Here is a 57,671-nt window from a genome sequence, read left to right on the forward strand (position 1 = left end):
CGCTGAATGAACGCTGCAGTCTTCGCTGACAGAGGTTGAGATAAAATCTGCTGAACGCCGGTCTGCGACCTCTTGTGGCTGCGCCACTCAGACGCACGCGTCTGAGCCATCCGGTTTGAGGCTCGCGACTCCCTGGGGGTGGCCCTGATAGCTCGGCTATCAGGGCGGCGAAGCCGTGGGAGGCTGCCAGTTGAATCCCGATCAACAAGCGGCGCTATACAGTTCATCCGCGTCATAGAAAGAGAAGCCCAAGACTGCGACGACCACAACGCCGCGTTTCCTACCCGCTCGTCAGCTTCTTCAGAGGATGCCCTTCGTTCAGCGTGGGGCGTTCCGGGCGGCCTTTGTGGCGGAATTCGAGTTGCATGTGGTCGAGTCCCAGCAGGGACAGCCAGGTGGCGTGCAGATCGTGGATGTGCATGCGATCTTCGACGGCATGCAGTCCGATCTCATCGGTGGAGCCGAGCGTCTGGCCCCCTTTCACGCCACCGCCAGCAGCCCACATCGTGAATCCGGACGGGTTGTGATCGCGACCATTTCCCTGTTCGCTCATCGGGGTGCGGCCAAATTCGCCACCCCAGAGAACGAGCGTATCTTCCAGCATACCCCGCTGCTTGAGGTCTTTCAGCAGCGCCGCGACCGGCTTGTCCATCTGTGCGCAGAGCTTTGAGTGATTCCCTTCGATGTTCGAGTGAGAGTCCCACTTGCTGCCCGATCCGTGATACAGCTGGATGAAACGAACGCCCCGCTCGGCCAGTCGGCGTGCCAGCAGACACATCTCGCCGAAGCGTTTCGTCGTCTTGTCGTTCGTGCCGTACATCTCGTGTGTGTCGCGACTCTCTTCTTCCAGATTGACCGCGAGCGGAGCGGCGGCCTGCATGCGGAAGGCGAGTTCATAGCTGCGAATCCGCGCATCGAGTTCCGATTCCTCGGGCCGAGCGGAGGCATGCTGGCGATTGATCTGATTCAGGAACTCCAGTTTCCGTCGCTGTCGTTCTTCAGCAAGCGACTTCGGCGGATACAAATTGGGAATCGGATCCCCTTCCGACTGAAGGACCGTCCCCTGATAGACAGCCGGCATGAATCCGGTCCCCCAGCTTCGTGGGCCGTTGACGACTTCGCTGCCAGTATCTTTCAGCACGACAAAGGCCGGCAAATCCTGATTCTCGGTGCCGAGTCCATAGGTGACCCAGGCACCGAGCGAAGGACGGCCCGCCAGCGTCTGTCCAGTATTCATCTGGCAGACGCCGCCGGCGTGATTGATCCCGTTGCCCCAGCAGGAGCGAATGACGGCGATATCATCGACACATTCCGCCGTGTGCGGGAGCCAGTCGGAAACCCATGTGCCGGCTTCTCCATGCTGCTTCCATTTGCGGGGACTGGCCAGCAGCGGAGCGTTCGACTCGCCCATGGCCAGAATGACTTTCTCGAAACTGTCCGGCAGCGGTTTGCCGTCGAGGTCTTTGAGGGCCGGCTTGGGATCGAACAGATCGATATGGCTCGGGCCCCCTTCCATGAACAGGTAAATCACCCGTTTGGCCGTGCCGGGGAAATGCGTCTGTTTGGGAGCCAGCGGATCTGGAGCAGCGGCCGCGCTGGCGTTCTGTGCGTTGAACCAGGCGAGCGGCAGCATTCCGAAGCCGGCTCCGCAGGCCTGGAGCATCTGACGACGGGACGTAGCAAACTGACGATGCGGTGTGACCGAGCCGGTCTTCGGGTCGTAGTAAACCTTGGAATTCACGGGCAGATCCTCAGCAGCAGTTCGTTCACGAATGTTCGTCGTCGAGCCGGGCCAGCGATCAGCTCTTGCGAGACTTCCGCTTCAGGGGCGGAGAGTCATCGCTGTCGGAAAGGACGTCACTGATCGTGTCCAGAAACAGATCCATCGCGAAAGGCTTTCGCAGATAAGCCGAGACACCGAGCATTTCAGCATAAGCCTTATGCCGGCCGCCTTCGTTGGCCGTCACCATGATGACCTTGGGGGGGTTGTCCATCGTCTTCAGGAACTCCAGCACCGGGAAGCCGCCCATGCGGGGCATCATCATGTCGGTCACGACAAGATCCGGCGCGCCTTCTTCGATGGCTTTGCGTCCTTCAATGCCGTTACTGCATGGGGTGACGCGATATCCGGCGTTCTTGAGCACGGCCTGGAGGGTGGTGGAGATTTCGCGATCGTCTTCGATCAGAACGATGTGCTTGGCGGTCATGACAGTTCCGTTCGGTATTACCGCAGGGCGCGGAAGCTCGATGAGGTCGGGTTCAGGTGAGACGAACCGGCGGGCCGGAAACGCAACTCCCCTTATATCATAAGCCACCGGCCAGTGACAGGAAAATCGCCGCTTCGCGGATTTTCCATCGTCCCCAAACGCAGAAGATCCGCAACGTTCTCCGCTACGGATCTTGCCATACCCCGGATTCCCAGACTGGTCAGACAGGCATTGTCGCCACCAGATCGTCGAGCTGAATCGATTCCTGCATATTGCGCAGTTTCAGCAGGGCCCGCTTCTCGAGCTGCCGGACACGCTCATTGCAGACCCCCAATTTTTCAGCCAGAGCCTTGTAGGTCGGCGTCTTGCCAGGTCCGTCGAGCGAGAATCGCTGCCGAATGATCCATTGCTCCCGTTCGTCGAGATGCGTGATCATCTCGGCCAGAGTCTGGGAAACCGTCGACCAGGTCTGCTCGGGCCAGAGGGCTTCGGCCGGCTTCTCATCACTCAGATCCCGATCGAACGTATCGACAGTCAGCATCCGCTTTCGCAATCGCCGCGTGAAGCGATACATGCTTCGTGAGACAGAGTAGTAGGCATACGTGCTGAAGCGATAACCGCGGCCGATGTCGAACTTCTCCACCGCCTGCATCAGGGCCAGGACTCCGTCACTGAAGAGTTCGTCGAAGGACATCTGCGAGGTAACAAACTTCTTCGTGACGGAGATCACCAGCCGCATGTTTGAGCGAATTAACAGGTCGCGAACGACGTAGGCCTGTCGAATCGTGCGATCCGCTTCGAGGACCAGCTTCCGGTCAGGCTGATCCGGATCGATGCGAGACCGCAGCTGATTGAAGCGGAATTTGAGGTAGTTCATCTGACTGAAGTACTTTTGCTCATTCGTCGGAGAGAGAAGCGGCATTTGAGCTACCCGTGAAGCCATTTCGTACGCTTCATGAGACAGGTTGTCTTTACGTTCTGGCGGGGTCGTTTCCAGATATTCGAACACGTCGTCGTTCTGGAACTCCGCGGCTGCGTTCTGTTCCTGGTAGCGTTTGTCCGGAATGAAATCGACTTCCATCTCGACCAGAGAAGCGGCCAGCTCTTTGAGTCGCCGGCTCGTCATTCGTTTACGTTTCACGGACCGGGTCACGCCCGTCACCATCAACTCGACGTTCTGTGAGCGGTCGATCTGACCGAATTTCCGAACAGACGCACTGACTGAGTTCACCATATCATTTGCCATGACTCGCTCCCGTTTCGAATCGGTGTCTTCCGATGGTCGCTAGTGTTCCGTTCGACCGCTTTCAGCCGGCTCGGAGTCCTTCGCGACGTGATTCGTTCAATTCGTTTACGGGGTCTTAGACAGGCTCAAAACGTTTTCAAGAAACATTCCCGAACATTCACAATTTTTCAGCGCGGATGCCCATGAAGAGGTCGTCATTTGTCCGATATCCCCGTATAGTAAAGACTTACAGTCACTCAAAAACGTCCAGAACATTCACGTCCCAAGTTTCCCTCCTTTGAAGCCACTATGTTTCTGAGCCCGCGACAAGTTGCTCACGCGCTCCAGGTCAGCGAATCCTCCGTGAAACGCTGGTGCGATAAGGGCGATGTGGAGACGCAGTACACCAGCGGGGGCCATCGCCGGATCAGCACGACGACCCTGCTGCGGTTTCTGCGCGAGAGCCATCGCCCGCTGGTACATCCCGAGATTCTCGGCCTGCCCGGAATCCTCGATCTGGCGTCGCTCAGCGAGACCGATTCCGCTGCCGAACTCTGCAATGCACTGCTCGCGCTCGATGAAGATCGATGTCGCGAGATCAACTCGGCTCTTTATCTCTCCGGCAAGCCGGTGCTTGAGATCTGCGAGAACGTCATCGCACGGGCTCTCAATCTCATCGGAGATCGCTGGGAATGCGGCGAAGCCGAGGTGTACCACGAGCGACGCGGTTGCGAGATCGCCGCCCTTCTCGTCCACGATCTGCGGCGACTGTTACCCGTCCCTCCCGCTGCAGCTCCGCTGGCCATCGGCGGCGGCATTTCGGGAGACCCTTATCGGTTGCCCACATTGATGGTCGAAACCGTGCTGCGGGAACTCGGCTGGCGAGCCATTTCCCTGGGCGAGAACATTCCGCTGTCTTCCTTCGCCACAGCGACGCGTGCTCTTCAACCGCGACTGGTCTGGTTCAGCCTCTCGTATATCACCGATGAAGACGCGCTGGTCGACGGTTACCGAAGCTTCTACGCGGACTGCGGCCGGCTCGCTTCCATTGCCGTCGGTGGTCAGGCCGTGAATCAGGATTTGCTGCGGAGGATTCCATTTTCCGTGCATTGCCCTAAGCTGGCAGATCTGCCTGCATTCGTAAAATCGATCGAGCCGCTGCCTGCTTGAATCATGGCGGTCTCTCGAACGATCCTCGTGGAGCAGATCACTTAACGGTGTAGCTGTTCCGTCCGTGTCGAATGCAGCGTTTCAGGTGAAGAATCGCTCACGGACCTACGGAAGAGCGATCCGCTCTCATCGCTTGAGAATCTGAGCCGCCTCCCTCGACCGCGGTTTCTGGTGTACCTATGACTTCGATTTCTCTACCGCGGACGGACCAGTTTGCGGAGACGCCTTCCCGGAATAACTACGACGCAGTCGTGGTTGGCTCAGGTCCCAACGGACTCTCCGCGGCGATTACTCTCGCGGAAGTCGGCTGGCGTGTCCTCGTAATGGAAGCCCGGCAGACACCGGGCGGCGGTCTGCGAACCGCGGAACTGACCGAGCCCGGTTTTCATCACGACATCTGCGCGTCGATCATGGCGTTCGCTCCGGTCTCACCGTTCTTTCGACATCTGGAGGGAAAGCTCTCCCTCGACTGGGTTCGACCAGCCGTTCCGTGTGCCCATCCGCTGGACGACGGACGCGCAGGGCTGCTTCACGATTCTCTGGAAGAGACCGCACGACAGCTCTCTTCCGATGGCGAACGCTTCCGTCGGTTGATGCAGTCGTTCGCTCAACACAGTGAAGCGATCTATCAACAGGTCCTGGGACCATTGCGACCGCCGCAAAGTCACCCCCTCGCGCTGGCAAGGTTCGGCTGGTATGCGATTCGATCCGCCCAATCGCTGGCAAACCGTTTCCAGACTTCCGAAGCCCGGGGCCTCATCGCCGGCATTGCGGCTCATTCCGGACTCCCCCTCACCGCTCCCACCACGTCAGCGGTTGCCCTGCTCCTCGGACTGTCCGGCCTGAAAGGGGGCTGGCCCGTTGTGAAAGGTGGGGCGCAGCAGTTGACTCGCGCACTCTGCGAGCATCTTCAGTCACTGGGAGGTGAGGTCGTCATCAACTCCCCCGTCCGATCGCTTCAGGATCTGCCCGCTTCACGAGCGGTCTTGTTCGATCTCGTGCCTCGCACAGTGATCGACATCGCTCGCGGAACGTTGCCGGATCGCTATCTGCGGCGACTCGAAAAGTTCCGTCACGGTCCCGGCGTCTGGAAAGTCGACTGGGCATTGAGCGACCCCATCCCCTGGCAGAATGAATCCTGCCGCAAAGCCGGCACGGTGCATGTCGGCGGCTCCTTCGAGGAACTTGCCGCCGGCGAGCAATCGGTCTGGGACGGAACGTCTCCCCACGCTCCGTTTGTGCTGCTCACTCAGCCGAGTGTCTGCGACGACACACGAGCTCCAGACGGACAGCACACCGCCTGGGGCTACTGCCGCGTTCCAGCCGGCAACACCATCGATATGACTGAACGCATCGAAGCGCAGATCGAACGCTTCGCCCCCGGTTTCCGCGACTGCATCCGTGCCCGCCATGTGACTACGCCCTCCGACTTCGAGAGCTACAACGCCAACTACGTCCAGGGCGACATCGCCGCCGGCGTGATGGACTGGCGACAAGCCTTCGCTCGACCGGTGGTCAGCCCGTGTCCCTATGCGACGCCCCATCCGCGACTCTACCTCTGCTCGGCCTCAACTCCGCCAGGCCCGGGCATCCACGGAATGGGCGGATATCACGCGGCGAAAGTGGTGCTGAAACGGATCTCACTAGAGCGGATCGCTCTACCGTATGTCCGCGAATGAGCGTTGAATCGCCTGAAACGCTGCTTCTTTCGCGGACCGAACGGTCACACCAAAAAGTAAACTGCTCTAGAGAATCAACCGATCACGTTCACCAGCTGAGACGTGCCTTCTTCGTACGCCACTGCCCTGGCTGTCACACATCGAGCCTCACCTGCACCGGCAAAGCCAGGCCACCCTTCGGCCTGACCAGCGGTCGATTAAAGTTCGTCGAACTGAATTTGACGGTTCGTGAGCATCATGCCTCGTCCGGCGGCAACCAGCAGACGCCCTACGTCTGCAAGTTGTTGGGTAGTCCCTGAGATCTCGATCTGACTTGGTAACACCTTCTCATCGAGTTCGAAGAGCCACTGTCCAACCTGACTCGCATCCACATGCAGAACTTCGAGTTGCCGGTGCGCAACGAACTGTTCGATCCTTCCCGGCGGAACATCTGAAAACGAGACGTTGAGACGAGCGAGCAACGGCATACGTCGAGGCCATTCTCCTGCCGCTGAGACGGCAGTGCGGGAGATGTCGAGACCACGAATTTCTGCAAGTTTCAACGCATCGAGACCGCGATCGGTAACGGCTGTGTCCTGAATCCGTAAATCAAGAAGCGCAAGGTGACCGAGAGCAGCCAACCCCTCGTCAGTCACCGCCGTCTTTCCCAAGTCAAGCAGTTGCAGCTCAGGACAATGCTTGAGGAGCGTAATTCCTACGTCGGTGACCCGAGTCCCCTTGAGAGCGATGACCTCCAGAGAAGAATCCTTCTCCACTGCAGCCAGGAACTCATCTCCCAGTGTGGAATCTTCAGCGATGAGGTCCGTCAGCTGATGAGTTTCAAGAATTCGAGTCATTTCCTCGCCGGCGATTGTTGTCCCGTTTAAGGAAATTCGCTTCATTTCACTCAGCGTCGCGAGAGCAGAGACGATCGACGAATCAACGTTGGCCTGATGCAGAAAGACAATATCGACCCCATAGAAAGCAGGCTCGAGCGTGAGGAAACGACCATCGCCTGGTACGCCCCGAGTACTCAGAACACTGGCTCCAGCATCTCGTAACCGCGAAACCGCATCGATGCGGGCATACCAGTAGTAACTCACGGCACAAAGGATGGCTGCGGGGATAAGTAAATACTTGCCCCGCGGAAGACGCTTACTCATGGTTAACCTGCAATCACACCCGCAGGTGTTCCAGCGCTTCTCCGGCGGACATTACGTATCCGATGTAGAACTGTCCGAACTCGGCATAGCGAGCCGAGGCTTTGTCGAAGCGCATCGTGTAAACGATGTCTTTGATGTAGGCCGGGTTGCGGGCCCAGAGGGTGACGCCCCATTCCCAGTCGTCCAGGCCGGTCGAGGCGGTGATCAACTGAGAAACTTTGCCGGCGAATTTGATCCCGGACGTCGCGTGCTCGGCCATCAGTTCGGAGCGGGCGCTGAAAGGCAGATCGTACCAGTTGGCGTGCGGGTCGCGGATCTTGTTCATCGGGTAAAAGCAGACGACCGGATACGGCGGAATGTCCGGATAGATTCGCTGCTTGTTCATGGCCGGCAGGCGCTGTTCGTAGCCGCGAACGCGGGCTTTGAACATATCGTCTTCCGTGTTGGCTCCTTCCCGCTGCAGCTTCTCGGCGAACTGCTCGAGTGTCGGCACGTACTCGGAGATTTCCGTCAGCGAGACGAACGAGTACGTCGGCTCCAGAACGGTTCCGAGTTTCGACGAACGAACGCCCTGACAGACCGCATCGATCACCAGCGGATCGGGGTCCATCAGCATCACGCCGAGATCGGCTCGATGGCCCGACGTCACCGAAACCTGCAGCCGGACCGGAGCCCCTTCGCGTTCCGGATTCAGCCAGTGGCCGACCTCTTCGCGGCCCTGAGCCCGCTCTTCCGGCGAGAGGGCATTCAACGCCTGTTGATTCACGCGATAGTAAATATGCAGGCAGTGCCAGCCTTCGTGAAGCTTGATGCTCGGTTCTTCATCCGGCGTCTGCGGCATCGGGGGACGTCCACTCATCAGTAACCTTTCACTCTGTAAGACCGGTTTCTCACCGGCCGTTTTCTCGATTGTTTTTCGTTGGGTGCCACTGGCTCTGCCAGTGTTTCATTTGTTTCGCGTCGACTCCGCATTGCACTGGCGTAGCCAGTGGCACACTCCGGAACCAATGGCACCGCAGGGAAGTCACGCGGTGTGCGAGCGGCTGAAAACCGACCCTACTTTTTTCGTCGTGCAGGAGCGGTTCGCATCGGCCAGTTGGGATCTTCGGTGCGAGCCTCGGCCATCATTTTTGTCGCCTTCTTCACCAGCTCCGGCTTCTCGTCGGCAAGATTCTTGGTTTCGCCGACATCGTTCTTCAGATTGTAGAGTTCGACCGGCTGATCAGGACCATTGCGGACCGCTTTCCAGTCGCCGAAGCGGATCGCCTGAATGGATGCTCTCTCATGGAGTTCCCAGTAGAAATAATCCCGCTCTGGAGCCGCCCCTCCCTTGAGGAACTCGACCAGCGAAACGCCGTCGGTCTGCACATCCTCTGGAAGTTCGGCATCGACGAGCTCGGCTGCGGTCGGCAGGAAATCCCAGAAGGCCCACGGCTCTTCTGTCACGCGACCGGCGGGAACGGTGCCGGGCCACCAGGAGAGAGCCGCCTGCCGGAGAGCCCCTTCATACATGCCTCGCTTGAAGCCGCGGAGCTTGCCGCCCATTGTCTGGTCGAACAGCCTGCCAATCTCGGAATTCGGATCGAACGAGGAACCATTGTCGCCGGAAAAAATGACGAGCGTGTTTTCCGCGATGCCTTCTTCCCGCAGCACATCGAGAATCGCCCCGACATCGCTGTCGAGCCGGGTGACCATCGCGGCGTAATTCTTCTGCTTGTCGGTCCACGGCTTGTCGGCATACGGCCCCTGCGAATCAATTTCGTAGCGGCCGTGCGGGAGTGTCACGGCGTAGAACAGAAAGAACGGCTCGTCTTTCTGCTCGCGGATCCACCGGACCGTCTCCTCGGCGATGTACTCCTGAGCGTACTTTTCGCCGCGTCCCGGCTTGCCGGTATTGCCTTCGAGTTCGAACCGCTGATCGTCGTTGTAGAGATACGTCGGGAAGTAGCTGTGAGCGTGTCGCTGGCAGTTGTAGCCGTAGAAGTGATCGAAGCCGAGCTTGAACGGGCTGCCCGACGTGTGGAACATTCCCATGCCCCACTTTCCCATACAGGCGGTCGCATAGCCCTGATCCTGAAGCAGCTTCGCCACGGTGTACGTCCCCTCCGGCAGCGGCATCTGCCCTTCCGGCTGGATTTCCCGATTGGCCCGCACCGGACAGTGCCCCATGTGCAGCCCGGTCATCAGCGAAGACCGCGACGGTGCACAAACACTGGTGCCGCAATAAGCCTGTAGATAACGCGTTCCCTCAGCCGCCATCCGGTCGAGATGCGGCGTCTGGATCAACTCCTGCCCGTAACAGCCGAGATCGCCCTGAGCGATGTCGTCGGAGAGGATGGAGATGATATTCGGCTGGCCAGCCTCGGCGGGCGTGAACACCGTCACCCCGATCAACAGCGACAGAACGGACAGAATCAGCGAACGGTTGAGCATGTCGTTCCTCGGATCGGTTCTGGAATCATAGGACATCGAAAGGGTCCACAATAACCGGGGAGAAATAGAGACGGAAGCGTGAGAGAAAGTTTGTCGCCTGCAAACGGCCTGTCCGCAGTCTCCGGCGGCTGGGCGATCCCGAAAGAATCTCGCGAGGCTCCCCCTGTCGGGAAAAAACGCCCCTGGCGAAGCGAACCTGCCGCCGAGAACCGGGGTCTGATTCCTGCTTGAGATTTGCGCAGAAATGAGTTATTTTGCGACTCTTGCACAGCACAAACTGCGAGCCGAAGTGGCGGAATGGCAGACGCGTCGGATTCAAAATCCGATGGGGGTAAACCCCGTGCGGGTTCGAGTCCCGCCTTCGGTATTACACAGAAAAAGCAGCAGAATCCCAGTGATCCTGCTGCTTTTTTGCGTTTCGGGCCGACGGTTACTTCTCGTCAGCCGAGGCCGTCCGCTGCAGATACTCGGTATCGAGCACCAGATGGGTGATCTGCTCGCGTCCCCAGCTGTGAACAACGTGCAGTTTGCCGTCGCGAGCCTGCATGATGGTCGGGTAGTCGACCTCTTTCCCCTCGTTGTAGCTCAACTCGGGCAGAATCGTTTCCCAGTTCTTGCCGTCGCGGGAACGGGCCAGGCTGAGCGGGGTGCGTTTGACGGGGTTGAACGTGAGAAAATGCCAGCCGTCGGTTGTGGTGACAGCGTGCAGTCCGACGGAGGTATCAACCGGTCCGGCGACAACGTCGGTCCAGGTGTGACCGCCATCGTACGACCAGGCCTGTCCATCTTCGCGGGTCAGCACCTGCAGCACCGATTTGTCGGTGGCATGCACGAGGAAGCTCGGCTGAATCCCTTCCTTGCCGCCCATCAGCGGCTTAGTGACTTCAACCTTCCCTTTCTGTCCGGTCCAGTCTTCGGCCGGGTAGATCTCGAAGTGCACCCGCCAGCCATGGGTCGTTTCCGTACTGGAGCCGCAGAGCAACCGACCATCTGGCAGAATGATCGGGCGATTCTTCACCGGCCCGGCCAGAATGCCGTCGTACGGTTTGAAGACCTTGTAGTCTCCGATCGGATCAATCTTCGGCAGCCAGGTCCGTTCTGACCAGGTCTTCCCGTTGTCGGTGGAAGTCCGCACGGCTCCCCACCAGTTCTGCGGTCCGACCAGCTCATTGGAGCCGGTGACTTTGTACCAGAAGTAGATCGTGCCATCCGGATGCGTGAAGAGGACCGGGTTCCAGCAGGCGAACTCGGTTTCCTTACCGTCGACCATCCGGTTTCCGGAATCGATCATCTCCGGTTCCGACCAGGGCTCTCCGACCGGCTTACGGCTCAGCCAGATTTTGACATCGGGATTGCCTTCGCGCGTTCCTCCGAACCAGGAAGCGAGCAGTGTTCCGTCGGCTGCTTCAGTGATCGTCGAAGCATGCGTCTGATGCTTTTTCGGCAGCGGGCCGTGCGGAATCAGATTCTCTTCAAGGACCGCTTTGTCGCGATCGAAGGTGACCTTCGTCGGAGCCGGATTCGGGCTCAACTCATACGGATCGTCAAACTCTTTCATCGCTTTCGCCAGCAGTTTCTCAAGCTCGGCCCGCTTGTCGGCAAAGTGGGGATCTTCAGCCAGATCGATTTGATGCGGACCGGGAGCGATGCCGAGACGCTTCTCGAGCTGCGGATCGTGGTGTTCAACCAGAAACTCACGCGGGTTGTCCTGCAGATTAAACAACTGCGTCTCACGGACCTGCCCATCAAGAACATCGTACTCGATCAGCTTCCAGCCATCCTTCTTGATCGACCGCATGCCCGGCTTCGTTCCACCGCAGTAGACGCCGTACATCACATCGCGAATGCTGTCCTTCTTCCCTTCGAGAACAGCACGGAAGCTCTGACCTTCCACAGTGTCGGGCACTTCAATTCCGGCCAGATCGCAAATGGTCGGAAGGACGTCGAGCAGGTAGATGTTTCCTGCCGCCCGGCTGCCCGCTTTGATGCCCGGGCCTTTGGCGAGGAACGGAACTTTCCAGGTGTGCTCGTAGAGGTTCTGCTTGCCCATCAAACCATGGCGTCCGACGGACATCCCGTGATCGGAGGTGAAGAAGATATACGTGTTGTCGAGCTCGCCCGTTTTCTCGAGGCGATCAAGCACGCGACCGATCTGCTGATCGATGTATTCGATGCAGGCAAACTCGCGGCCGCGTTCGTTGCGAACGGTCGCTTCATCGCGACGCGTCATCACGCCCTGAACTTTCTCTTCGTCCCGCAATCCCGGATGCCCGTGATGGAAAGGATGACCAGGGAGATAGTTGTCCGGCAGCGGCGGAGACTTGCTGGACGGTTTGTCTCCGGGCCCCTCGTTGCTGGCTCCGTACTTGGCAGCCAGTTCGGGAATAGCATTGCGGGGATCGTGCGGATGCGAGAATCCGAAGTAGATGAGGAACGGCTTCTCGGCCTGCTGCGATTCCCGATCATCGAGGTATTTGAGCACCTGCTCGGCATGCCAGGCACTGCCAGTTTCCTCGGTCCCTTCCCGCCTCATGGCCACTTTACTGACCTGAAACAGTCGATTGGCTTCGTCGAAGCTGTTCCCGGTTTTACAGGTTCGGAACGTGGCATAGCCGGCCCGGTTGAAGATCGCCGGCATGCTTTGCTCGGCGGCCTGCTTCCGAGCCTGCGGCGTTCCTTTCGGCCCCTTTTTGTTCCTGTCGGGAATCCGCCAGAGACTTTTCCCGGTCATAATCATCGTCCGGGAACAGGTGCAGACGGCTCCGCTCCACGATCCCATGTGATGAGCATCATCGATCACCATGCCCTCGGCGGCGAGTCGATCGAGATTGGGCGTGTCGCAATACTTGTCGCCATAGCAACTGAGTGTTTCCTGAGCCTGATCGTCAGTAATGATGAACAGGATGTTCGGCCGCTTCTCCGCCGCGGCGACAGGATTCGCCAGCTGCAGGAAGCCGCCACAGGCGACCAGCATGGCCGCAAAAAAGGCAGATCTGATTTTCATGTTCGTGCTTTCCAGGTCTGAGGGGATGTGTCTACTGGAGTGGAACCCTGACTGACGAATGCATGCTCGCGCAAGCGTGCATGGCACCCGCCGTTGATCGTTTTACGATTTCGTGTGTTCACGGCTGCGGGTCTGATCGAGCAGCTTGTGCAGACGGGGTTGCACCTTCCTGCCCTGTTCGCTGTCGATGATGTTCCGCGTTTCCCAGCGATCTTTCTCGTGGTCGTAAAGCTCGGCTGCCACGATGTCTCCGCTCTTGTAGTCACGCCATTCGGTGTAGCGATACTGCGGCGTGCGGATCGAGAAGCCCATCACATCGGGATCTTCACCCTTTTCCGGATAAGCCGGTCGAGGATGCTGCGTCAGCGAAGCCGGCTTCACCTGACCATTCGGATCGTTCCACAACGGACGCAGGCTCGTTCCTTCGAGGCGATGCGGCGGCGGCTCGAGTCCACAGAAGTCGACCAGAGTCGGATACATATCGAGCAGTTCGACAATTGCTTCGGTCCGCAGGCCTTCTTCCTGACCGGGAGCAGCGATAATCATCGGCACGCGGGCATCGAGCTCGAAGTTCGAGGTCTTGGCCCACAGCGATTTCTCGCCGAGATGGAAACCGTGATCGGACCAGAAGACGACGACCGTGTTGTCGTTCAGACCGAGACGTTCGAGCTCATCGAGCACTTTGCCGATCTGGGCATCGACGAAACTGGTCGCCGCGTAGTAGCCGTGCCGCAACGCCCGGGCTTCTTCATCAGTCGGACGCCCATCGGGACGATCCCTGAACGCCCGGCGAATTTCCCGTCCGTTGTGCAGAGCGATGTCGGGCACGTTCTGCGGGGGATCGGGATGGTTGGCCAGTTCAATCTCTTCGCGATCGTACAAATCCCAATACTTCTTCGGCGCGTTGAACGGAGTATGGGGCTTCCAGAAACCGACGGCGAGAAAGAACGGCTCGTCCTTGATCTCGTTGAGCGTCTCAATCGCGAGCTGAGCGATTCGCCCATCGAAATAGGCTTCATCGGGCACGTCGCGGATCTCGGTGCGCGGCACCGGGCTCAGATTCTCGGGCAGCTCGCCGTCAACCATCGGTTTGTCGTACCCGTGATTGGCGTAATGCATCACCGCCGGCTTGCTCCAGGAACGGGCATCGCCCTTATATTCCTCCTGCACCCAGTTGTGGAACATCTTACCAATGTTCCGCGTTTCGTAGCCGTTCTGCTTGAAGTGCTGTGGCAGCGTCACGATCTCCGGAAAACGCTGCCGAAAGTGCGTCGGCAGGTCGTGAATATCGAGCGTATCGAGCCCAAGCCCGGTCAGTGCCGAGGCCCGGGACGGGTTGCAGACCGCCTGCTGGCAGTAGGCCTGTTCGAACAACAGCCCCCGTTCGGCCAGCTTGTCGATGTTCGGCGACTTGACGATCGAATCGCCATAGCAGCCGAGTTCGACCCGCAGATCATCAACGGCAATGAACAGCACGTTGGGCCGATCGGCGGCCTTCATCTCGGAACAGCAGAGACTGCCCAGTATCGCCATTGCCACGCCGGCGGCGAAGAAGTGATTCAAAGAACGCATCCGATTCTCCTCTTTCGATGTTCGGGGAGTTGGCGGGGCTATTTCGAGTCGCGGGGCATGTAGTAGATGAGGCCGTCCTCGGCTCCAACGACGAGATCACGCTGCCCGTCTCCATCCCAGTCGACTGTGGTTGGGCTGGTGGTGTGACCGGCCAGACGCCGCTCCGCCAGCGGACCTTCATCGACGAACGTCGTTTTTCCATTCTCCGTGCCGGCGTTTCGCAGCAGGTTGATGTTCACGGAGTTGATGAGCAGATCCCGCTTCCCGTCGCCGTTCCAGTCGACCAGCGAGAGCTTGCGACGTCCGCTCGCCCCGGCAAAGCCATTGTTGAGCCGCAGCAGCGAAGAATCATCTTTCTGCGCCTGCTGGCGATTGTTGAACGTGCCCCCTTCGAAGATCCGCTGTCCCGGCTTCAGCTGCAGCTTGCCGCCCGACTTCTCCCGTTCAAACAGAACGAGGTACCCTTCGTGATCGAGCATGAGCAGATCGGCCAGGCCGTCTTCATTCCAGTCGGCCACCACGGGAGTTGTCCGCCATTGCGTGGCCAGTTCGCCGTTCTCGGGAGACCACCAGTTCCATTCCGGCTTGGGAGCTTCGCCCTTCCAGTTCACAGTCACCGGCTGCGAGGCGGCCAGCTTCGGTTCCTTACGAGTTCCCGTGTTGCGGAACCAGACGACTTTTCCCCAGATCGAGTTGGCGAGGATGTCGGGCAGACCATCGCCATCCCAGTCGGCGACATCGATCGTGGTGTAGCCCCACTTCTGTTCGGCCGGTCCCTGAATGGAACCGTTGTAGCCGGCCATGATCAGAATATCTTTCTCATCGGCCTGCAGCAGTTTCGGCGCGGCCCATTTGGGGGGATTGCCGCCGAGGTTCTCGAACCAGCCAATCTCGCCAGCCGTGTTCCCACAGACGAGATCTTCATCGCCATCGTCATCCCAGTCGAAGCCGACCGGCGTGACGAGCGCCCCAAACTTCAGGTCGCGGGCTTCCTGTTGGAAGAAGACTGGATCGGCAAACTGCGGCATACCGTCGACAACCTTGCCGGTGTGTTCAATGAACGCGACACGCCCATCTTCCTGGCCGACGATCAGGTCGACATCGCCATCGCGATCCCAGTCGAGACTCGAGACGACGATCATGCAGAGATGCATTTCGATCGGCTTGCCATCGCGGGCCAACTCGCGGCCCGACGCATATTCCGGCTGCTTGCGACTGCCTGTGTTTTCGAAGTACGTGAAGCCATCGAGGAAGTCGCCACAGAGCAGATCGAGGTCGCCGTCGCCGTCGAAATCGCGGAAATTCGGACTCGGCATCCCGAAGACATCGACCGGCTTTCCACCCGCGTGGACATACTCCGGCTCGGCGTAATCCGGCGACTTGTCATCGCCGTTGTTCGTGAGCAGATAGACATACCCGTGCAGCGGGCCGCGAACCCATTCGCCTTTCTCGTTGAAGGCATTGTCCCAGCCATAGTCTTCCCAGTGCCCCTGCCCAACGATCAGGTCCTGATCCCCATCGCCGTCGTAATCGACGTAGTTCCACTGCCGCGCCCGCAGCTTCGTTCCGCCCTTCTTCATCAGGTCGGACTTCTTGTAGATCTTCTCCCGCTTGCTGACATCCCCGTCGGTAATCGCAGTCAACTCGGCCCCCGGCACCAGAATGCGCGGCTGGTTGTCGACGTAGGAAATCGCGATGTTCGTCTGTCCTTTGCCGAGATGTCGTCCCGGCTTGAACGTCGGCAGCATGGGATCGTTGCCCGTGTTCTCAAAGAAATAGATCCCGTTGTAGGGGACGTCGGGACAGGAAACGAGCAGATCGTAATCGCCGTCCCCATCGTAATCGAACGGCAGCGGCCAACCCCACAGGCCGACGCCGAGATCGACTTCGAGACCGGGGTTGTTGTACTGCAGTCGTTTCAGATCGCCTGCCTGCGATGTCGACAGCAGACCGAACAGAGAGAGCGAACAGACGGCTGCACGCAAAGTTGAAAGCTTCATGAATCCACTCCAGTTGGTGAGAGGGTTGAGAGCCCTATTTCGATTGAGGGAGTTTGCTGAGATCGATGGTGTCCAGAATCGCCTTCACGCGCTGACGTTCCGGCTCCAGGAAATGATTGAACGGCTCGGCCATGTGGTCGCTGCAAACTTCGCAGATGCCGAGAGCCGACTTCGTCGCCTTGATGAAACGAGAGTCGTACTTGCCGATCTCGTAGATAGCCTGCAGCTTGTCGACCTGCTCCTGACAGACGGCCACGCCGGCGGCATCGCCCGCTTTCCAGGCGCGATACCAGGCGACGAAGAGTTCGGGGAAGAAATTGGCTCCGCCGTTCACGCCGCCATCGCCGCCCCGTTCGAGCGACTCGATCAGGAGCGATTCCGGGCCGACGAGCACCGACCAGTCCGGCCGCTTCTCTTTGAGAGCTGTGACCCTGGCGAAGTAATCGAGATCGCCGCTGCTGTCCTTCACGCCGACAATTCGTCGATCATCGGCCAGCTCTTCGAGCGTGGGAACTTCGAACCAGACTTTCGTCATACTCGGCATGTTGTAAAGCATGACCGGCAGAATGAGTCGGTCGAGCAACCGCTGCGTGTAGCCGAGAAGTTCGGTCTGCCCCACGGGAAAGTAATACGGAGTCGTCAGCACGAGTGCATCTGCTCCCCAGGCCGCGGCATGGCGACCGAGATCTTCCGATTCGACAAAGGCCGTGTCCGTAATTCCGACGAGCACTGGAATACGACCGCCTACGGTCTCGGTCACCAGTTGAATCAGCTGACGACGTAAACGATAGCCGAGACACTGGGCTTCGCCGGTCGTTCCGAGCACGAACACGCCCGATACGCCGCCGGCGATCAGATGTTCGATCAGTCGTTTCGTGCCGGGAACGTCGAGTTCATCCCGGCTCATCAGCGGCGTCACCATCGGCGGGATAATGCCCTGAAACCGTGGCTGGATTTTCGTTTCACTCGATGTCATCAGACGACCTCTTCAGTTGAATGTGCGGAGGAATCGGGCTGCGGTCGAGGCACCGTCAGAATGCCGATCAGGAAAATGGTGAGTGTGCCGACGACAATCGTCATATTGGCGTGCAGCGGGTTCTGTAGATACGGAGGCAGCGACGCGATCTTTGTGGAGAAAGTCATCCAGGAAATCACGAGCAGACCAATCGTAACGGCGAGCATCGCTCCATGTTTCGAGGGTTGCCGCACGATCATGCCGATCAGGAACAGACCGAGCAGACCGCCGGCGAAGATCCCCTGCAGCGTCCACCACGCCTGCAGAATACTCTCGACGCCGATCATCGCCAGAGCCGTCCCGGTGCCGATGATGCCGGTGACAACCGTGGCGACTCGAAGCACCCGCATGGCCGCCTTCTCACTCGGTTCGGGATTGAAATAGCGTTCGTAGATATCTTTGAGAATGATCGTCGCTGAGGAGTTCAACGAGGTATCGACGCTGCTCATCGCGGCTGCAAAAATCGCGGCGATCATCAAACCCGCCATTCCCGGCGGCAGGTGCGTGGAGATGAAATGCGGCAGAACTTTGTCGCCGATCTGGGCATCAGTCAGAAGAGCGGCTCGCGATTCGACCGATTGATCGAGGTCAGCCGCATTCGGAGGCAGATCAGTCGCGACCTGAATCTGCACCTCATGCTTCATCTCGGGGTGAGTTTCGTAATACGAGAACAGCACCGCTCCGATCACAAAGAACAGCAGCGAGATCGGCACGTACATCAAGGCCCCCAGCCAGAGGGCTCCGCGAGCAGATTTGATCGTTTTGGCTGTGTGATATCGCTGGACGTAGCTCTGGTCGATCCCGAAGTTATTCAGATTGATGAACAGACCATACAGCAGCATCACCCAGACTGTTGAAGTCGTGAAGTCGGGCATCCAGCTGCCGAGGCTGAACTTACCCTGTTCCGCCGCAATCGCAAACGCCTGCCCCGGACCTTCCGGCATGCCGGCCAGCAGCATCCCGAAGATCAGCACGGCTCCGCCCATCAGCACAATTGACTGCACGACATCGGTCCAGATCACCGCTTCGATTCCGCCGAGCAGCGTGTATACGGTCACGAGAATTCCGGTAAGAACGATGATCGTCGGAACATCCCAGCCGGTGAGCGCATACAGCCCGAGGGCCACGCCGAACAGAATCGCTCCCATGCGGGCAATCTGGGTCAACAGGTAGCAGACCACGGCATAGGTGCGGGCCCAGTTGCCGAACTTCACTTCGAAGTGATGGTAAGCCGAGATCTCTCCCGAGTTCCGATAGAACGGCACGAAGTAACGGGTCGCAATCCACGCCGCGAGAGGCAGCGTGAGACTGAAGACAAAGGCATTGAAGTTCGTTCCGTAGGTTTTCCCCGGCACCCCCAGAAAGGTGTTACTGCTGAGGAACGTGCCGAAGATCGAAAGCCCGACCGCCCAGCCGGGGAGCGAACCGCCGGCTGCCATGAATTCTTTGGTCGAGTCGCTGGAACGAACGAACCAGCAGCCCATCGCCACCACGCCGATGACGTAGACCGCAAACACGATGATGTCGAATGATGCAAGTTGAATGAGAGCGCCTGTCTTCTAATCTCAAGAGGGACGAAGATCTCGAACCGATCGCCGAATTCAGTCGACGTCTCCGCAGAGGGAGACTTCGATACCGAGTTCGGCTGCCATTTGAGCCTTGGCCTGCAGCAGCTGCTTCGCCTTTGCTTCACTCGTGGCGTAGGCGACCTGAATGTGATTGCTCTTGTGGCGGGCCATCATCTGATCCCGCGAAACGCCCTTCAGAACCGCGTGCATAATCGGCCAGGGCGGCGTCGTTTCTTTCCACCGGCGTTCCGTCTCTTCCTGCGGCAGTTCGATCGCTTTGGCCAGTCCCAGGTCCATTCTCAACAGACCATCGGCGACATAGATTCGCGACCAGACCACTTCGCCGGGCCGCGAGATGCCGCGAACTGTGCTCCCGCCATTGGGGAAGTACATCGCTGGCTGACGGAAGCCTTCGGTTCCCTTCCACCCGCCAATGAAATGCTCGGGAGGGGCGGCTCCGCTGATCAACAGCACCCAGATGTAATCTTCGACCGAACCGCTCGCGTCGTGATCGCCCCAGCGGAGATCGTGCAACGTTGTCTCGACCGGTTCGCCGAACGCCGCGTGAACCCGATTGGTCATCAGAGCATCGAGCCCGGCACACTCATCGACTTCATTGAAGTGTGGAATGGCCCGGCCTTCAAACAGCACCCGACTGCCATCGCGACTGCGGACCGGCGGACGGCTCGTATTGTTGAGCGTTCCTTCCACCAGATCGCTGGCTGGCAACAGATCCTTCAGCCCCTGCTGATACTGGATGCCGATCAGATTGCAGCCGAAGTCGTCGGCGATTCGCACGGCTGCGATATACATTTTGCACTGCAGCAGAATCTGGTCTTCGGTCAGATCGCTGTCGTGATTCGGTCCGGTATGAAATGTCATCCCGGCATCGTCGAACCACTTTCGGACTTCGCGGGCTTCTTCGTCGGACGTCTGCATCGTCTCGTAGTAGAGAGCCGATTGACTGAGCCGCTCCTTGAAGACTCCACACGAGTGAAGCAAATCATCGGGAATGATCGCGTTGAACATTCCCATGCAGCCTTCGTCGAAGACTCCCATGATCGCTTTGTCGCGAAGCAACTCTTCGGCCAGCCGGCTGCCAACTTCGTTCGCCTCGGCATCGTCCGCTCCGCCGAAGCTGCGAACGTGACTTTCATCGTGCCGACAGACTCCGGTATTCAACCAGTCGCGGAGCCGGGAGAGGAAATACTCGTCCTGAAAATCGATGCTCCAGAGAGTCGAATAATCGACGCCGGCTTTGGTCAACGACCCGTTCAGATTCAGCATGCCGACAAGCCCCGGCCATTGCCCCGACCAGTTGGCAACGGTCAGAATCGGTCCGCGATGAGTCGTCAGTCCGGCCAGGACATGATGCGAATATTGCCAGACGGCCTCGGCGACAATCAGCGGACGATCAGGATCGAGCTTGCGGAAGACTTCCATCCCCTGTCGCTGTGAGGCGATGAAGCCATGTCCGGCTGCTTCGTCGAATTCGTGAGCCCGTTCGACCTCCCAGCCCATGCTGCGGATCGCTTCGGTAAGGGCGGCTTCCATCTGCTGTTGAGCCGGCCAGCAAACCTGATTGGCCGACAGCCGCAGGTCTCCACTGGCGAGCAGGTACACGGTCTTGTTGTCACTGGCTGCGTTCATAGCTGCTTTCCACTCAAGCGGGCTGCTTCCCGACGGTATTCTTGAAAAATGGGTTCATACGCAGCGCGAGCGTCTTCGTCGGGCTGCATGACGATCATCTGATCGGGGCGATGGGCCATCTGTTGAATGGCCGTGCCGATGTCGGCGAAGCCCGATTCTTCCTGAGCGGCAAACGCTCCCAGAATGGCCGCTCCGAGAGCCGGGCCCTGTTGGGAAGGATGAATCTCAATGGGCGAGCCGAGCACATCGGCGTAGATCTGCACGAGCAGTCGATTGTGATGTGGCAGGCCGCCGGTGGCGATGAAGCGATTGACCGGTACGTCGTGTTCGCGGAGCAGATCGACAATCCAGCGGACGCCAAACGCCGAGGCTTCCAGCGTGGCTCGATAGAGATGAGCCGGCCCGTGATACAGCTTCAGCCCCTGAAACTGACCGGAGAGCGATCCATCCATCAACGGCGTGCGACATCCGGCAAACCAGTCGAGACAGCGGACGCCCTCGGAACCGGGCGCGAGTTGCTTCGCTTCGGCATCGAGCGTCTTGAAGTCATCCTGGCCGGTCAGGCGGCGAATCCAGTCGAACGAATCGCCGACCGCGGCCTGGCCGGTTTCATACCCGAAGTAGCCCGGAAGAATGCCATCCTTCACGATCCCCGCCACGCCCGGCACGAACTGGTCCTGCTCGGAATTCAGCATATGGCAACTGCTCGTCCCCATCACCAGGACGAGTGTGCCAGATTCATAAGCGCCGACTCCGGGGACGCCGGAATGGGCATCGATAATCGCCGCACTCACAGCGATACCCGCCTGCAGTCCGAGACGCTCGGCCATCGCGTCGGTCAGCGTTCCCGCTTTTGAGCCCGGCGGACAGAAGCGGCCCGGCATCTTGTCGACGACATTCGCCATTCGTGAATCGACTGCTTCGAAGTACTCGGACGACGGGAAGCCTTCCTCGGCATGCCACATCGCTTTGTAGCCTGCCTGACAGGTCGATCGCGGAAGACTGTTCGCTTCGCCGCCGACGAGTTGCCACACGAACCAGTCGCCCGCTTCCAGCCAGACTTCGGTCGCATCGTAGACGTGCGGAGCATGCGTGAGCGTTTCAAGGATCTTGGGAAAGAACCATTCCAGACCGATGATCCCGCCATACCGGGCCAGCCAGCTTTCGTTCCGCTCGCGGGCAACTTCGTTCAGACGATCCGTTTCGGGCTGGGCGGCATGATGTTTCCACAACTTCGGCCAGGCGTACTTCTCGCCGGCAAACTCCGGCAGCAGACAAAGCGGGCGGCCATCCGCGGCTGCGGGGAGCATGGTGCAACTCGTGAAGTCGACGCCAATGCCGATGATCTGCTCCGCGGCGACGCCGGATTTCTGCACGGCTTTCTTCACCGCCTCGGCTGCAGAGTCGATCCAGTCCTGCGGATGCTGGAGAGCGAACTCCGCCGGCAGCTTCTCGCCGGTGCCCGGCAGTGTTTCGATCAGCTGGCCGTGCTCGTAATTCACGACCTCCGACGCCAGTTCGGTCCCATCAAGGGAAACGAGCAGCGCCCGCACCGAGAGGGTGCCGAAATCGAGTCCGAGTGATACCTTCTGCCGGTCTGCCATGTTGTCTCTGGTCCGCCTGCAAGTTGTGGAGGAATAGGGTTCGGTTACTTCCAGCGTCGATCCGGTTTCTCGACCGGGAGCCGCAATGTGACATCAAGTCCTTTGCGAATGTGTTCCCGCATCGCCACCCGAGCCGCGACCGCGTCATGTCCATTGAGAGCCACGAGAATCTGCTCGTGATCCTCGCAGGTCGCCTGAAGAATCTCGCCGTCGTACTGATGCCGGTCGGTCGCGAAGATCCGTGAGAGCACGTGTGAGTTTTCGATCGTGCGAATCATTAGCTCGTTTCCGCACGATTCGAGAATCAACCGGTGAAAGGCGAGGTCATGTTCTTCGAAACGCCGAATCACACTGCGATCATCACTCTCAAGCCGTCCCGTGTTGGCATTGTCGGCGATCTCCTGCATAGCCAAGAACTCCCGCCGTACCGCTTCGAGGCATTCGTCATCCATCCGCTCGGCCGCCTTCTCAGCCGCGTACGGTTCGAGAGCCTCGCGCATTTCATAGAGCTCGATGATCTCCCGCCGCCCGAGCGTTCGCACGACCGCTCCGAGTTGAGGCACGAGATCGACGAAGCCTTCGTTCACCAGCAGTCCGATCGCCTCCCGTACGGGCGTGGCACTGATTCCAAGTTCTTTCCCGACCGGCCCGTACAAAATCCGCGACCCCGGAGGCAACTGCCCGGAAACGAGCTGAGCCTTCAGATAGTCGTAGGCCCTGCGGGAATGTGTTTTCGCCATTGAAACGCTCACGGCTGCTAATCCATATAAGTCTATAGACTATGGATAACAATTGCCTGATACGTTGTCAAACGACGGGGCGCATGATCGAAGACGGGACGAGCAGCATTTGATCCCGATGTTGCCGGGCGAGAAAGAGGATCTGATTTCCAAGGAGCCCCCTAGAACTCACGCCCATTGGCAAGCCATTGCTGGCGAAGCTCCACCCGCTGTGGAGCATTCATTTGCAGCAATCGGATCGTCGCCCTCCCAACGGCCGTCAAGCCGAGAATCATGCCCCCATCCATTTCGAAATGCTCGCTCCACCGATCATTGCGAGGATGAAACAAGGGGACGTGTTGAGCCGTTTGCGGACCGATACTTGAAAGATTTGTTCCTTTGAAAGCATTGCAGCGATTGCACGCAAGGCACAGATGCTCAAGCTCATCAACGACAACATCCAAATGTTGCCGGGCGATGATGTGATCGACGTGAAACGTCAGGAAGCTTGCCTCCTGCGGCAGCAGACAGTACTCGCATCGATCTTTGGCTCGACGTCGAACCATCTCACGGATGGCGTCGTCCATCACGAAGACGACTTCGCCAGAAAGCCGCGGGCTTTCAACTGCAGAATCGAAATTAAGTCTGCAGCGTCAATCAGAGCCTTGTACTCAGCGTCCTCTTCCGTGGTCAGTGTCCCGTCGCTGGCTTTTATCGCCAACCGTTCGACGTGTTCCTGCAACTCCTCGTCGATTTGAATCTGAAGCACAGCCTGGGCGAGTTCCGGAGTAAAAGCATCGGAAACCGGAGTGAGAAATCGATCGAGAAAGTTGATAGTGCTCATGCGGTAATGATACCACAACCACCCCAGGGCAGGCGAGAAAAATCGCGCCTCGACAGTGAAACGTCATTCTGCGGCTGCAATCCGATCGAACACGATCTGGACCATCAGCGGATGGAGGCCGAGGTGCGAGCAGACTTTGAATTCGACATCGGGCCATCGCTGAGAGAACTCATCGCGGAACTCGGTCAGGTCATTGGCGACGTGCGTGCCGGCGGAGAGGAAGTAAGGGAACATGAGCACTCGATCGGCCCCGGCTGCGACGCAGGCTTCGGCTCCCTGAGGGATGGTCGGTTCGGCGAGTTCCAGGAACGAGCACTCGACAATCTGACCGGGACGCGACTCCTGCACCATTTCCTTGAGGCGAAACAGATCGTCGTTCGCCTGCTGCCGGCGACTTCCATGGGCGATGAGAAGTATTGCGTCTCGATTGCTGTCGCTTGCCATTGCGGGTCTTTCTCTCCGGTCGCCCGGATCTCGTGCGGTCGATTTCCTGATGCCCGATTATAGACCTGAACGGAGATCAGCGCATAAAAAAACGCGTTCGACCTGCGAACGCGTTTTCTTGTTTTCAGTGGCTCGATCGCCGGGCTTACCAGGCGAAGTGAGCAAACGCCTTGTTGGCTTCGGCCATGCGGTGCACGTTTTCGCGAGTTGTCATCGCGGTGCCTTCGCGGCGGGAAGCGGCCATGAACTCTTCAGCCAGGCTCTGCGAAATCGGGCGTCCTTTGCGACCGCGGACAGCGGCCAGGATCCAGCGAATCGCCAGAGTCTGCTGACGCTTCGGACGGACGGGAGTTGGAACCTGATAGGTGGCTCCCCCGACTCGCTTGGAACGGACTTCGAGGTAAGGCTTGCAGTTTTCCACAGCCCGTTCGAAGACTTCGATTTCGCTTTCCTGAGGCATCCGCTCCTTGATGATCTCGAGAGCGTCGTAGAACGCCCGCTGAGCGGTGCTCTTCTTGCCGTCGAGCATCAGGCAGTTAATGAACTTCGAGGCCAGAATCGATTCGAAGCGGGGATCGGGTTTCAGCTGAGTTGCCGAGGCAGTAAATCGCTTTGCCATGAACCATCTATAGTCTAGAAATGAGGTATGTGTGAAATGCCGACTTCGGCAACAGATTACCTGGGGCGTTAACCGCCAGAGCCGCCTATTTAGGCCGCTTACCACCGTAGCGGCTGCGAGCCTGGCGACGATCGCTGACGCCGAGCGTATCGAGCACGCCGCGGATAATCTTGTAGCGAACACCGGGAAGGTCGCGAACACGACCACCACGAACCAGAACAATCGAGTGTTCCTGCAGGTTGTGGCCTTCACCCGGAATATAAGCCGTGACTTCCTTGCCGTTCGACAACCGCACACGAGCCACTTTTCGCAGAGCCGAGTTCGGCTTCTTCGGAGTCATCGTCTTCACCTGAAGACAGACGCCGCGCTTCTGCGGACAGCCTTCCAGCAGTGGCGTCTTGCTCTTAGTCACCGGCTTTTTGCGTGGCTTGCGAATTAACTGATTGATTGTCGGCATTCTTGCTGACCCTAAGTCACAGACATTTACGTGGTTATAAACATTGGAGAACCAAGCGTTCTCGACGAACCGTCAGTACACACTCAAATCCGGTCCCGCGGGAGCCGGAAATGAGCAAGGGGAAAGGATATCGAGTTCGCCAGCGATCGTCAAACCAACTCGCACGGGCAAACTCTGATCCGTCCCTTATTTTTCCGGGTTGGCTCCGGCTTTGATCGCCCAGAGATGCCCAAATGAACGCAGATACATTACCCCGTTCGAGACGATGGGAGAAGACGACATATCTTCGCCCAGCTGATTCTCAGCGACGATTTCAAATTCCCGCCCCGCTTTGAAGACGGTAATCCGGCCATCCCGCGCCGTCAGGTAGATGTGACCATCGACGTAGACCGGGGAGGCGCGATGTCGCTGGCGGTGCGTTTTCTGCAGGGGATAGACCTCTTCTCCCGAACGAGCTTCGACGCAGAACACGTTGCCGTCCTGGCGACAAATATAGGCCAGCCCGTCGTAAATCAGCGGGGAGGGGACATCTGTCGTCTTATCGGCCCGCCAGAGTTCGAACTTCGGATCGTTGGTGACATTCCCCTTCGAATTGGCGTCGACACAGACAACCGGTCCGTTTTTGGCGGTCGGACAGACGACGACGCCGTCGCCAAACGAAGGCGAAGCCACGAAGCGGAGATAGCGGTTGTAGTTTTCCTCGGGGTTCATGCCGCCGACTCGCCAGATCTCGCTTCCATCTTCCAGCTTGTGAGCTGTCGTGTAGTCGCCGCCGTGAACGATCAGGTATTTCTGGTCATCGTCCTGATACAGGATCGGTGAAGCGTAAGAGTGCGTGTTCTCGTGCGTGGCGTCGCTCTCGCGATTGACCGCGTAGACTTCTTTACCGGTTCGTTTGTCGAGGCAGATAATTTTCGAGAACCCGGTCTCTCCGGAGGACATCGAGCCGTGCATCAGGGCCTGATACAGATAATCCCCGTCCACAACAGGCGTCGAAGACATCCCGAACTGAATGTCGAACTTGCCGTAGCGATCCTGGAGGTTCAACTTCCAGATTTCTCGGCCGTCGAAGTCGTAGCAGGCCAGATCGCCGGTCCCCATGAACGACCAGACGTGCTTGCCATCGGTGATCGGCGAGGGTGACGCCGAGTTGCCTTCATCGCCCCGGGCGACAGAGTTCCCAGTGCCGACCGTACGTCGCCACAATTCCTTGCCCTGGGTGTTGAAGCACATCAGGACCAGTTCCTGAGGCTCCTGAGACGGCACTTTCTCTCCGTCGTCGTTGGTCTCAAACTTTTCAATCGGCGAAGTCAGGAAGATCCGGTCGTTCCAGACAACCGGCGTTGCGCCCGCAGGTCCGGGAAGCGCCACCTTCCAGGCCACGTTCTTATTGTTCTCCCCGGCGAATTCGGTGGGGATTCCGGTCTCGTTCGAGATCCCGTTCTGGGTGGGGCCTCTCCAGCTTGGCCAGTTTTCCGCCATGACCGACTGAGAGAGAAACAGAGTCGAACTCAACGCGAGTTGACAAAGAAACAATGCATTCACTCCACGATGCATATTGGCAGGCTCCTGAGAGGAAAGTCGTTGATCAATGGGGAAGGTTTACGCCGGACGATCGGCGGATTCCAATATGACCGTTGCCGGGAAGATAATCAATTCCATCGCCCGAATTGAATCAGGTCTGCTCGACGGCTTCGCGGTTCGTGATCAACCGGGCGGAACGGTCTCGCGTCCAATAGGTCCAACCCCACTGAAACAGAACGATCAGCCGATTGCGGAACTGCGTAATCTCCATCAGATGGATGAACAACCAGGCCATCCAGGCCAGCCAGCCACTAAGCTGCCATTTCTTCGGTCCGACTACCGCGACCGCGGAATAGCGGCCAATCACGGCCATACTTCCCCGATCCCGGTACTCAAACGGCTTTTCGGTGACCTCAGGATCCCCATAAACCTTTCGGCTGATCCGCCGGGCCACGTACTGTCCCTGCTGAATAGCCACCGGTGCCAGGGCCGGCAGCGGTTGACCATCTTTCGACTGGGCAGCCGCCAGGTCGCCAATCACATAGATGTTTGGGTGCCCCGCAATTGAAAGATCGTGCTGGACGGGAATCTTCCCCGCTCGGGCCGGTTCGACTCCCGTGCTGGCGGCCAGCACTTTCCCGAGAGGCGAAGCGGCCACGCCCGCTGCCCAGATCACGTTGCTTGTCACCAATGTTTCGTAGCTGTCTTTTCCGGTTTGAATGACCAGATGATTCGGATGAATCTCCGTCACCATTCCATTGGTCACCAGTCGTACGTTGAGACGTTGCAGCGCCTCACGAGCCTTCCTGATGAGCGGCTCCGGATACATTCCCAGCGGTTCTTTTCCCGCTTCGCAAAGCACGATCTTCAATTCGCACGGATCGATCCCCGGGAAGTCGTTTCGCAGCAGATAGTGACCGAGCTCAGACAATGCCCCGGCCAGTTCCACACCGGTCGGCCCGGCTCCGATAATCGCAAAGGTCAGTGCGGACTTCCGTATCGCCGCGTCGGTTTCCATGGCGGCTCGTTCGAATGCCGCCAGAATCCGATTGCGAATCGTGGTCGCATCTTCAACCGTCTTCAGTCCGGGAGCCAGCCTGGCCCACTCGTCGTGCCCGAAGTATCCGTGAGTCGAGCCTGCGGCTACGACGAGCGTATCGTAACCGAACGCTTCCCGGGCCGTGGTAACGGTTTTCTCGCGGGCGTCGATACTCTCCACTTCGCCCAGAACGACCCGGCAGTTCTTCTGACGGCGAAGGATTGCCCGCAGGGGCGAGGCGATGTTCGCTGGAGACAAATCTCCCGTGGCCACCTGATATAGCAATGGCTGAAACAGATGGAAGTTGCGGCGATCAATCAGCGTGACTTCGACAGGAACCTTCTTCAGGGCCTGTGCGCAAGCAAGACCGCCAAATCCTCCGCCGATGATGACGACGCGATGAGCCCTGCTCATGCCTGCCCTTCTTTGTCTTGTGTCAGCTGCTCTTTCGTGTTCCGGAACGTTTCTTCTTCGCGATCAACCCCTGCAGCGTCTTCAGATTCACGGCGTCCATCTCAACACCGTCCCGCTTTTCTTTCTTCGTCTCCAGATACATCGGCAATTCGTCGAACCGCGGGTCATTCACCAGATGCCGAAACGGTTCCAGGCCGAGATGTCCTTCACCAATGTGGTCGTGTCGATCCACTCTACTGCCGCACGGCTTCTTGCTGTCATTAATATGAAAGGCCCGGATCCGATCAAGGCCGATCACGTCATCAAATTCCTGAAACGTCGACCGATATTCCTCCTCGGTCCCGATCGGATAGCCGGCGGCGAAGATATGGCACGTGTCGACGCACACGCCGAGCAATTCCGGCTGCTTGACGCGATCGATGATTTCCCGCAGATGCTCAAATCGATGGCCGAGGCACGTTCCCTGCCCCGCCGTCGTTTCCAGCCACAGTTCGGTCCTGAACCCTTTGGTCGCTTTGTGAACCTGATCGATTCCTTTGGCAATGCGTTTCAGTCCGCCCGCTTCTGTGTCCTCGACAAAGCTTCCCGGATGCATCACCACGCCTGACAGCCCCAGAGCTTCGGCTCGTTCCAGTTCGATGATCATCGCATCGCGGGACTTTTCGAAGAGCTCCACGTTCGCGCTACCGAGATTGATCAGGTAGCTGTTGTGGGCGCAGCACGATTTCAGCCCGGCCTTTTCTACGGCCGACTTGAAGCGTTCCGCATCTTCATCGGTCAGCGGTTTGGCCCGCCACTGGTTGTTGTTCTTGGTAAAGATCTGGACCGTCTGCATGTCCAGCTGAGCGGCGGCATCGGCGGCTTTGTAGTAGCCGCCCGCTATTGAGAGGTGAGATCCGAATAAGGGCATGTCTGAACCGGTCAACCGAGAAGAAACATCGAGCAGCCAGCCGTGAAACCATGACTGGAGAACAGGACGTTACAGTATCGGTTGAGCCGGTGTTTGTCACCGCAGCCCGCAGATTCCCGGGACACGTTAACGCTCAGACCTGCGGCGGGGAGCGAAACGAATTCATGGAGAACAGTTGCGTTTCGCTGAAAATCGACGTGTCGTCGAGTTCATCGGGAACGGAGCCGTTGTCGACCGTCTTCGGTTTGGTGTCGGTGTCGGTCGTGGTGGTCAGAATGGCGGTCAGGAGAGGATCGAGGTGGCGTTCCCGAATCATCTGGATTCGCTCAGCTGGATCCATGCCCGAGGCGGGGACCAGGGGGGCGGAGACTCGACTTGAGATCTCGTGCACCTGATCGATGATGCGGAAGAAGGCTTCAATGATATCGACATCCCATTGCGAGCCCGCTCCCTCGCGAAGAATCCGTTCGGCGTTCTCGGCTGGCATGCCTTTGCGGTACGGTCGATCGCTCGTCATCGCGTCATAGGCGTCGGCTACGGCCAGGATGCGGGCCGCGAGCGGAATCTCATAATCACGAAGTTGATGGGGATACCCCTGCCCATCCCATGATTCATGGTGGTGAAGCACGCCGGGCAGGACATGTTTAAGCTGGCTGAGATGCTTCAGGATCTCGAATCCGAAGACCGGGTGCTGCTTGATCTCTTCAAACTCGTCCGCCGTCAGTCCGCCGGGCTTCTGCAGCACTTCGTCGCGCACGCCGATCTTGCCGATGTCGTGCAGCAACCCGGCCAGATAGATCTTCTCGCATTCCTGATTGCAGAGACCATGCTCCTTCGCAACGGCCCGCGCGATCTGGGCAACGCGATCACTGTGACCCCAGGTATAGCGATCTTTCGTGTCGATCGTATTCACCAGCGAACGTACTGTGCCGAGCAGCAGATCCTGTTGCTCCTGCAGCAGTCGTCGGTTGTGGGCCTGCGTGGCCAGTATGCTGGCAGCAGACTCCATAACCAGAGCGGTGCGATCGTTGAAACGCCGTTCAGAGGAATGCAGCTCCCAGACGTACTCATCGGCATCGTCCTGACGCGGCGAACTGATCGCGATCAGCCAACCGAAGCTCCGTCGCGAACAAATCGCCGGAACAATGACCACGCCCTGGGAGTGCCCCTGAGGGCAAATGGATAACTGGCGAACCTGCTGGTCGATATAGGTTTCACAAACGGCGTTCACACCGGCCAGCTCAAGCAACCGGGTAACATCCGTGGCATGAATCGGCTTCTCGCCAATCTGATAGATCTGTTGTAATTCTTCTTCGTCCTCTGTGGGAGGCGTCCTTAGAACGAGAACAAGCGACTCGGCTCCAGTGAGCTGATTCATTCGCTTCAACGCCTGAATCGCCGAGTTTGTCAAGCCACACGTGTCGTCGCGAAAGGCCAGTTGATCGACCAGTGTCCGGAACCAGCTCAGTTCCTCAAAATCGATCGACGCCTGTTCCGAATACTGCTCGAGTAATCGCATCTGGTGGCGATTCGAACGATGAAGATCAGTCTGCCTCCTCAGAAGATCGACAACGTGTGGCAGGCTTCGAATGCACTCTTCTGACAGAAACCCCACCGCAATTCGGCGGATCGATCCGCGCGGGCTGTGCAGTGGAATCAGGACAAGCGATTTTCTTTCTTCCAGTGCAATGGCGTCGGCGGCAATGTCGGGTCCACACTGGTCGAGATGAAGTCGAGCGGCGGCCAGCTGATCCGCAGACCAATCCATGCTGACATCCTCTGTCCGTCGCCAGTGTTGTCGCCATTCATAAATCTGGAATCGAGCATCATAAGCCTGGCTGATCCAGCCCAGGCAATACTCGGAATCTCTCCAGGGAATTTGGAGCCCCTGAAGGCCGGTTCGATTCGACGAGATTGAATGATTCACAGCAAAGTTCCCCAGCCTGCGAAGATCGAGTGCCCCAAATCGGTGAAAAGCTCCGACGGACTCCCGTCAGCTCGACCCGTATCGTTTGTGTTCAGGCTGCCGCACAACAGCACTACAAACCTATGTCGCGGAAACACGGGTTAAGCAGAAATGCAAATGCAATCTCGCCTGGCAGGCAAAACACTGACGCGGGTTATACCGATTTTGCAGGGGGATTCACTGCGGGATCGGCCGAGGTTGAATTCCTGTCCACCATGAAAGCCTGCCGCCTGCCCCCAAAGCGATCGGAGCGTGTGGAAATAGCAGCAGCTACAGGGTTTACGGCCGTATACCAGAAATCGGTCCGGTCAAGCGCATAGAAAAGGACTGCTCTCGAACACGTCGAGTGCAGTCCTGTCTACAAGTCTTCGGTCAGCCGAGAGCGACCATTAACACCAGTCGACGACTGTGTCTTCTCCTGCGTAGGAGGTTTCTTCTCCGGCACGCGAACGGGGCTGAGTCACCACTCGGTTCACAATGCCATCGATTCCCAAAGCACAACGGACGTAGTCGCTCAAATCGAACTCAGCGTCGTCCGTTCGCATCGTCCCTTCCAGACAGAGCGAACTGTTGCCCAGGCGGCGGACCACGAGGCTGTCGAAATCCAGACCGGCCAGTGAGTTCAGATGCGTCGCCAGTTCCTTCTCGATGCAATAAGCACCAGAAGATTCGGCACTTCGCGTGCCCCGAGCATTCTCGCCCGTCGTCCACTCAGTCACGTACTCAGACTTCAACTTTTTACTTCTCATAGCGGAACTCCCTTGCCGCGCCAGGCGGGCAGTCGTATCGATACTCCTACATATTACGAAAGCTGATTCTGACCGCCAAGATCCAATTGCTCTTCTTATTCAAGATTTCAGAAAGTGAACAACTACTGAACACGCGTGGCTCAGCGTAATCACCGAGAAAAGCCTATTGACTCTGCTGGTACCAGCGAATCAGGGCCCGAAACGGGTGGGTAAAGTCACTCGGAGATTCTTCGACCCAACGAGCGACCTCAGCTGGATCCATGAAGCGATACTCCAGAATCTCGCGTGGGTCGGGGGTCGGCTTCGCATCGGTCCTGCAGCCGAACAGCACGGTGTGCTCGTAACCGACGTCGGGTCCGGCAAAGATCTTGTGCATCCGGAACAGCGTCCCGTCCAGAGCCAGTTCTTCGTGGAGCTCCCGCTGGGCGGCTGGTTCGTAATCTTCTCCCGCACTGACATGCCCGGCCGCCGAAGAAGTCCAACGCAGTGGTTCCTCTTCTTTCTCGGCCGTCCGCTTATGGATCAGCAGTTGCCCCGTGGAATTGAAAACCCAGATATGGGTCGCCCGATGCAGATGTTTCCCGCCATGAACGACGCTCCGCGGCGCACTTCGCAGAACGTTGTCCTGAGGATCGACAATGTCGAACCACTCTTCCCCGGTTTGGCGGTCACACTCGGACATCTCACTCCCCCTCGCCGTGCGCTTCGACGTTGCCTTCCGTCTTCAGCGTCGCCAGATAGGAGACGAGATCGCGAACCTCCGCCTTGGACAACTGCTTGATCAGATCGGCCGGCATCCCCGATTTCCCGGGAGCCCGATCTTCAATGTCGTCCTGCGGAATGCGAACGATCTCGCCCAGCGGCTTGACCAGCGTCACCATTTCGTCGGTCTCCTCGCGAATGATTCCGGAGATCACCTTCCCTTCGATCGTGACAATCAGCACGGTCTCGAAACCTTTGGCGATCTTCGCGTCGGGATTCACAATCGATTCGAGCAGATAGCTTCGATCATACTTTTTGCCGGCTGCCGAAAGGTCCGGCCCCACGCCGCCCCCCTGCCCGTTCACGACGTGGCAACGGCGGCACGAGGCGGCTGCATTGCCGAAGAAGATGCTCTTCCCCCGCTCCGCATCGCCCCCTTCGAGGCAAACACGATACTCGCTCATCAGATCGCCGGTGCTCTGCTCGACCCTGACCTCGGCGAGCAACTTCTCAAGTTCGGTCCCGCGGACCGCTTCCGCGGCGTTCATCACATCGAGATGCAGAGCCAGCGGGAGCGACCCCGATTTCACCTTCTTGAGCAGATCGCTAAGAATCGACTCGGCATCGGCCTGACTCAAGCGCTGCAGTTGACCAATGGCCGACTGTTGCTCGGAGACCGAGCCCTTTTCGATCGCCGATCGCAACAGCTCTGTTGCCTGAGGATACTGCCGAGCCACAGCAATCTCGCGAGCCGCACTTCGCAGTTCCGGCTTCCCGGCTTTCAACAGCTTGGCGACGACCAACTCGGCTTCAGTCGGTGCAATTCGATCGAGCCCTTTCAGAGCGGTGATTCGCAACTGCACATCGGCCGAGTCGTTCAGAGCATACTCCCGCAATCGAGGCTGCGAGGAAGCAACCTTCAGCTCGGCGGCCAGTCGCACGGCCTGCTTCTGCACGTCGGGTTTACCAGCGAACAGCTTCTCCAGTGAAGGCGCCACCACCTCGGCGAGACCTTCGGTCGAAGCAGCCGGACGTGGTCGATACTGCCCGGTGACGGCATCGAGTTCACTGCCGGTTCCCCAGTTGCTCATCGCTTCCAGAGCCTGCACCCGCAGCTTCTGATCAACCTCGGCGTCGAGAGCGATCTCGAGCAGCCTCTCGAAGTTGCCCCGCTCGCCGACCAGATAGTTGGCGTTAATGACACGCCGCATCAGAGCATCATCGGTCAGCTTCGGTCGCGACAACCTGGCGAGAGCCGGCAAAGCCTCTTCGATCAGCTCATCGTGAATACCGCGAGCCGCTTCGAGCACGACCTTCGCGTTGTCGTCATTCAGAAACTTCGCGATCGCCGGAGACTGCAGCCGACGCAAAGCGACCACAGTCGCGAGGCGGCCAGCCGGTCCCGCGTTCGTCGTGGTGAGCGAATCGATTGAGAATCCGTCGGCCTCCGCGATGCCCACCAGCCCCATCGCCACGGCGTGACGAATGACTTCGTCTTCGGCAGCGCGAGCATCGGCCAGTTTGAGCAACGGCCGCAGTCCGCTCTTCAGTTGGAGCTTGCCGGTCGCGATGGCAGCGGTATAGGCCACGCGGGCATCCTTGTGTCCCAGCAGCTTCACGACCTGATCATCCGCCACATGAGCCCGGCTGTCGCCGATCACTCGCAGAGCCTGGGCGATCAGCGGGGCGTTGTTGCCCTTCAGAACGGAAGCGATCGGCTTCAGAACGTCGGCATCACCCGACTTGCGGGCAATTTCCCACAGCCCCCACAGGGCATGTCGACGAGCCGCTTCGGATTTGCCGTTCAACGCGACATCAACCAGCACCTTCCGGGCATCTTTCTCGGCGAGCGCGATCTGACTTCGCTGCCGCACGCGGCGATCGGCATGATCGAGCAATTTGGCGAGCTCTTTCGGCGTGCGATCCGAGAATCCTGTCTTGAACAGTTCCGCCACTTCCTGACCGGCTGTCGTCAGCTGTTTGTCTTCCATCACCTGCCGGTAGATGCGACCCTTCTGAATGCCGTCCCAGCCGTTCACCCAGTCGGAGAAGTAGAGCTGACCGTCGTAACCGAAGTCGACATCGGTCACGAGCGTCTGCCACAGGTATTCATGGGAATCGACGAGCTTGAAACCGGCTCCGTCCGGCTCGTTGGCGAACGAACGGATCCCGCTGTTCGCCGCCTGACCCCGGAAGTCGGCCATGAAGAAGTGCCCTTCATACCGCTCAGGCAAACCGACGCCGTAATAAGAGGTCAGACCGGAGGGGCCATCGCCCAGATTCGCGATCGGCGGCAGAATGAAGGCCGGCTGAACGGCGGTCGTTTCATCATCGGCCTGATACGGATACCACATCCGCTCGCGATTCCACGGGCCGCGATCGTCCAAATACTGATAGTACATCCGCCAGCCGGAGTCGGAGCCTTCCGCGACATAGACCCAGCGCGCCTTGTCGCCGCTGTCGGAGTTATTGTCGCCGGTAAACAACCGGCCTTCGTCATCAAACGCCAGCTCCTGCGGATTCCGCAATCCGTAGGCGAAGACTTCAAGATTGGAACCATCCCGCTCGCACCGGAAGACGGCTCCGGTATCGGGCTTCACGAGCGTGCGGCCATCCGGCGTTTCGACGTTGTAACCCCGGTCGCCGATGCTGAAGTAGATCCGCCCGTCCGGCCCGAGAGCCAGGCCGTGCATGTCGTGTCCGCGAAATGCGAACCGCACCCCGAAGCCGGTATAGAGTGCATTGTAATCGTTGGCGACGCCGTCGTTATCGGTATCGGCCAGCTTCCAGAGTTCGGGAATGCAGGTGTAGTAGACCGAACCATCGAAGGCGAGCACGCCCGCTCCGGTGCCGGCGACCAGATCGTTAAAGCCTTCCGCGAAGACGGTCGCGGTTTCATAGCGTCCGTCGCCGTCGCTGTCGGTCAGCTGGCGAATGCGATCGTGATTCGCGGTCCATTCTTCCTGCAGTTCCGGATGATGCTTGATCATATACGCCCGACGATCTTCGACGGTGAGCGCTTTCAGATCGTCCATCAGCCAGTACATATGGCCGCGATTGTCCTCGACCCCCTTCTTCTGCCGGAAGGTCTCGCAGACGTAAATTCGCCCCTGTTCGTCGAACGCGAACGCAACCGGATTGGCCACATTCGGCTCGGCGGCCACCAGTTCAACGGCCGTCGACGGAGCCAGACGGAACGAATCGATCGCCTGTTTGCCCTCAGCCGAAGGCCCTTCAATCTGAGGCTGAAACACCGGATCGGCTGCCTGAGCAGCCACGGTCAGGACTACAGGGAGACACCACGAAATTAATTCACCCAAACGCATTCAACACCCTCATGCGGAAACCGCTTCAAAACCATAAGCCACGATGAACTCGCGGAGTTATTTGATCGTTTCTTTCCAGTCACGCCACAGCCACCGCATTTCATCCGGGAAGATCGCCCCGGAATGCTTGCGGTTGTGAGCGCCGTCGCCATACACGAAATGATAGTCGTAATTCTTGAACTTCAGAGCAGCCGCCATCTGCAGATTGGAGAGCGGCCAGTTGCCGTGCTCGTTGTCGAGATCATTCGAACCATCCTGCAGATGAATCCGGATCGGCTTGTTCTCGGTCTTGCGAATCAACGCAGGATAGACATGCCCGCCGCGGATGTTCGTAAAGCTGCCGATGTGACTGCTCACCTTGTGGAAGTAGTCCGGGCGTTCCCAGGCGACGGTCCAGGCACAGATCCCGCCAGAGCTGGCTCCGCAGATCGCCCGGCCTTCGGCCTGATCGGTCAGTTTGTAGTCTTTGGCCAGCAGGGGCAGCATTTCATCGATGACAAACCGGGCATAATCGTCGCTGAGCGTATCGTACTCAAAGCTGCGGTTCCGGCTCGGTTTCTGGCCTTCCTTCTTCGCCGGGAATTCCCCCGGGTTGATGAACAGCCCAATCGTGACCGGCATCTCGCCTGTGTGAATCAGATTGTCGAAGACATTCGTCACCCGCACCTGACCATTCGGATTGCAGTAGGCCCAGCCGTCCTGAAAGACCATCACGCAGGCCGGTTGGGAGCCGTCGTATTGAGCCGGGACATAGACCCAGTAATCGCGAACGGTGCCTTCGAAGACCTTGCTGTCGGAGAAGGAATGCTTCGCCAGCTCTCCCTTCGGGACGCCCGGCTGCGGATAGGAATCGGGGCCGAGGATGTAATCATCAGCCGCATGAACCGCCGAAGCGGTGATCAAAGCCAGAAACAGAACAAGCGAGAATCTCATCGAGGCTACTCCGGAGTTTCTACGTCAACTAGAGAGAGGAAGGCACCATACGCAGGTCGACCCGCTGAATTTCAGCCGGCTCTGCGGAGGCGATCGAGTGTTTTCTGCGAAAGCCACCAGCCGGCGATTCCGCCGGGCACCAGGGTCAGCAGGCCGAAAAAGACGAACCAGCGCGGCGCGGGGATTTCCGACAGCATCGTAACGGCCATGAACACGAAAATGCCCCCCAGCACGACACAGCAGAAGGTTCCCTGCGAAGCACCGATGACTCCCGCCACCAGGCATCCGCTGCAGATCCCGAGAGCCCAGGCGGCAATCACCCACAGAAATGCGGAAGCCGGGGCTTCGAACAGGACCTGTTCCATCTGCGTTTCGTCCTCGAAATCGAGTTCCGTCAACGCGGGATAGATTTCGTGGCCGACTGCTTCGACCGAGCCGACCACGATCGCCCCGGCTGTCAGTCCAAACACAATCGCCACAAGATTGCGGAAGTGGGGGGAATCCGGGAGTGATACGTCCATGAGCTCTTCAGCAGCGTTACGGAAAAACAGATGTTCTTTCTTGGATCATCCTCCTTTCCTACCTAAGATGCAAGTTCACCTTGCCGTCATTCGCTGGTCCGCATTCCGCAACCACTTGACTGTTCCCCACTTAGACAGGGCATCGCTCATGATTTCCGCTTCGGTTCGCGCGTTCTGCATCGTCTTTTCCCTCGGCTGCCTCGTCGCCGCGACTGCTGCTGAAACCTCAGCCGCCGATCGCAAGTCGTCTCTGCCCCGGCCTGACGAAACGGTCGACTACAAGACCACGCCTCAGGGCAAACTGCAGCTGCACATCTTCAAACCGAAAACCGAATCTTCGTCGCCGCAGCCGGCGATTGTCTTCTTCTTTGGCGGCGGCTGGGTCAGCGGATCGCCCTCGCAGTTCTACCCGCATTGCCGGCATCTGGCCGATCGGGGCATGGTCGCCATCGCTGCCGAGTACCGCATCAAGAACAAGCACGAGACGACCCCATTCGAGTGCGTCGAAGATGGCAACTCGGCTGTTCGCTGGATTCGCGAGCATGCCGCCGATTATCAGATCGATCCGAAGCGAGTCGCCGCCGGGGGAGGCTCAGCCGGCGGACATGTCGCCGCCTCAACCGCCACGTTGAAGGGATTCGACGCCGCCAGCGAAGACAGGAGCATCTCCTCGCAGCCGGACGCGCTGGTCCTCTTCAATCCCGTCGTCGATACCACGGACAAAGGCTGGGCGGCCGGCAGCCGAAAACTGGGCGATCGAGCCGAGGAGCTTTCTCCGCTGCAGCACATTCACGAAGAGACGCCGGCAACGATCATCTTTCACGGCACTGGCGATACGACCGTGCCGTTCGAGAACGTGGAGCGGTTCTGTGAAGCGATGAAGAAGGCGGGGCACCGCTGCGAACTGCACGGCTACACCGACCGCCCGCACGGATTCTTCAACTACGGTCGCAGCAAGGAAGACTATCAGGACACAGTCGAGAAGATGGATCAATTCCTCGTCTCGCTCGGCTGGCTGGAAAAGCAGTAAGCCGGCCCGTTCAATCTGCGTTGGGAAACAGTTGACGCGCCTGTTCGATCTCTCCCCGGATCAGATGCGTATGGATCTGGTCCAGGAGCTTGTCGGGCATCTCGCCGGTTCTTCGGAGTTCCAGCAGTTGTTGCGGCAGCCGCAGGTCAGCGGGGCTTGCGGTGAAGCTGTCCTGTCGGGATCGCTTCCACGACTGCAGAACTTCCAGATCCCGGTAGCCGATTTCGACACTCGGCTCGATCTGCGTTCCTTCACCCCAGTCGTTCCAGGTCGCGATCTGGATCAACTCCGGCGACATCGCAAGGGCCTGTCGGAAGGTGGTTTGAAACGTGCGGCCGGAGGCATCGTCGATACGCCCCCAGCTCTCGTGCACGCCCGCTTCAGCGTAGATATCAACGAACCTCGGGAATGCGACCGGAATCCGATGCGGCCAGTCGCGGGAGGTGTTCTCGAAGCGTTCAATCGCCTTCAGCCCCTGCTGCGGCAACGGCCAGTCGAAGGCCCCGACAGCCGCTGCCCGGCGATGGTTCTGACTGAAATATGCAATCGGCATCTCGACCGACTGCAGACAGACCGACCACTCATCGTTGGTGAGCCCCGACTGTCCGAACGACAGCAACACCGGTTTACCGTCGAGCCGAACGTAGTTGTCGAGCTGGAACCACTTCTCGGTCAGCCAGCGAATTTCGCCGGCGGCATGCGACACCCGCTCGCTCTCTTTGAGCCGCCCCTCTTTCACCAGAGCGGGGATCGTCTGGTCTTCGTAGCAGATCACGACGCCGAGTTCCGCTTTTCGAGCCGCCTCGATCAGCAGTTCGGTATTCCGATGCAGCTGCGCGTAATCCCAGAGATCGGTGCGACCGTACCAGTCGACGATGACGCCATCGATCCCCGACAGCTTCATCAACGCAGTCTGGTACTCGAGCACATCAGGATCGGCAGAGTCGTACGGACCGATCAGCGGGTAATACTTTGAAGCGATTTGACGCTTTCCGTTCTCCGTCGTCTCCGGATCGAAATGATTCATCGTCCAGTGCCAGCCCCAGCTCTCACTGAACGGCTTCGCCTGATACCACGGCATGTAATGGACGAGAAACTGTGGCCCCGGTTCGGCTGCGCGGCAGAGCATCGGGAAGCAGGACAACAGGGCCACGATCAGCAAAAGTCTGAACTTCATGGAGCGATTCCCGATTGTCTTGGTTATCAGTGGAGAGGCGACGAACTCATCCCTGAACCTGCAGGTCGCCCGCCAGCATCCGATCGATCAACTGCATCACGCCGGCTCCCCGTTTATGGTCCATCACCAGATCGGCCATTTCCTTCACGGCTGGCAACGCATTGGCGACCGCGACGGAGAGTCCGCAGAATTCAAAGAGACTCTCATCATTCTCGGCATCTCCGACGCCGACCGTGTTCCAGGCCGTACACCCCAGTTGATCCAGAGCCACCCGCAGACCGGTCGCCTTGTTGACGCCGGTCGGGAGGACCATCACGTCCGCTTTGTTGAAGATGACCTGGAGTTAGAGATTCAATTCGTGAATCGTCTCGAACATGATCTCGTGATCGGGCACCCTGCCGGCGATGATCACGCGACCAGGAGCCAGATTCCTCAGGCCGCGTTCCCGCAGTCGAGCCACATACTCCGGCGGCGGGGGTGCAGCCAGAGTTGTCTCCACGCCCGTAGCGGGGTCGAACAGCAGGGCTCCGTTTTCGAGCACCGCCAGATCAAACAGGTCGAGATGGGCAAAGTCGCCCTGCAGCGATTCCAGCTGCCGCCCACTGACGAGCACGAGCTTTCGGCCCGACTCTTTGAGCTGCCGCAGACTCTGCAGCGTTGCCTCATCGACCCGACTGTCGTGGGCGATCGTTCCGTCGTAATCGGTCGCAAGAACCTGAAAATGCATTTCACAGCACCAGACAAAAAGATGCCGTGACCCGAGCAGCGAAGTCCTCCGGCTTAATCACTTGTTGAAATTCGATTCTCGAAATTCGATTACTCGGCGGCAACCTTCTGTGTGTCGCGCAGTTCGTCCATCAGGTCGAACAGAACCTCAGTGATCCGTTCAGAAGCATCGAGCTGAACGCGGTTGGTTCCCATCCACGTTTCGTAGCCACCCAGCTCGTGTTGTTCCGGCGTCGGCAGATAGCCATACGCACCGTTGGCCAGTTCAATCGTGAACGTGTCTGCAAACGGCGACTTCTCTTTGAGCTCCAGGCCGATCTCGGCGAACGTCTCGAAGGGGATCGCCGGAATACTCAGATCGCCAATGCGAATCACCTGCAGGAGAATGTCGCTGGAGTCCGGGCCTTCGAGCAGCTTCTGAACGCGGCCGGCATAAGTTCGCTCGTGGCGATGGTAGACCACTTTGTCTTCCGGCTGCTCCATAATCTCCGCGAAATACTTCTGCATCGCCTCATCCGGTTTACGATGCTTGAGCGTCAGTTCGCGCGTCGCGACCCCGAGCGGCACCCAGTCCTGATATTCCAGATCTTTCTGGGCGTCGTAGACACGTTGAGCGAGCAGCTCGCCTACCTTTGTCATCTGCTCGTAAGGTTCCTGACGCGGTGACTTCTCGCGGAAGTTGATGTTGTTGATATCCCCGCTCGTTCCGTTCGACATCATGCCGACGAACCGGGACTCGGGATGAGCGGCTCCCAGCAGTTTCGCAATCCGGCGGGAGAAGACGCCGAAGTAATCGGCCGAGACTTCGCCCCTTCGCACCCCGCCGACATAATGCAGCGAGTAATTCGCCAGCAACGACAGCGGCTCTCCGTCGACCGTCTGCACGCTGATGAACGAAACTTCCGGATCAATCGGGCCGGCGGGACGAACGAGCGTCGCCGATCCCCGGGACGGGTTCATCCGCACCTTGTCCATTCCACCAAACGGATTCTTCAGCTGCTCCGGATCGGTGGTGTACCAGCGGCGGTTGAAGACTTCTCTCGGTTCATCGACAGAACCCCAGCCAATCCGAGCCGGCACCTGATTGACGAGGGCCCGGCGAACGCCATCTGCAATGCGACGGACAAGAAACGGACGATAGTTCTCACTGGTGGCGGGCGTCGCTGAATGGGTATGCGTTCCGGCGATCAAAATGTTCTCTGCCGGGATATCGGTTTCGTCGGCGATCAACTGCCGCGCTTCATCGCACACGTCCCGGGCGATATACAGAATGTCGCAGATCACGAAAGCGACCTTCGTGGAACCGTCGTTCAGAACCAGACAGCGGGCGTGCAGTTCGTCGTGAATGTTGGTCGCCGGCTCGGGAGCCCAGCCCCCCACCACGGGTTCGCCGAGTGGTGGCGTGATATTGCTCGTCGCGGATCCGGCAAGAAACTGTTTCTTGCCCTCGGCATCGGCCGCGGGGAGAGTTGCGGGAAAGCAGACCAGGAGAGTCAGCAGCAGCATCCGTTTCGGAGAGAACATGGCAGCCCTTTCGCGTGAGGAAAGCATGAGGAGATTGCCGGCAGGTCGTTATACTCTGTCATTTCCACAGCGGCGGAACAAGCGACGGGCCGCTTTTTTGCCCGACCGATCTCAAACCTCTTGAACGAATTCCTCCATGGATGAACTGAACGCCTATCACGAAGCGGGACACGCGGTGATGGCCTGCCTGCTTGGCGCTCGAGTGGAGTCGATGACCATCGATCCCGACTGGGATGACGGCCCCGAACGCTACGGCGATGTCACAATCTGCTGGCCCGATGGCCCGTTGACGAAGAGTGGCGTCGAACATCGCGTGAAGGTCGCGCTGGCCGGTCCGGTGGCCGAGATGATCTATCGTCAGGAACCCTTTCACCCCGCCGTCGTTCCGGAATGGGCGATGGACTGGCGGGACGCCTGGCGGTGGGCGGGAAAGCTGTTCAAGGAGGATCGCCCCCGCATGCAGTACATCGAACAGACGGCCCTTGAACTCTATCGGTTCTTCGACAGCGACTCCGGCTGGGCGGCGACCGCGGCTCTGGTTGATCACCTCGTGGCGCACGAGACGCTTGAGGCCGAGGAGATCATGGATATCATGGCGGACTGGCTCTGAACTTTTCTTCCCCATCGAAAGGCCACTGATGAGAACGTTCTCCCGCATCCTGCTCGTCGCGCTTCTGTTCTCGCTGGGTGCGCATTCGCTCTCGGCCGCCGAAGTCGTCACGCTACTCGGCAACGGAACACCCGGCTACAGCGGCGACGGTGGAAAAGCCGAGCAGGCGACATCGAATGAACCGTTCGGCGTGGTCGTCGGCCCCGATGGGGCTCTGTATGTCTGCGAAACCAAGAATCACGTGGTCCGCCGCATCGACCTGAAGACGAACAAAGTGACCACTGTCGCGGGAACCGGCAAATCGGGCTACTCGGGCGATGGTGGACCGGCGACGAAGGCCCAGTTGTTCGAGCCTTATGAAGTTCGTTTCGACAAACAGGGGAACATGTACTTTGTCGAGATGATGAACCACATCGTGCGGAAGGTCGATCGCGACGGAACGATTTCGACAGTCGCCGGAACGGGCCAGAAAGGATTCTCCGGCGATAACGGACCGGCCACGAAAGCGAAGTTCGACCGTCCGCACTCCATCGATTTCGATGACGCCGGCAACCTCTACATCTGCGACATCTCGAATCATCGCCTTCGCAAAGTCGATGCAAAGACCGGCAACGTCACAACGATCCTGGGCAATGGCCAGAAGAAACCGTTGCCAGCCGACGCGACGCTGGGGCCGATTCCGGTAAGCGGTCCCCGGGCTCTCTTCTTTGATGGCGAGTCGATGTGGCTGGCGTTACGGGAAGGGAACGCGGTTTACAAGATTGATCTGCAAACCGAACAGATCACGCACGTCGCCGGCGTGGGCGGAAAGAATGGGTACAGCGGTGATGGAGGCCCGGCAAGGCGAGCGCGTCTTGCAGGGCCCAAAGGGATCGCTGTCGACAGTCGCGGAAACGTGATCATCGCCGACACCGAGAGCCACACCATCCGCTGGATTGATGCGGAAACCCGCATCATCACCACACTGGTCGGCAACGGACAGAAGGGCGACGGCCCCGATGGGAAACCGTCCACTTGCCGCTTAAACCGTCCGCACAGTGTCTGTTTTGGCCCCGATGACGAAGTCTATATCGGAGACAGCTCCAACCACCGAGTCCGGGTCTGGCGTCCGTAAGGTCCGAAAGCGAAAATCGATGCCGGAATTGCTTCACCCTTCCTTGTACGATTCTGACCAGAGTCCTCCGCTCAACTCGCTATCTTCTTCCGGAAACGCGTAGTGGACAGCCGCGACGGCGCCAATCACGATCGGAATGGGAAGCAACGAGAGCAGAGTAACTCCGATGTCATCGCTCAGGATCCCGGCAGCGAACTGGTCTCCGACACTCGACTCCCTGGCGGTGGTTAAAAGAAACTGTGTCACTGATCCCGCTGCTTCACCAAGCAGGGTCGCCGATTGCCATTTCATATCATGACTCCTTCCTAAATCTGTGCTTTAGAAAACTCGCTGTGATTCGGTTTGCGACGCCTCGTGGATGACATGAATATGTGCGGCGGAGCGTTGTTTCTATCGAACAGCCTCGACGGCTCGGGAGATCTGCTGCGGTTCGGCGTGAACCGGGGCTCCGGAGATGCCGTTAAAATCACCCCGTAAGGCCTTCAAGGCGTAGCGTTCTTCTTCAATCTCGGCCTGAGTCCGGAACCCCATCCGTCGAAAGACCGGCAGCGGCGGGCACCAGCCCTGGATCGCATGCTGCAGGAGGAAGCCCGTAACAACGGCCGGTAGCGCATAAAAGCGACGATTCACGGTCGCCCCCAGGCCCAGTCCGATGAGCGACAAGGTAGCCGCATTGGCTTCCAAGGTGCGCTCGATATCCCATTCTTCATCGAGTTCACGCAGACGGCGGGCGATGGCCCCCGGCCCGCCGGCGGCACACCGTGCGACATTCTGCTCCATCTGCCGTCGGATTTCGGCATTCACTTCGTCCGATGTATGAGCCGGCACTCGACCAACTGTCGATGGAATCATGATCTCGCTCCTACCTCAATTATGTACGGTCGTCGGACAGTGAAAAGGGGATTATCCATACACGGTCTCCGCGTCACTGTGACTACTCATTCGTTTGGCAAGAAATCGACTGCGCGGAAGCCCGGGAACATCCTGCAAATTCAGTTCCACATCCTGCGGGGGAATCTCCCGTTGAATTCCCTGCAAGAAAATTTTCCACGACGAGCTTCATCATCTGCCCTCCCGGACACCGATGTCCCTGTGCGGGAGACGAGAATTCTTCGAAAACCCCAGTCGTCCACGATCGACCAGTCTTGATCTTCGCTGGGCGATTGCTTTCTGAGATGCCGCAATGATCAGTTTGCGAGCAGCAGCGAGGCTCGTGGCGAGTCCGATGTCATCGAACTGAAATCCGGGTTGTTCTTCGGCCCAGTCAGACACGATTGCTCGATTCCGCTCTCCTGACACGAAGCTGCTCCGACCACCCTGATTTTGCGGTATACCGTTTGCGAGAGGTTCCGGGAGACGAGGCAGAGTCCGTCCATACCCAGATATCTCACCGGGAATCCCCCGACAGGGAGTTCAAGAATGAGTCTCAAGCTCAAACCGATCAGTAAACAGGTCATTGTCGTTACCGGCGCGTCCAGCGGAATTGGTCTGGTCACGGCTCGGATGGCAGCGGAACGAGGAGCATGTGTTGTTCTGGCCGCCCGGAATGCGGAAGTTCTACAGGAGCTCGAAGATGAAATCTGCCAGCGGGGTGGTTCGGCTATTGCCGTCGAAACCGATGTCGCTCAGCGGGATCAGGTCGAAGCGCTGGCCCGGGCCGCTCTCGCGAAATACGGCCGTATCGATACCTGGGTCAATAATGCGGGACTGTCGATCGTCGGCCGGCTGAGAGACATCCCTGAGGAAGATTTGCGGCAGCTGTTCGATATCAACTTCTGGGGACTGGTCTACGGTTCTCTCACAGCGGCGGAGTATCTCCAGCGCGAAGGGGGAGCGATTGTCAACCTGGGGAGTATCGCCTCGGATATGTCGATTCCGCTTCAGGGAATGTACGCGGCGACCAAACACGCGGTGAAGGGCTTTACCGACGCCCTCCGGATGGAACTTGAGGAAGAAGATCTTCCGATCTCGTTGACGTTAATCAAACCGGCTTCCATCGATACGCCGTTTCCTCAGCACGCCCGCAACTATCTGCCGCGCGAACCAAAGCTGCCGGATCCGGCTTATCCCCCCGAAGAGGTGGCCCGCGCCATTCTCTATGCCGCTGAGCACAAATGCCGAGACATCAACGTCGGTGGAGCCGGCAAGATGATGACCACGGCTGCGGCTGTGATGCCTCGTTTGTCGGACTTCTTTGGCGAACGAATTCTCATGCAGCAGCAACAGCGGAACGAACCTGCCCGAGACACCGTCGGTGCCCTGGCAGGACCAGGACGCGATGGACAAGTTCGCGGCAGCCATCCGGGAATCGTTATGAACAGTAGCCTCTACACCAGAGCAGTGACGCACCCGGTGGCGACAGGTGCTCTTCTGGCGTCCGTCGGTCTGGCGACGGCGGCTCTGATTGGCTCGCTGCGTCCACGGCATTGATTCAAGGAACAAAGCACCCCGGCTCGTCAGTTTGCGACCGGTTCCCATACCACGACGTCGTTCTTCGACAAAAGGAATTCGCTATGAGCATGTCCATGCTTACCGACAAATCGATCACCCATCCCCAGCAGAAATCGTCATCGTCTTCCTGCTGCAACACTGAGAATGTCAGCCGCAAAGAACAGTGGGCCTCGCTGATCGGCGGCGGAGCCGTGTTTCTGTACGGACTTCGTCGCGGTTCCTGGCTCGGAATGCTGACAGGCGGATCATTGCTCTATCGAGGCTGGACCGGCCACTGCATGGTCTACGACCAGCTCGGCATTAACACCAAAGAGGGTCACTTCGATCGGCCCGGTGTCAGGGCCCAACACGGCCGCCGCGTGAACTGGACGCTGCATATCAACCGAGATCCGCAGGAACTCTATGACTTCTGGCGCGAGTTAAGCAACCTCCCCAATGTGATGAGTCATCTCGTTTCGGTGCAGAGCATCGACAAGGAGCGTTCACGCTGGACGGCTCGAGGACCGATGGGGCAGACACTCGAATGGGAAGCCGAAATCATCACCGACAAACCGGGCGAAGTGATCGCCTGGCAGTCGCTGCCCGGATCGCAAGTCGACACGGCTGGCTCGGTGCATTTCCGGAAGTCTGCCACGGGTCAGGGAACGGATCTCGAAGTGACCCTGAAATACGACCCGCCGGGTGGAAACATGGTCGCTCAAATTGCTCATCTTGTCGGACAGGGACTCGAAGACGATCTGCAGGAAGATCTGCGTCGCTTCAAGCAGATCTGTGAGTCCGGCGAGATTGCCACCAACGCGCAGAGACCGGCAATGAAGGCCTGAGCACTCAGCGATTCGCGATCCGTCGAGTGATCGCGAATCGCTCTTTTTCATAAACACACCACTCGCCTCGAGGAGTCAACCATGAAAGCGGTCACCTGGCACGGCAAGGAAGACGTCCGCGTCGAGAACGTCCCCGATCCTGAAATCGTGAACCCGCGCGATGCCATCGTTAAGATTTCGTTGACCGCGATCTGCGGCTCGGACCTGCACCTGTACGTGAATCGTATTCCGACCATGGAATCGGGCGACATTCTGGGGCACGAGTTCATGGGTGAAGTCGTCGCACTGGGATCGGAAGTTAAGAATCTCAGTATTGGTGACCGCGTGGTCGTGCCTTTCACGATCTCCTGCGGCGGATGTTATTACTGCAAGAACGACCTGTATTCCCTGTGTGATAACTCGAATCCCAACGCCGCGATGGCCGAGAAGATTTACGGCCATTCCCCGTCGGGGCTATTCGGTTACTCGCATATGCTGGGCGGGTACGCCGGAGGGCAGGCGGAATACGTTCGGGTTCCCTTTGCCGACGTCGGACCAATCAAGGTTCCCGACGGACTGAGTGACGAACAGGTCCTGTTTCTCTCCGATATCTTCCCGACGGGTTATATGGCGGCTGAGAACTGTGGCATCAAAGAAGGAGATACGGTCGCGGTCTGGGGATGCGGCCCCGTGGGGCAGTTCGCGATGTGGAGCGCACGGAAGCTCGGAGCCGGTCGGGTCATCGGTATCGATCGCTTTCCGGAGCGTCTGCGACTGGCTAAGGAATATACCGGAGCCACGACGATCAACTACGAGGAAGTCGATGTCTTCGAAACTCTCCAGGAGATGACCTCCGGCCGCGGACCCGATGCCTGTATCGACGCTGTTGGTTCCGAGGCGCACGGGTTGACTCTCGATGCCTGGTACGATCTGGCCAAGGAAAAAATGATGCTCTCGACCGATCGGGGCCACGTGGCTCGACAGGTCATTCACAGCTGCCGTAAGGGCGGAACGGTTTCCATCCCCGGCGTGTACGGGGCCTTCCTCGACAAGTTCCCGCTGGGAGTCGCGTTCGCTAAAGCGCTGCAGTTGAGGATGGGTCAGACACACGTGCATCGTTATCTCCCCATGCTGCTTGATTACATCCGCGAAGGCGAGCTGGATCCGTCCTACCTGATCACACATCGCATGCCGATTGAACGTGCCCCCGAAATGTACCGGACTTTCATGGAAAAAGAGGATGACTGCATCAAGGTCGTCCTCAAGCCCTGAACGGAATTGGAAAGACTCGAATGAATACACGATCGTGGCAGGAAAACGATTACTGGCCGCAACTTCTTGGCTACGCCGCCGCCGGTGCCGGGGCGGCGTTGGCTGGTCGAGCTGCTTACCGACACTTCACTCGGTATGACTTCGAGGGGAAAACGGTTCTGATTACCGGGGGCTCGCGCGGATTGGGGCTGGTGCTCGCCCGACAACTCGCCGATGCCGGGGCTCGGATCGTGATCAGCGCTCGCCACGAGGACGACCTCGATCGAGCCGGCCGTGAACTCAGAGAGCGCGGCGCTGAAGTCGCCTGTGTTCGCTGGGATGTAACGGACTGCGAACAGGTCGTCCAGATGGTGGACGAGATCAACTCCCGATTCGGTGCGATCGACGTTCTCATCAATAACGCTGGCGTCATTCAGGCTGGCCCCGTCGAGTCAATGACACTCGAAGACTACGACGATGCGATGAAGACCCACTTCTATGGTCCCCTGTACGTGACCGAAGCGATCCTGCCTCAGATGCGGGCTCGCGGCGAAGGTCGCATCGTGAACATCTCGTCGATCGGAGGACGGATCGCCGTACCGCACCTGTTGCCCTATACGGCCAGCAAATTCGCCCTCGTGGGATATTCGATGGGACTCCGAGCCGAATTGCTCCAGGACGGCATCACGGTCACGACGATCTGTCCCGGCCTGATGCGAACCGGAAGTGTTCGCAACGCCTACTTCAAAGGACAGCATCGACTCGAACACACGCTGTTCAAAATCTCCGACTCGATTCCGGTCCTGACCATCGGAGCCGAGAACGCCGCCCGCAAGATTGTCCGCGCCTGCCAGTACGGAGATGCGTTTGCTGTTCTCGGCGCTCCGATGTGGGCGGCGGAGAAGCTGTATAACCTGCTGCCCAATCTGGGGGCCGACGCAATGGGACTCGTGAATCGGATGCTGCCGGGCGCGAACGGAACCGGTCAGGAGAAAAAACGGGGAGCGGAATGTGAAACCCGCTGGTCCGAATCGTGGCTGACAACCCTCACTCAGCGAGCCGCCCGGCGGAACAACGAAGTGGCGCGGTAAGCGCTGCGGAAAAATCGTCCCGGGCGTCTTTGAGATCACCGGGGCCGGACACTTTCTCACTCTCATTCACGATTCGTACCTGCAAAAAGAAAAGGAGCCACTCCGGTAGAGTGGCTCCTTTCGCATTCAGGTTATCACCGGTGGTCTTAGAGTGACCAGCCTTCACGGTAGTCGCGGGTAATGAACTTGTTGGCGGCTTCGTCGTTGGTCACCTTGCCGGCTTTAGCATCCCACTTCACTTCGCCATCAGCACGCAGAGCAACGTTGCCCAGCAGGATGGTTTCGGTCAGACGGGAAGCGTAGTTGAAGTTCGACATGGCAGCCGGTCCGCCCGAGCAGGCGATCGCGAACTCTTCGAAGTGCCCCGGAGAACGCGGAAGTGTCGGTTCCGGCTTCTTGTAGTCGCTGAACTTGTCACGCGGCAGCAGCACATAACGGGCACCGTAATCGTTCGGAGAAAACAGAGCCCCTTCTTTGCCGATGAGGATCGAGCCGCTGTTCGGCACGTCTTCGCCTTCCAGGATTTCGAGGTCCGGACGACGTCCGCCATCGTACCAGTACAGCGTGATCGGGCCACGCTTGTCGGTCTTGGGGAACTTGAAGGTGATGGTCGACGACTTCGGATAGGTTTCGTTTTCGACAATCCCGGTCGACTCGGCGACGATCGATTCCGGATCGAACAGATCGAGAGCCATCACGGCCATGTTGGCGGTGTGACAGGCCATATCGCCCAGAGCACCGGTGCCGAAGTCGAGCCAGCCACGCCATTTGAACGGATGGTAAGCCGGGCTGTAGGGCCGTTCCGGGGCTGGTCCGAGGAACAGATCCCACTTGATGCCTTCCGGAGCTTCTTCCTGTCCCGGCGGACGTCCTTCGCCCTGCGGCCAGACCGGACGGTTCGTCCAGACGTGAACTTCGGTCACATCGCCGATGGCACCATCGCGAACAACTTCGACGGCTTCACGCAGGCCGTTCTCAGCCGTTCCCTGGTTCCCCATCTGTGTCGCGACGCCCTGATCGTTGGCGAGCTGGCGAAGCACGCGAGCTTCGTGGACCGACCAGGTCAACGGCTTCTGGCAGAAGCAGTGCTTGCCGGCCTTCATGGCGGTCGCGGCGGCCACAGCGTGCGTGTGGTCCGGGGTGCTGACCGTCACGGCGTCGATCTTGTCGCCCATTTCGGAAATCATTTCGCGGAAGTCGAAGAACTTCTGCGCATCGCGATAACGGCGTGCCTTCTTGTCGAGACGATCGGCATCGATATCACACAGGGCGACCACATTGCCATAACGGCCGGCCGAATCAGTATCGCTGGATCCCTTGCCTTCGACGCCGATACAGCCGAAGTTCATCTTCTGCATCGGAGTTTCGTCGGCCATGGATTTGCGGGTCGAGCCGCCCACCCAGTATGCAGCCGTGACAGCTGCGGAAGTCTTCAGGAAGTCACGTCGGGAATTCTGTCGTGTCATCGATGTCCTCTTTCTATTAAGGCTGCGCGGCGGACGCGTGGAAAATCGCGCACGATTCCAGCATCCGATCCACACATCAAGTTGTCCTGATCACATCGTATCATTTCTCAGACGAGAGTTTGAAGCGTCACGGTGCCATTTCCGGCACTGGACGCAAAACTCAACGCCTGCCGATTCTTACGCTCGCGGAGCGAAGTCTGTTTGAACAGACGCACAACCTGCGTTAATCTCGTAGAAGAGAGGTTCGAAACCTCCTGACAATTGACTCCTGACCACTGCCGCGAAAGTTCGCCACCAATGAAAACGCTCCTTCGATTCCTCCCTGCTCTGCTGGTGACGACTCTGACCTTCCCGGGCTGCAGCCCCCAACAACCATCCAGTCCGGAAACCGGCGCACCCACTGCGACCAGCGAAAAGCCAGCCGCTCCGCCCACGGAACCCGACGATCCGGAAGCCGTTGCTGAACTGGAAAAGACCGGTGCGTCGCTGAGCCGCAACGATTCCGCTCAGATCACCGGCATCAATTTCGCCGGCTCGCAGGGCTCCGATGAGACGCTGCCTCTGCTGGAGAAACTGCCTTCGCTCACCCATCTGACGCTCTCTGGACCGGCTTTCACCAACGATGGAATGGCCGCGGTCGGCTCGCTGGAGAACCTGCAGTTCCTGTCGCTGGAAAAGACACTCTTCGGCGACGAGGGACTCGAGCAACTCGCCCCACTCAAGAATCTGGTCGTGCTTCGCCTGCGACAGACCGATATTTCCAACGACGGCCTGAAGCATCTCGCCGACATGGACAAGCTTCGCGAACTCGACCTGCGATTTACGAACATTACAGACGCCGGCCTGACCCACCTGAAACAGCTCGACTCGCTCTCAAGCGTCAAACTCGAACGAACCAACGTCACCGATGAAGGGGCTAAAACACTGGCCGAGATCCCGACATTGCGTCGCGTGAACCTGAATCTGACCGTGGTTTCGAACGAGGGAGCAGTTGCCCTCGCCAAAGCGATTCCTGAACTGCAGGGGCTCGAACTCGATGACACCTCGATTGACGATGCGGCCCTTGAACCGATCGGCAAGCTCGAAAAACTCGACACGCTCCACCTGCGGCGTGATGACGTTGGGGATGAAGGGTTCGAGTACATCGCCGGACTCCCCAACATGAAAACGCTGCTGATTCGCGACACCGTTATCGGCGATGAAGGACTGGCTCATGTGGGCAAGTTGAAAACACTCGAAGTTCTCGACCTGAATGAAACCTTCATCGGCGACGAAGGTCTGGCTCACCTGAAAGACCTGAGCAATCTCCGCGTGCTCGAACTCTGGTTCACCCGCATCAGCGATGAAGGACTCGCGAACATCAGCGGCCTGACAAATCTGATCGAACTGAACCTCGAAGACACGCAAATCGGCGACGCGGCTCTGGAGCACCTCAAGCCGCTCACGAATCTGGAAGTGCTCAACCTGAAACTGACCGGCGTCACCGACGAAGGGCTCAAGCAGCTGCACGGCCTGAAGAACCTCAAGCGGCTGAACCTGGGCAATACGCAGGTCACCGACGAAGGCATCGAAGCCCTGAAAGCAGCTATCCCCGGCATTCAGGTTCAGGCCTACTAAAAATGGACGCAGGAAACCCCGGTTGTTCCGCGACCGGGGCCCTGTGGAACGGTCGTATTCGTTCGGCCGCGTTGAATGGCCCCCGTGTTCACTCTGGCGGTTGCCATGGATGGTCCGTGGTTTGAGATCCTTCGTGGGACTTACTTTTTTGTATGACCACGTCCAACAGCACGCCTCCCGCGGCTGCGCCGCCCCGAAAGAATCTTTCGGGGCCACCCCCATCAAGGACACAAAAAACGCCACTGCCGAAGAGACGACAGTGGCGTTTCTGATTGATCTCACCTGCGAACTACTCGTCGCTGTCCCGCAGTTTGGCGAGGACGGTGTAGTCTTCCAGCGTGGTCGTATCACCCGCCGATTCGCGACCGGCGGCGATGTCGCGGAGAAGGCGTCGCATAATTTTGCCGGAGCGGGTCTTCGGCAGAGCAGCCGCGAAGCGGATCTGATCCGGCGTCGCAATCGCACCGATCTGCTTGCGGACGTGCTGGGTCAGTTCCTTCTTCAGCTCATCGTCCCCGTCACCGGTCTTCAGTGAGACGAAGCAGCAGATGCCTTCGCCCTTCAGATCGTGAGGGAAGCCCACCACGGCTGCTTCGGTCACCGCTTCATGAGCGACCAGAGCCGACTCGACTTCCATCGTGCTCAGACGATGCCCGGAGACGTTCAACACGTCGTCGACGCGACCCATCACCCAGTAGTAACCGTCTTCATCCTTTCGGGCTCCATCGCCCGCAAAGTAGCAGCCATCGATCTTGGAGAAGTAGGTATCCTTGAACCGTTCGTGATCGCCGTAGAGCGTTCGCAACATGTGCGGCCAGGGCTGCGTCATCACCAGCAGTCCGCCCTGATTCTCGCCGATTTCGTTGCCCTGATCGTCGACAATAGCCGGCACAACGCCCGGAAGCGGCTTGGTACAGCTGCCCGGTTTGGTCGAGGTGATTCCCGGCAGTGGGCTGATCATGATGCCGCCCGTTTCGGTCTGCCACCAGGTATCAACAATCGGACAACGCTCGCCGCCGATGGTGGTGTGATACCACATCCACGCCTTGGGATTGATCGGCTCGCCGACCGTGCCAAGCAACCGCAGGCTCGACAGATCGTACTGCTGCGGCCACTGGTCGCCCCACTTCATGAAGGCACGAATCGCCGTCGGAGCGGTGTAGAAGAGCGAGACCTGGTACTTCTCAACGAGCTGCCAGAAACGACCTTCATCCGGCCAGTTCGGAGCCCCTTCGTACATCATCGTTGTGGCCCCGTTGGCCAGCGGACCGTAGACGATGTAGCTGTGACCGGTAATCCAGCCGATGTCGGCGGTGCACCAGTAGGTGTCTTCCGGGCTCAGGTCGAAGACCCAGCGGGTCGTCATCATCGCACCGAGAATGTACCCAGCCGTGGTGTGCATCACACCTTTCGGCTTTCCCGTGCTTCCCGAGGTATACAGAATGAAGAGCGGATGTTCGCTGTCGAGCTCAGCAGCCGGGCAGTCGGCCGATTCATTCTCCATCAGCTCGTGCCACCAGTAATCGCGATCGGGCACCATGGTGACATCGCAGCCGGTTCGCTGGTAGACGATCACCTTCTCGACGCTGAGTGACTTTTCGAGGCTTTCATCGACGGCTGCTTTCAACGGCAGTTCTTTGCCACGACGCCAGCCGGCATCAGCCGTGATGACGAGTTTCGCCTGAGCATCGTTGTTGCGATCAGCGACGGCATCCGAGCTGAAACCGCCGAAGATGATGGAGTGAGTCGCCCCGATGCGGGCACAGGCGAGCATGGCGATCGCCAGTTCCGGCACCATCGGCATGTAGAGGGTGACGCGATCGCCGGCTTCAATGCCCATCCGCTTCAGGACGTTGGCGAACTTGCAGACCTCGCGGTGCAGATCCTGATAGCGGAGCACGCGAACGTCGCCCGGCTCCCCTTCCCAGATGATAGCCGCCTTGTTGCCGTGACCCGCTTCGATGTGACGATCGATGCACTGGTAGCTGGCGTTGATTTTCCCGCCTTCGTACCACTTCGTTTCCGGCATCTCGCCCGACATCACATTCTGGAACGGCTCGAACCAGGTCAGGTTTTCTTTGGCCAGATCGCCCCAGAATTCGGCGGGGTTGTCCTTGGCGTGCTGCCAGGCCTGCTGATATTCAGCTTCGGAGCGGAAACTGACTCGCGGCTCGAAATGAGCCGGAGGCGGGAACAGGCGAGTTTCGTGCAGAACGCTTTCGATATTGCCGGCATCGGTCGCAGACATGGTGGGCTCCCAGAGACTGTATTCGTCGAAGATTTCGTGGTGAGCCGGATGGAATCACCCGGAGCTATGTGGCAAAGGGCTGTCTCAGCCCCCGGCGAAATGGCTATTCACGAGCACAGTCACATTAAAATGGGAACCGATCAACAGCAAGGCATCAGATAGTAAAGATGCGTTTTCGCGTCGTCAACGACGTCAGCCACTTCCCAGACCACGCAGTTTTCCTCAGCGGGTGCCAGCCCCACGCTCGCCGTGGGCATGCTGCTCACAGATTCAGGCCACAACCCAGCTCACCAATACCGGCGCAGGCCATTGGCATGAAGTTCAGAAAGCCTCTGGAAACGGATTGGGGTGGCCCGTCCGTTACGGGCGGGTGACGAAGTCACAAGAGGCCGCGCCATGGTTGAGATTTCTTCGAAATCGGATGATTTCATGAAATAGGGCACGGAAGACGTGGCTTGTCCCCCACTTTCCTTACCGGCGGATCGTCGAACTCGGAACCGGGATTCGCGAGACCCATTCGGCGATCTCGGTCACCAGGTGCTGAGCCTGCGGGAAGGTATGCAGATATCGCATGAAACCGTGGATCATCCCCGGGATGTCGTGATGAATCGTGTCGGTGCCGGCGTCGATCAGGCGATTGGCGTAAGCATGCCCTTCATCGCGGAGGGGATCGAATTCGCACGTCACAATGAACGTCGGCGGCAATCCTTCGCAGCAGTCGATCTGTAGCGGCGAAGCAGTCGGCAGGCCCCGTTGCAGTTCATCGGGACAGTAATGCTCCCAGAACCATTTCATCGCAGCCGTGGTCAGGAGATAGCCCTCAGCATTGGTCTGATAGGAGGCGCGACCGAGATCGCAGTCGGTCACGGGATAAAGCAGAATCTGACCGGCAATATGCACACGACCGTGGCCGTGATAGGAATGTGCCACCACGGCGGCCAGATTTCCCCCGGCGCTGTCGCCAGCGAGGATCATGCTGTCGGCATCAGGCAGGATGTCGAGGTGAGCGGTCCATTCCGCAGCGGTCAGCATTTCAACGGCGTCGATGCAGTCTTCCAGCCCACAGGGATACGGGGACTCCGGAGCAAGGCGGTAGTCGAGACTGACGAGCACCGAACCGGTGGCCGCCGCCAGAGCTCGACAGAGCTGGTCGTAATCGTCGAGCTTGCCGAGCACCCAGCCGCCGCCGTGAATGAAGACCATCAGCGGAGCATGTGGATCGATCTCTGCCGTGGGACGGTAGACGCGAGCCGGAATGGAACCGGTCCGCGTGGGGATCTGAATGTCTTCCAGCTGATGCATCGGCTCCGAATCGCCGAGCACCGGTTGCTTGCGGCTGCGGGCTTCTTCGATCGTCATTTCATGCAGCTGCCTGGACGAGAACATCGAAATGGTGTCGAGAAGCAGGCGGGCTTGATCATCCAAAGGCATGGGAGTCACCTCCGTACTTGAGCTCGCTGCGCGAAGAGGCGCGGGCTGGCACGGCTTTCAATTCGTTTCAGTCATTCGGAACGGATTTGAATCCACGAGGCGTTGAGTCGCGAACATGTGGGATTCTCTGGTAGGCTGTGCGGAGCGCTCGGGGCGGGCAGACCGTCTGACATCAGGCTAATGCCCGCGTCGTGATCGCTGAGATCAACGGCCTCTGTTTCGATTGTAACGAGGAGCACTGTTTCGTGAACTGCCGAACTTCGACGATTCCGCTGATTGTCACTATCTTTTCTGTGCTGGCCATGGCCGTCGCACCATCGCGAGCCGCGGACTCGCCGCCCAACATCGTCCTCATTCTCTGCGACAACCTCGGTTACGGGGACATCGAACCGTTCGGCTCTGAAAAGCACCGCACACCGCATCTCAACCAGCTGACGAAGAACGGTCGGAAGTTCACCCACTTCTACTCCGCCAGCGGCGTCTGCACTCCGAGCCGGGCGGCGCTGATGACCGGGTGTTATCCCCAGCGGGTCGACATGGCGATTACCGATGGTGCGGTTCTGCGTCCTGTTTCGCCGATCGGGCTCAATCCACAGGAGTGGACGATCGCCGAACATATGCAGCAGGCCGGCTACTCGACCGCCGCGTTCGGGAAATGGCATCTCGGGGATCAGCCCCCGTTTCTTCCGACCAGTCAGGGTTTCGACCATTACGAAGGCATTCCCTACAGCGACGACATGACACCGCGCGAAGGTCAGATCTGGCCTCCACTGCCGTTGATGAAGAACACCGAAGTCGTTTCCGCTCCCGTCGACCGGAATCTGCTGACGCGGGATCTGAACCGGGCGGCCTGCGACTGGATTCGTGAGCATAAGGACGAGCCCTTTTTCGTCTACATGCCCGAATGTATGCCGGGCAGTACCCGGGCTCCCTTTGCCAGCGATGACTTTCGCGGCAAGTCGAAGAACGGCCCCTGGGGTGACTCGATCGAAGAACTTGACTGGTCCGTCGGGCAGGTTGTGAAAACTCTCGAAGAGCTTGGGCTGACGGAAAAGACGCTGCTCATCTGGACGTCGGACAACGGCGCTCCCCGCCGCAATCCGGAACAGGGATCAAACGGCCCGCTCGGAGGCTGGGGCTACACGACGCATGAAGGGGGCCAGCGTGTCCCGTGCATCATGAGCTGGCCCGGCACCATCCCGGCCGGCACCGAATGTGATGAACTGACCACGATGATGGACTTCTACCCGACCTTCGTCGGCCTGAGCGGAGCTCCGCTCAAATCCGATGCCCGGCGGGATGGGCACGACATCCTGGGCCTGATGACGGGCAAAGAGAACGAGAGCCCTTACGAGGCCTTCTATTACTACCAGATGGACCAACTCCAGGCCGTTCGAGCCGGCGAATGGAAACTCTTCCTGCCGATCGAAACGCGTCCCCGGTCCGCCAACGATCGCACTCGCCAGCAGCCCGAACAGCTCTACAACGTGGCAAAAGATCCCGGCGAGACAAACGACGTTGCCGATCAGCATCCCGAGATCGTGAAACGTCTGACTGCTCTCGCTGCCAAAGGCCGCAAGATGTTGGGCGATCGGGGCGAGCCGAGCGATCAGGTGCGGCCGCACGGCATCTTCGAGAACCCTCAACCGATTCTGCTGCAGCGATGACGACCGCCGATCCACAGCCCGGAGAGCCG

General features: G+C 58.8%; 49 protein-coding genes and 1 tRNA gene (1 of these 50 running past the window's edge). 13 read left to right on the forward strand and 37 right to left on the reverse strand.

Features of this window, described 5'->3' with window-relative positions; all coding sequences use genetic code 11:
- Positions 1–280 precede the first annotated feature (280 nt).
- The 3 genes from L1A08_RS07900 to L1A08_RS07910 form a co-directional block, all read right to left on the reverse strand.
- Positions 281–1,663, reverse strand: a complete 1,383-nt coding sequence (locus L1A08_RS07900) for a DUF1501 domain-containing protein (protein WP_261362803.1) — start codon at positions 1,661–1,663, stop codon at positions 281–283.
- Positions 1,664–1,799: 136 nt separating this feature from the next.
- A complete protein-coding gene (locus L1A08_RS07905) occupies positions 1,800–2,207 on the reverse strand; it encodes a response regulator transcription factor (protein ID WP_238755789.1) in 408 nt (135 codons plus the stop codon).
- A 220-nt stretch (positions 2,208–2,427) separates the two neighbouring features.
- A complete protein-coding gene (locus tag L1A08_RS07910; protein ID WP_238755790.1) occupies positions 2,428–3,453 on the reverse strand; it encodes a sigma-70 family RNA polymerase sigma factor in 1,026 nt (341 codons plus the stop codon).
- Positions 3,454–3,741: 288 nt separating this feature from the next.
- Between L1A08_RS07910 and L1A08_RS07915 the strand changes: the two genes are divergently transcribed.
- Both L1A08_RS07915 and L1A08_RS07920 read left to right on the forward strand, forming a co-directional pair.
- Positions 3,742–4,602 carry a MerR family transcriptional regulator gene (locus L1A08_RS07915; protein WP_261362800.1) on the forward strand — a complete coding sequence of 287 codons (861 nt, stop codon included), beginning with the start codon at positions 3,742–3,744 and terminating at the stop codon, positions 4,600–4,602.
- Positions 4,603–4,781: 179 nt separating this feature from the next.
- A complete protein-coding gene (locus tag L1A08_RS07920; protein WP_238755792.1) occupies positions 4,782–6,281 on the forward strand; it encodes a phytoene desaturase family protein in 1,500 nt (499 codons plus the stop codon).
- 197 nt (positions 6,282–6,478) lie between these two features.
- Here L1A08_RS07920 and L1A08_RS07925 read toward each other — a convergent pair whose 3' ends face one another.
- The 3 genes from L1A08_RS07925 to L1A08_RS07935 form a co-directional block, all read right to left on the reverse strand.
- Entirely contained in the window at positions 6,479–7,423 is a 945-nt protein-coding gene (locus L1A08_RS07925; protein WP_238755793.1) for a hypothetical protein, read from the reverse strand.
- A 13-nt stretch (positions 7,424–7,436) separates the two neighbouring features.
- On the reverse strand, positions 7,437–8,282 hold the full coding sequence (hemQ, locus tag L1A08_RS07930; protein WP_238755794.1) for a hydrogen peroxide-dependent heme synthase: 846 nt from the start codon (positions 8,280–8,282) through the stop codon (positions 7,437–7,439).
- A 197-nt stretch (positions 8,283–8,479) separates the two neighbouring features.
- Complete coding sequence (locus L1A08_RS07935) at positions 8,480–9,892, reverse strand: arylsulfatase (RefSeq protein ID WP_238755795.1); 1,413 nt, start codon at positions 9,890–9,892, stop codon at positions 8,480–8,482.
- Positions 9,893–10,139: 247 nt separating this feature from the next.
- Between L1A08_RS07935 and L1A08_RS07940 the strand changes: the two genes are divergently transcribed.
- A tRNA-Leu gene (locus L1A08_RS07940) sits at positions 10,140–10,223 on the forward strand.
- Positions 10,224–10,286: 63 nt separating this feature from the next.
- Here L1A08_RS07940 and L1A08_RS07945 read toward each other — a convergent pair.
- The 22 genes from L1A08_RS07945 to L1A08_RS08050 form a co-directional block, all read right to left on the reverse strand.
- Positions 10,287–12,860: an exo-alpha-sialidase gene (locus L1A08_RS07945; protein WP_238755796.1), complete on the reverse strand. Its 2,574-nt coding sequence runs from the start codon at positions 12,858–12,860 to the stop codon at positions 10,287–10,289.
- Between the two features lie 102 nt (positions 12,861–12,962).
- Positions 12,963–14,432: a sulfatase gene (locus tag L1A08_RS07950; RefSeq protein ID WP_238755797.1), complete on the reverse strand. Its 1,470-nt coding sequence runs from the start codon at positions 14,430–14,432 to the stop codon at positions 12,963–12,965.
- Positions 14,433–14,470: 38 nt separating this feature from the next.
- Positions 14,471–16,432, reverse strand: coding sequence for an FG-GAP repeat domain-containing protein (locus L1A08_RS07955; protein ID WP_238755798.1), 1,962 nt, complete (start codon positions 16,430–16,432; stop codon positions 14,471–14,473).
- Positions 16,433–16,466: 34 nt separating this feature from the next.
- A complete protein-coding gene (locus L1A08_RS07960) occupies positions 16,467–17,408 on the reverse strand; it encodes a dihydrodipicolinate synthase family protein (RefSeq protein WP_238755799.1) in 942 nt (313 codons plus the stop codon).
- Entirely contained in the window at positions 17,408–18,964 is a 1,557-nt protein-coding gene (locus L1A08_RS07965; RefSeq protein WP_238755800.1) for a sodium:solute symporter, read from the reverse strand. Before L1A08_RS07965 ends, L1A08_RS07960 begins: the two co-directional genes overlap by 1 nt.
- An 84-nt stretch (positions 18,965–19,048) precedes the next feature.
- The gene (locus tag L1A08_RS07970) at positions 19,049–20,665 is read right to left on the reverse strand and encodes a fucose isomerase (protein ID WP_238755801.1); all 1,617 of its coding nucleotides are present in this window, start codon (positions 20,663–20,665) and stop codon (positions 19,049–19,051) included.
- Positions 20,662–22,269 carry a ribulokinase gene (locus L1A08_RS07975; protein ID WP_238755802.1) on the reverse strand — a complete coding sequence of 536 codons (1,608 nt, stop codon included), beginning with the start codon at positions 22,267–22,269 and terminating at the stop codon, positions 20,662–20,664. Before L1A08_RS07975 ends, L1A08_RS07970 begins: the two co-directional genes overlap by 4 nt.
- A gap of 44 nt (positions 22,270–22,313) precedes the next feature.
- Positions 22,314–23,009, reverse strand: coding sequence for a GntR family transcriptional regulator (locus L1A08_RS07980; protein ID WP_238755803.1), 696 nt, complete (start codon positions 23,007–23,009; stop codon positions 22,314–22,316).
- A gap of 161 nt (positions 23,010–23,170) precedes the next feature.
- Positions 23,171–23,575 carry an HNH endonuclease gene (locus L1A08_RS07985; RefSeq protein WP_238755804.1) on the reverse strand — a complete coding sequence of 135 codons (405 nt, stop codon included), beginning with the start codon at positions 23,573–23,575 and terminating at the stop codon, positions 23,171–23,173.
- Positions 23,575–23,832: a hypothetical protein gene (locus tag L1A08_RS07990; protein ID WP_238755805.1), complete on the reverse strand. Its 258-nt coding sequence runs from the start codon at positions 23,830–23,832 to the stop codon at positions 23,575–23,577. The genes L1A08_RS07985 and L1A08_RS07990 overlap by 1 nt, the downstream gene beginning before the upstream one ends.
- Before the next feature lie 63 nt (positions 23,833–23,895).
- Positions 23,896–24,276, reverse strand: a complete 381-nt coding sequence (locus L1A08_RS07995; protein WP_238755806.1) for a sirohydrochlorin chelatase — start codon at positions 24,274–24,276, stop codon at positions 23,896–23,898.
- A gap of 145 nt (positions 24,277–24,421) precedes the next feature.
- Positions 24,422–24,895, reverse strand: coding sequence for a 30S ribosomal protein S7 (rpsG, locus tag L1A08_RS08000; RefSeq protein WP_238755807.1), 474 nt, complete (start codon positions 24,893–24,895; stop codon positions 24,422–24,424).
- 85 nt (positions 24,896–24,980) lie between these two features.
- Positions 24,981–25,352, reverse strand: coding sequence for a 30S ribosomal protein S12 (rpsL, locus tag L1A08_RS08005; RefSeq protein WP_238755808.1), 372 nt, complete (start codon positions 25,350–25,352; stop codon positions 24,981–24,983).
- 186 nt (positions 25,353–25,538) lie between these two features.
- Positions 25,539–26,909 carry an outer membrane protein assembly factor BamB family protein gene (locus L1A08_RS08010; RefSeq protein ID WP_238755809.1) on the reverse strand — a complete coding sequence of 457 codons (1,371 nt, stop codon included), beginning with the start codon at positions 26,907–26,909 and terminating at the stop codon, positions 25,539–25,541.
- Positions 26,910–27,027: 118 nt separating this feature from the next.
- A complete protein-coding gene (locus L1A08_RS08015) occupies positions 27,028–28,329 on the reverse strand; it encodes an NAD(P)/FAD-dependent oxidoreductase (RefSeq protein WP_238755810.1) in 1,302 nt (433 codons plus the stop codon).
- 22 nt (positions 28,330–28,351) lie between these two features.
- Positions 28,352–29,239: a deoxyribonuclease IV gene (locus L1A08_RS08020; RefSeq protein ID WP_238755811.1), complete on the reverse strand. Its 888-nt coding sequence runs from the start codon at positions 29,237–29,239 to the stop codon at positions 28,352–28,354.
- A gap of 133 nt (positions 29,240–29,372) precedes the next feature.
- A complete protein-coding gene (locus L1A08_RS08025) occupies positions 29,373–31,007 on the reverse strand; it encodes an HD-GYP domain-containing protein (protein WP_238755812.1) in 1,635 nt (544 codons plus the stop codon).
- Between the two features lie 587 nt (positions 31,008–31,594).
- A complete protein-coding gene (locus L1A08_RS08030) occupies positions 31,595–31,954 on the reverse strand; it encodes a hypothetical protein (protein ID WP_238755813.1) in 360 nt (119 codons plus the stop codon).
- A gap of 163 nt (positions 31,955–32,117) precedes the next feature.
- Complete coding sequence (locus L1A08_RS08035) at positions 32,118–32,636, reverse strand: NUDIX hydrolase (RefSeq protein ID WP_238755814.1); 519 nt, start codon at positions 32,634–32,636, stop codon at positions 32,118–32,120.
- Between the two features lies 1 nt (position 32,637).
- Positions 32,638–35,982, reverse strand: a complete 3,345-nt coding sequence (locus L1A08_RS08040; protein WP_238755815.1) for a PVC-type heme-binding CxxCH protein — start codon at positions 35,980–35,982, stop codon at positions 32,638–32,640.
- Positions 35,983–36,039: 57 nt separating this feature from the next.
- On the reverse strand, positions 36,040–36,915 hold the full coding sequence (locus L1A08_RS08045; RefSeq protein ID WP_238755816.1) for an alpha/beta hydrolase: 876 nt from the start codon (positions 36,913–36,915) through the stop codon (positions 36,040–36,042).
- 71 nt (positions 36,916–36,986) lie between these two features.
- Positions 36,987–37,436, reverse strand: coding sequence for a hypothetical protein (locus tag L1A08_RS08050; RefSeq protein WP_238755817.1), 450 nt, complete (start codon positions 37,434–37,436; stop codon positions 36,987–36,989).
- Between the two features lie 148 nt (positions 37,437–37,584).
- Between L1A08_RS08050 and L1A08_RS08055 the strand changes: the two genes are divergently transcribed.
- Positions 37,585–38,466 (forward strand): alpha/beta hydrolase, encoded by an 882-nt coding sequence (locus L1A08_RS08055; RefSeq protein ID WP_238755818.1) that lies wholly within the window; start codon positions 37,585–37,587, stop codon positions 38,464–38,466.
- A gap of 10 nt (positions 38,467–38,476) precedes the next feature.
- Here the strand turns inward: L1A08_RS08055 and L1A08_RS08060 are convergent, their stop codons facing one another.
- The 4 genes from L1A08_RS08060 to L1A08_RS08075 form a co-directional block, all read right to left on the reverse strand.
- Positions 38,477–39,643, reverse strand: a complete 1,167-nt coding sequence (locus tag L1A08_RS08060) for a glycoside hydrolase family 71/99-like protein (protein WP_238755819.1) — start codon at positions 39,641–39,643, stop codon at positions 38,477–38,479.
- 46 nt (positions 39,644–39,689) lie between these two features.
- On the reverse strand, positions 39,690–39,977 hold the full coding sequence (locus tag L1A08_RS08065; protein WP_315860574.1) for an HAD family hydrolase: 288 nt from the start codon (positions 39,975–39,977) through the stop codon (positions 39,690–39,692).
- A 9-nt stretch (positions 39,978–39,986) separates the two neighbouring features.
- Positions 39,987–40,370 (reverse strand): HAD family hydrolase, encoded by a 384-nt coding sequence (locus L1A08_RS08070; RefSeq protein ID WP_238755820.1) that lies wholly within the window; start codon positions 40,368–40,370, stop codon positions 39,987–39,989.
- 89 nt (positions 40,371–40,459) lie between these two features.
- Entirely contained in the window at positions 40,460–41,893 is a 1,434-nt protein-coding gene (locus L1A08_RS08075) for a hypothetical protein (RefSeq protein ID WP_238755821.1), read from the reverse strand.
- A 136-nt stretch (positions 41,894–42,029) separates the two neighbouring features.
- On the opposite strand from L1A08_RS08075, the gene L1A08_RS08080 reads away from it, so the two are divergent.
- Both L1A08_RS08080 and L1A08_RS08085 read left to right on the forward strand, forming a co-directional pair.
- A complete protein-coding gene (locus tag L1A08_RS08080; protein WP_238755822.1) occupies positions 42,030–42,503 on the forward strand; it encodes a hypothetical protein in 474 nt (157 codons plus the stop codon).
- A 28-nt stretch (positions 42,504–42,531) separates the two neighbouring features.
- Positions 42,532–43,617, forward strand: coding sequence for an NHL domain-containing protein (locus tag L1A08_RS08085; protein ID WP_238755823.1), 1,086 nt, complete (start codon positions 42,532–42,534; stop codon positions 43,615–43,617).
- A gap of 33 nt (positions 43,618–43,650) precedes the next feature.
- On the opposite strand, the gene L1A08_RS08090 is transcribed toward L1A08_RS08085, so the two are convergent.
- Together L1A08_RS08090 and L1A08_RS08095 are read right to left on the reverse strand one after the other, a co-directional pair.
- On the reverse strand, positions 43,651–43,908 hold the full coding sequence (locus L1A08_RS08090; protein WP_238755824.1) for a hypothetical protein: 258 nt from the start codon (positions 43,906–43,908) through the stop codon (positions 43,651–43,653).
- Between the two features lie 99 nt (positions 43,909–44,007).
- Positions 44,008–44,469, reverse strand: coding sequence for a hypothetical protein (locus tag L1A08_RS08095; RefSeq protein WP_238755825.1), 462 nt, complete (start codon positions 44,467–44,469; stop codon positions 44,008–44,010).
- A gap of 567 nt (positions 44,470–45,036) precedes the next feature.
- Between L1A08_RS08095 and L1A08_RS08100 the strand changes: the two genes are divergently transcribed.
- The 4 genes from L1A08_RS08100 to L1A08_RS08115 all read left to right on the forward strand — a co-directional run bounded on the left by L1A08_RS08100 (position 45,037) and on the right by L1A08_RS08115 (position 49,213).
- Positions 45,037–46,047, forward strand: coding sequence for an SDR family oxidoreductase (locus L1A08_RS08100; protein WP_238755826.1), 1,011 nt, complete (start codon positions 45,037–45,039; stop codon positions 46,045–46,047).
- Between the two features lie 83 nt (positions 46,048–46,130).
- A complete protein-coding gene (locus L1A08_RS08105) occupies positions 46,131–46,892 on the forward strand; it encodes an SRPBCC family protein (protein WP_238755827.1) in 762 nt (253 codons plus the stop codon).
- A gap of 81 nt (positions 46,893–46,973) precedes the next feature.
- Complete coding sequence (locus L1A08_RS08110; RefSeq protein ID WP_238755828.1) at positions 46,974–48,143, forward strand: zinc-dependent alcohol dehydrogenase; 1,170 nt, start codon at positions 46,974–46,976, stop codon at positions 48,141–48,143.
- Positions 48,144–48,163: 20 nt separating this feature from the next.
- Positions 48,164–49,213, forward strand: coding sequence for an SDR family NAD(P)-dependent oxidoreductase (locus L1A08_RS08115; protein ID WP_238755829.1), 1,050 nt, complete (start codon positions 48,164–48,166; stop codon positions 49,211–49,213).
- 146 nt (positions 49,214–49,359) lie between these two features.
- Here L1A08_RS08115 and L1A08_RS08120 read toward each other — a convergent pair whose 3' ends face one another.
- Positions 49,360–50,679, reverse strand: coding sequence for a Gfo/Idh/MocA family oxidoreductase (locus L1A08_RS08120; protein ID WP_238755830.1), 1,320 nt, complete (start codon positions 50,677–50,679; stop codon positions 49,360–49,362).
- Positions 50,680–50,976: 297 nt separating this feature from the next.
- Between L1A08_RS08120 and L1A08_RS08125 the strand changes: the two genes are divergently transcribed.
- On the forward strand, positions 50,977–52,296 hold the full coding sequence (locus L1A08_RS08125; RefSeq protein ID WP_238755831.1) for a hypothetical protein: 1,320 nt from the start codon (positions 50,977–50,979) through the stop codon (positions 52,294–52,296).
- A gap of 289 nt (positions 52,297–52,585) precedes the next feature.
- On the opposite strand, the gene acs is transcribed toward L1A08_RS08125, so the two are convergent.
- Positions 52,586–54,544, reverse strand: coding sequence for an acetate--CoA ligase (gene acs / locus L1A08_RS08130; protein WP_238755832.1), 1,959 nt, complete (start codon positions 54,542–54,544; stop codon positions 52,586–52,588).
- 471 nt (positions 54,545–55,015) lie between these two features.
- Positions 55,016–55,975 (reverse strand): alpha/beta hydrolase, encoded by a 960-nt coding sequence (locus L1A08_RS08135; protein WP_238755833.1) that lies wholly within the window; start codon positions 55,973–55,975, stop codon positions 55,016–55,018.
- 245 nt (positions 55,976–56,220) lie between these two features.
- Between L1A08_RS08135 and L1A08_RS08140 the strand changes: the two genes are divergently transcribed.
- The gene (locus L1A08_RS08140) at positions 56,221–57,642 is read left to right on the forward strand and encodes a sulfatase family protein (RefSeq protein ID WP_238755834.1); all 1,422 of its coding nucleotides are present in this window, start codon (positions 56,221–56,223) and stop codon (positions 57,640–57,642) included.
- Positions 57,639–57,671, forward strand: the beginning of a protein-coding gene (locus L1A08_RS08145) for a diacylglycerol kinase family protein (RefSeq protein ID WP_238755835.1). The gene runs 372 nt beyond the window's last position; the window shows 33 of its 405 coding nt (coding positions 1–33); its start codon is at positions 57,639–57,641; its stop codon lies beyond the right edge, outside the window. Before L1A08_RS08140 ends, L1A08_RS08145 begins: the two co-directional genes overlap by 4 nt.

Source organism: Rubinisphaera margarita, assembly GCF_022267515.1.
Classification (GTDB): Bacteria; Planctomycetota; Planctomycetia; order Planctomycetales; family Planctomycetaceae; genus Rubinisphaera; species Rubinisphaera margarita.

Bases quoted from the DNA above. Each gene is read 5' to 3' on its own strand.
- L1A08_RS07900 (WP_261362803.1), bottom strand. From the start codon at position 1,663: ATGCTCCAGGCCTGCGGAGCCGGCTTCGGAATGCTGCCGCTCGCCTGG.
- L1A08_RS07905 (WP_238755789.1), bottom strand. From the start codon at position 2,207: ATGACCGCCAAGCACATCGTTCTGATCGAAGACGATCGCGAAATCTCC.
- L1A08_RS07910 (WP_238755790.1), bottom strand. From the start codon at position 3,453: ATGGCAAATGATATGGTGAACTCAGTCAGTGCGTCTGTTCGGAAATTC.
- L1A08_RS07915 (WP_261362800.1), top strand. From the start codon at position 3,742: ATGTTTCTGAGCCCGCGACAAGTTGCTCACGCGCTCCAGGTCAGCGAA.
- L1A08_RS07920 (WP_238755792.1), top strand. From the start codon at position 4,782: ATGACTTCGATTTCTCTACCGCGGACGGACCAGTTTGCGGAGACGCCT.
- L1A08_RS07925 (WP_238755793.1), bottom strand. From the start codon at position 7,423: ATGAGTAAGCGTCTTCCGCGGGGCAAGTATTTACTTATCCCCGCAGCC.
- hemQ (WP_238755794.1), bottom strand. From the start codon at position 8,282: ATGAGTGGACGTCCCCCGATGCCGCAGACGCCGGATGAAGAACCGAGC.
- L1A08_RS07935 (WP_238755795.1), bottom strand. From the start codon at position 9,892: ATGTCCTATGATTCCAGAACCGATCCGAGGAACGACATGCTCAACCGT.
- L1A08_RS07945 (WP_238755796.1), bottom strand. From the start codon at position 12,860: ATGAAAATCAGATCTGCCTTTTTTGCGGCCATGCTGGTCGCCTGTGGC.
- L1A08_RS07950 (WP_238755797.1), bottom strand. From the start codon at position 14,432: ATGCGTTCTTTGAATCACTTCTTCGCCGCCGGCGTGGCAATGGCGATA.
- L1A08_RS07955 (WP_238755798.1), bottom strand. From the start codon at position 16,432: ATGAAGCTTTCAACTTTGCGTGCAGCCGTCTGTTCGCTCTCTCTGTTC.
- L1A08_RS07960 (WP_238755799.1), bottom strand. From the start codon at position 17,408: ATGACATCGAGTGAAACGAAAATCCAGCCACGGTTTCAGGGCATTATC.
- L1A08_RS07970 (WP_238755801.1), bottom strand. From the start codon at position 20,665: ATGAACGCAGCCAGTGACAACAAGACCGTGTACCTGCTCGCCAGTGGA.
- L1A08_RS07975 (WP_238755802.1), bottom strand. From the start codon at position 22,269: ATGGCAGACCGGCAGAAGGTATCACTCGGACTCGATTTCGGCACCCTC.
- L1A08_RS07980 (WP_238755803.1), bottom strand. From the start codon at position 23,009: ATGGCGAAAACACATTCCCGCAGGGCCTACGACTATCTGAAGGCTCAG.
- L1A08_RS07985 (WP_238755804.1), bottom strand. From the start codon at position 23,575: ATGGACGACGCCATCCGTGAGATGGTTCGACGTCGAGCCAAAGATCGA.
- L1A08_RS07990 (WP_238755805.1), bottom strand. From the start codon at position 23,832: ATGAGCACTATCAACTTTCTCGATCGATTTCTCACTCCGGTTTCCGAT.
- L1A08_RS07995 (WP_238755806.1), bottom strand. From the start codon at position 24,276: ATGGCAAGCGACAGCAATCGAGACGCAATACTTCTCATCGCCCATGGA.
- rpsG (WP_238755807.1), bottom strand. From the start codon at position 24,895: ATGGCAAAGCGATTTACTGCCTCGGCAACTCAGCTGAAACCCGATCCC.
- rpsL (WP_238755808.1), bottom strand. From the start codon at position 25,352: ATGCCGACAATCAATCAGTTAATTCGCAAGCCACGCAAAAAGCCGGTG.
- L1A08_RS08010 (WP_238755809.1), bottom strand. From the start codon at position 26,909: ATGCATCGTGGAGTGAATGCATTGTTTCTTTGTCAACTCGCGTTGAGT.
- L1A08_RS08015 (WP_238755810.1), bottom strand. From the start codon at position 28,329: ATGAGCAGGGCTCATCGCGTCGTCATCATCGGCGGAGGATTTGGCGGT.
- L1A08_RS08020 (WP_238755811.1), bottom strand. From the start codon at position 29,239: ATGCCCTTATTCGGATCTCACCTCTCAATAGCGGGCGGCTACTACAAA.
- L1A08_RS08025 (WP_238755812.1), bottom strand. From the start codon at position 31,007: ATGGATTGGTCTGCGGATCAGCTGGCCGCCGCTCGACTTCATCTCGAC.
- L1A08_RS08030 (WP_238755813.1), bottom strand. From the start codon at position 31,954: ATGAGAAGTAAAAAGTTGAAGTCTGAGTACGTGACTGAGTGGACGACG.
- L1A08_RS08035 (WP_238755814.1), bottom strand. From the start codon at position 32,636: ATGTCCGAGTGTGACCGCCAAACCGGGGAAGAGTGGTTCGACATTGTC.
- L1A08_RS08040 (WP_238755815.1), bottom strand. From the start codon at position 35,982: ATGCGTTTGGGTGAATTAATTTCGTGGTGTCTCCCTGTAGTCCTGACC.
- L1A08_RS08045 (WP_238755816.1), bottom strand. From the start codon at position 36,915: ATGAGATTCTCGCTTGTTCTGTTTCTGGCTTTGATCACCGCTTCGGCG.
- L1A08_RS08050 (WP_238755817.1), bottom strand. From the start codon at position 37,436: ATGGACGTATCACTCCCGGATTCCCCCCACTTCCGCAATCTTGTGGCG.
- L1A08_RS08055 (WP_238755818.1), top strand. From the start codon at position 37,585: ATGATTTCCGCTTCGGTTCGCGCGTTCTGCATCGTCTTTTCCCTCGGC.
- L1A08_RS08060 (WP_238755819.1), bottom strand. From the start codon at position 39,643: ATGAAGTTCAGACTTTTGCTGATCGTGGCCCTGTTGTCCTGCTTCCCG.
- L1A08_RS08070 (WP_238755820.1), bottom strand. From the start codon at position 40,370: ATGCATTTTCAGGTTCTTGCGACCGATTACGACGGAACGATCGCCCAC.
- L1A08_RS08075 (WP_238755821.1), bottom strand. From the start codon at position 41,893: ATGTTCTCTCCGAAACGGATGCTGCTGCTGACTCTCCTGGTCTGCTTT.
- L1A08_RS08080 (WP_238755822.1), top strand. From the start codon at position 42,030: ATGGATGAACTGAACGCCTATCACGAAGCGGGACACGCGGTGATGGCC.
- L1A08_RS08085 (WP_238755823.1), top strand. From the start codon at position 42,532: ATGAGAACGTTCTCCCGCATCCTGCTCGTCGCGCTTCTGTTCTCGCTG.
- L1A08_RS08090 (WP_238755824.1), bottom strand. From the start codon at position 43,908: ATGAAATGGCAATCGGCGACCCTGCTTGGTGAAGCAGCGGGATCAGTG.
- L1A08_RS08095 (WP_238755825.1), bottom strand. From the start codon at position 44,469: ATGATTCCATCGACAGTTGGTCGAGTGCCGGCTCATACATCGGACGAA.
- L1A08_RS08100 (WP_238755826.1), top strand. From the start codon at position 45,037: ATGAGTCTCAAGCTCAAACCGATCAGTAAACAGGTCATTGTCGTTACC.
- L1A08_RS08105 (WP_238755827.1), top strand. From the start codon at position 46,131: ATGAGCATGTCCATGCTTACCGACAAATCGATCACCCATCCCCAGCAG.
- L1A08_RS08110 (WP_238755828.1), top strand. From the start codon at position 46,974: ATGAAAGCGGTCACCTGGCACGGCAAGGAAGACGTCCGCGTCGAGAAC.
- L1A08_RS08115 (WP_238755829.1), top strand. From the start codon at position 48,164: ATGAATACACGATCGTGGCAGGAAAACGATTACTGGCCGCAACTTCTT.
- L1A08_RS08120 (WP_238755830.1), bottom strand. From the start codon at position 50,679: ATGACACGACAGAATTCCCGACGTGACTTCCTGAAGACTTCCGCAGCT.
- L1A08_RS08125 (WP_238755831.1), top strand. From the start codon at position 50,977: ATGAAAACGCTCCTTCGATTCCTCCCTGCTCTGCTGGTGACGACTCTG.
- acs (WP_238755832.1), bottom strand. From the start codon at position 54,544: ATGTCTGCGACCGATGCCGGCAATATCGAAAGCGTTCTGCACGAAACT.
- L1A08_RS08135 (WP_238755833.1), bottom strand. From the start codon at position 55,975: ATGCCTTTGGATGATCAAGCCCGCCTGCTTCTCGACACCATTTCGATG.